Here is a 55,769-nt window from a genome sequence, read left to right as displayed (position 1 = left end):
GGCGAAGGCCTGGCGGAACGGCTGGTTCCACACCGGCGACGCGTTCCGCTACGACGAGCAGGGCAACTTCTTCTTCGTCGACCGCATCAAGGACGCGATCCGCCGCCGCGGCGAGAACATCTCGTCCTTCGAGGTGGAATCGGAGGTGACGCAGTTCGCCGCCGTGCGCGAGGCCGCGGCGATCCCCGTGCCCAGCGAGTTCAACGAGGACGAGGTGATGGTCGTGGTCGCGCCGTCGCCGGGCCAGACCATCGACGCGGAGGAACTGTTCCGCTTCCTGGAGCCGCGCATGGCGCACTTCATGCTGCCGCGCTTCATCCGCGTCGTCGACGACCTGCCCAAGACGCCGACCCAGAAGGTGCAGAAGGTGAAGCTGAAGGAGGACGGCATCACCCCCGACACCTGGGACCGCGAGAAGGCCGGCATCAAGGTGAAGCGGGAAGCCATCGGGTAGGCCGCCGTCCCCCTTCACCGCCGCGTCACCGATCCTTCACCGCTCGGTCATCGGTGCTTCATCGCCGGGTCACGGACCGGCCGTAGTCTCCCCCCGGAACCGGTCATCCAGGGGGATTGCAAAAATGACCATCAGCCGCCGCACCTTCGTCAAGGGCTCCGCCGCTGCGGGACTCGTCATCGCCGCACCGGCGATCAGCTACGCCAGCGCCCGTCCCGTGGTCACCCACGGCGTGCAGTCAGGTGATGTCGACGCCGCGTCGGGCGTCATCTGGGCGCGCGCCGACCGGCCGGCCCGGGCCTATGTGGAAGTGGCGACCACCGACAGTTTCGCCAACGCCCGCCGACTGGCGCCGCTGGACGTCCTCGCCGAGGGCGACTTCGCCATGAAGCGCCTGCTGAACGGCCTGCCGGCCGGGCAGGACATCTTCTACCGCATCGCCTTCGAGGACCTGACCGGCGGCCGCGCGCGGTCGGAGCCGGTCGTCGGCCATTTCCGCACCGCCCCGGCGGCGCGTCGCAATGTCCGTTTCGCCTGGTCGGGGGACACCGCCGGTCAGGGTTGGGGCATCGACACCGGCCGCGGCGGCATGGCGACCTACAGCACCATGGCCCGCCACCAGCCGGATTTCTTCATCCATTCCGGCGACACCATCTACGCCGACGGCCCGATCGCGGCGGCGAAGAAGATGCCTGACGGCGGCACCTGGAATTCGCTGGTCGCCGAGGGCGTGGAAAAGGTCGCCGAGAGCCTCGACGAGTTCCGCGGCCGCTGGAAGTACAACCTGCTGGACGAGCACGTCCGGGCCATGAACGCGCACGTGCCGACCTTCTTCCAGTGGGACGACCATGAGGTCGTCAACAACTGGTCGGCCGCCAAGGATCTTTCCGGCGACGACCGCTACGCGGTCAAGGACGTGGCGCTGCTGACGGCACGGGCCGGCCGCGCATTCCACGAGATGACGCCGATCCGCTACACCCCGGCGGAGCCGGGCCGGGTATACCGCAAGATCTCCTACGGCCCGATGCTCGATGTCTTCTTCATCGATCTGCGCTCCTACCGCGGGCCGAACAGCGCCGGCATGCAGAAGACGCTGACCGACGAGGCCCGCATCCTGGGCGAGGCGCAGCTCGCCTGGCTGAAGCGGGAGCTGGTGAATTCGCGGGCCACCTGGAAGGTGATCGCGTCCGACATGCCCCTCGGCCTGGTGGTCTGGGACCGCCACGGCGACGAGAAGCGCGTCGAGGCCGTCGCCAACGGCGACAACGGCGCCGCGAGGGGCCGGGAGCTGGAGATCGCGGAGCTGCTGCGCTTCATCAAGGCCGGCGGCATCCGCAATACGGTGTGGCTGACGGCCGACGTCCATTACACGGCGGCGCACGAATACCATCCGGACCGCGCGCGGTTTCAGGACTTCGACCCGTTCTGGGAGTTCGTCTCCGGCCCGCTGCATGCCGGCACCTTCGGTCCCAACGACCTCGACATGACGTTCGGGCCGGAAGTGAAGTACCAGAAGGCGCCGACCGCAGAGCAGGGCGCCAACCTGCCACCGTCCATGGGCCTGCAGTTCTTCGGCCTGGTCGACATCGACGGCATCAGCGAGCAGCTGACCGTGCGGTTGATGGACCGCGCGGACAACGAACTCCACAAGGTCACGCTGGATCCGCAGCGGGCCTGACGCCGAACCGACTGCCCGGCCCTCCCTCTTCCCGGAAGGGGGAGGGTGCGGGCGCGTCGCTATTCCCTGCCGAAGCTGAAGCCCGCGCAGCGGTCGGGGCTGGGGGTCAGGGCGGTGAAGATCACGAAGTCGAACTGGCGGGCATTGTCGACATAGGCGGCGGCCGCGGTTTCGCCGGGAACGGCCTCGATCAGGCCGATGCTCACCGCGTCCGGGTTGGTGCCGAGATAGATCGGCACGCCCCGGTCGGCGCGGACATGGCCGTTGCCGGCGATCAGCACCGCGCCATCGCCGGCGTCGGCCTGCAGCAGCGCGGCGGCCATGGCGGCGTCGCGGCTGCGCTGGATGCGGTTCATGGGCGCCAGCATGCGTTCGGGCATGACGCCGCAATGGCCCTCCACCAGATCGAGGTTGAGCGCTGTTTCCTCGCGCTGGCTCCAGGGCGCGACGCGCAGCAGCCGTGCGGTCACGGGATCGGTCAGGGCCGACAGCCCGTCGCGCATCAGCCGGCCCACGGTGGCGCGGTCGAAGTTGGCGGCGTGCTGCGGCAGGCCGGCGGCCATCGCCACCTCCGCGATGGGGCGGTAGGTTTCCCATTCGGGCCAGCCGGATTCGGCCCAGCCCACGGCGTCGCCAAGGCCGGCGGCGTCGGCGCCGGGGCGGGCCAGATAGGCCTGCAGCGCATCTTCGCGGGCGAAGTCGATCATCTCCCAGACCACGGCGGGCCGCCGGTCGGCGCGCACGAGCTCGGCCAGTATGCCGGCCTGCAGGCGGTGGTGGTCGGGATTGTCGTGCTTCTCACCGATCAGGACGAAGCGCGTGCCGGCGATATGGCGCGCCAGCTCCGCCTCGCTGGCCTCCCGGCCTTCGCCGGGAATCCAGATGCGCCCGATCAGCGGGTGTGCGCGGCGGCCGCTCTCCTGCACGTTGAGCAGCGGCGGCAGCGCAGCTTCGGATCCGGCGCCGCGGCCGTCGCCGGCGCCCTGTTCGGCGCAGGCGGCGAGCAGCAGAAGGCCCGTCAGAAGGGCGGCGATGCGTGACAGAAAAGACATCGGACTCCAATTGGGTTCCCGTGCGGATTCGCCAAGGCGCGCCCGAGCCTCGTTCAATGGCTCTGGCCGGACGCCGCCGTCATTCCTTCGGCATCTTGATGATGCAGTTCTTCGTGAACTCGGCGGTCTCGTTGAGCGTCCATTCGCCCTTCGGCTTTTCCTCCATCCCGGCGCACCATTCGTCGCTGCCCACTTCGGGCTCACAGGCCGCCGCGAGCGCCAGAAGCGCCGCCGCGGCGCCCCATTTCGCCAGACCAGTCGCCCTCATTCCTTCTGCACCTCCTCAAGGCCAAGCGCGACCACCGAGGCCGCGACGCACATTGCCGCGAACAGGGCCAGCACCGCCGCCTCGCCGAAGGCCGAGGCGAGGAAGCCGACGCCCGCGCCCGCCAGCAATAACACGCCGATGATGGTGTTGGAGAGGGCCGTGTAGGCCGCGCGGCTGTCGCGGCCGGCCATGTCGGTCAGATGCGTCGCCCGCGCCAGCCGCACGCCCTGATAGGCGAGCTGCAGCAAGAACAGCAGCGCCGGCAGCACCCAGCCGGCCTTGTCGATCTCCCCGCCGGTGCGGTCGAGGAGCACCGCGAGCACGAAGGCCAGCGCCGCCAGCAGTCCGGCGGCGATCAGCACCTTGCGGCTGGAGCGGTCCGAGGCGCGGCCCCAGACATAGCCGCCCAGGATCGCTGCCGCCGAGGAGGCGATCAGGAACAGGCCGAGGCCGCCCAGGCCGCCGGACTCCTCCGCCGCGCCGGCCAGCGCCAGCAGATAGGGCGGCGCCAGCGCCGTGGCGATCAGCAGCGCGCGGACGACGATGAACCGCACCAGCTGCCCGTCCGTGCGCAGCAGGCCGAACTGCGCGATCGCCACCCGGAAGGGATTGCCGCCGCCCTCGGTCGCCCCGGGCTCTTCCTTCAGGGTCGTGAAGACGCCGGCGGCGGCGATCCAGAGCCCGCCGGCGACGAACAGCACCACGGCGATGACCTCGACGTTCTTGGGCAGTATTCCGGCACCCAGCAGCAGCCCGAAGGCCAGCACGCCCGCTGAGGCGAGGCTGCCGGCCGTGCCGGTCGCGGTGCCGCGCGTCGACTTGGAAACCGTCTTGCCCAGCACGTCCTTGTAGCTCACCGAGCAGGCGCTGCGGGCCAGGGCGAAGACCGCGAGCAGGCCGACGATGGCCCAGCCGGCGGCTGCGCCCTCCAGCGTCAGCGCCGCCAGGCCGATCCCGGTCACTGCTGCGCCCTGGACCAGCGAGCCGCCGGCCCAGACCCACTTGCGCTGCGGCAGGGAGCGGATGCGCGCGGCGATGAAAAGCTGCGGCAGCAGGGCGCCCGCCTCCCGGATCGGCACCAGGAAGCCGATCAGATAGACCGGCGCGCCCAGCGCGCCCATCAGCCAGGCCAGCACCAGCTTGGGGTCGATCAGCCCGTCGCCCAGCTTGGTCGCCGCCAGACTGATGACGTGGCGCATGAAGTTCTCGGGCTGCGCGTTGCAGGCGCTTTCGGGGATGTCGCGGCAGACCCGGCCCTCGTCTTCCGACGTCAGGACAGCGTAGGCGCGCTGGACGGCGGTCTCGGCCATGGCGGGATCAGTGGTCCGAAATCTCGCCGTCCTTGAACAGGAACTCGCGCAGATTGGCGTCGAAGTCCTTGGAGTTGCGGCGGATCCACTCGAGGACCATGGCGGCGTGCTCCATCTCCTCGCGCATGTTGTGGAGCAGGATTTCCTTCAGCTGCTCGTCGTCGCAGTCGTCGGCGCGCTGGCGGTACCAGTCGACCGCCTCCATCTCCTCCATCAGGGAGACGATGGCGTGGTGCATGTGCAGGGTCTCTTTCGACAGCCGCTCGCGCGGCGCGTGCAGGTTCTCGCTCGACATGAATTCCCTCCCGGTCGGTGGCGCGGGCCGCCGCCCCTCGCGTGACCCCGCTACGGAGTGTCGCCCAATCCGGATCGCCGGACTCTGGCGCACAATGGCGCACCTCGGCACCCGGCGTGTCGGCGCTCAGGCGGGCCGCGCCATCAGGGTGAGGATCTCGAACAGCATCTGCCCGCCCGTCAGCGCGGTGTTGGTGGATGGGTCATATTGCGGCGCGATCTCGACCACGTCGCCGCCGACGATGTCGAGCCCGTCCAGGCCGCGCAGGATCGCCTGGGCCTCGCGCGGGGTCAGGCCGCCGACCTCCGGCGTGCCGGTGCCCGGCGCGTAGACGGGATCGAGCCCGTCGACGTCGAAGCTGACATAGACCGGGCCGCCGCCCACCACCTCGCGCGCCTTCGCCGCCACGGCTTCCGGGCCCATCGCGGTCACGTCCTCGATGTGCAGCACGGTCATGCCGGCGTCGTACGAGAACTCCCAGATGATCTCCGAGGAGCCGCGGATGCCGATCTGGATCGTGCGCTCGGGGTCCAGCACGCCCGCCAGCACCGCCTGGCGGAAGGGCCCGCCATGGTGGAACTTCGAATAGTCGTACTCGCCGCCGGTGTCGCAATGGGCGTCGATATGGACCATGCCCAGCGGCCGGCCGTCGCCCAGCGCCTTCATGATCGGGTAGGTAATGGAGTGGTCCCCGCCGACCGAGAGCGGCCGCACGCCGGCGTCGCGGACCTTGCGGTAATGCGCCTCGATGTCCTCGATGCACATCTCCAGGCTGAAGCGGCTGCGGAAGTCGACATCGCCGGTGTCGGCCACCTTCGCCTCGGCGAAGGGTGCGCGGCGCAGCACGTGGTGATAGGGGCCGATGCGTTCGATGTCGCGCACCGCCCGCGGGCCGAAGCGGGCGCCGGGCCGGTTGGTGACGCCGAGATCCATGGGCACGCCGATCAGGGCGATGTCGAGGCCGTCCAGGCTGCCGGCGATCGGCGCGTCCAGCAGGGTGGGGATGCCCGCATAGGGCGGCTTGCGCCGCTGCGGATCGGCGAAGACGATCTCCGCCGCCCGCCTCAGTTCCGGATCGAAGATGTCGCCGCCCCTGGCGTCGGCGTATTTCGCCCTGAGCCGCTCGAGATTGTCGCGATCCATGACGTCTCTCCCTGGTCCGTGCGCAGCGGGAAGGTACCCGTTCCTGCGCCCTGCCGCCATGGGCCGGCCACGCGCTACTCATTGCAGGTTGCGAAAGTCGGCGCCGCTGGTACCCTGAAGTCGGTCGGGGGGCCGGTGATCGCTTCGGAGGGGTTCGTGAAGCGCAGTATTCGTTTGGGCGTCGTGGCGGCGCTGCTTTTCGTGGTGGCGGCCTGCGCTTCCACAAGTCAGGTCAGCGAACAGGGCGTCGATTTCCGGCCGGGCCAGACCCGCATCGCGCTGATGCCGCTGGACATCAATCTCTATCTGCTCACGGCCGGCGGTGTGCTGGAGCCCCGGGCAGACTGGACCGAGGCCGCGGAAGGCCACGTCCGCGACGCGATCGAGAACGTGAAGGCGTCGCGGAAGCTCGAGCTGGTCGCGTTCAATGTCGAGAGCCTGCCGTCCGGGCAGCAGCAGACCATGACTCAGGTGGTCAAGCTGCATTCGCTGGTCGGCAACGAGATACTGGTCCAGCGCCGCATTCCGGAACTGCGGCCGCCGACCAAGGAAGGCCCGTTCGACTGGTCCATCGGACCGCACGCCAACGCCGTGGGCCAGCTTACGGGTGCACGCTACGGGCTGTTCGTGACCATGCGGGACAGCTACTCCTCCGCCGGACGGGTGGCCCTCAATCTGCTGACCAGCGTCCTGTTCGGCATCAGCGCCAATGGCGGCCAGCAGCTCGGCTACGCGTCTCTTGTGGATCTTGAAACCGGCCAGATCGTCTGGTTCGGGACCCTGCTGCGCGGTACCGGCGACCTGCGCAGCCCGGAAGCCGCTCAGGCCGCCGTAGACCAGCTCTTCGCTGGCCTGCCGGAAAGCTGATGTCCGCGGCGCTGACCCGCCGGCAGGTTCTGCACGGACTGTGCGGCTGCGGGGCCATCGCGCTGGGCGGATGCGTGACAAGCCAGGCGCGGCGGGACGTCACCGCCGGCCATCAGCCGCAGGCGAACTCGCTGGAAGGCGGGATCTGGAAGGAAATGGAGGACATCGAGGCGAGCACCCGGCATTCGCCGCTTCGAATCCGCGATGCCCGGCTGAACGACTACGTCCAGCGTATCGCCTGCCGTCTGGCAGGCGACCTCTGCCCGGATATCCGCGTCTACCTGGTGGAAACGCCTTACTTCAACGCCTCGATGGCGCCGAACGGCATGATGCAGATCTGGTCCGGGTTGCTGCTCCGCTGCCAGAGCGAGGCCGAGCTGGCGGCGGTGATCGGCCACGAACTGGGTCACTATATCCGCCGCCATTCGCTGCAGCAGATGGAGAACAGGACCAACCAGGCGGCGTTCGCGGCCTTTGCCGCCGTGCTGATCGCCGGCGCCGGCGGCGGCGAGGCTGCGCGCCTGCCCTATCTCATTGCCCAGGCCAACATTTCCAGCTTCAGCCGTGAACAGGAGGCGGAGGCGGACGAACTTGGCCTGGAGCTGATGACCCGGGCCGGTTACGCGCCCTTCGCGGCCGCCAGTGTCTGGCAGGGGCTGGTGGAAGAGCTGGACGCCGGCCTGGATGAAGACGAGCGGGAGGAGTGGCGCGAGAAGAAGGCGGTCTGGACCGCTTCCCATCCGACGCCGGACAGCCGGATCCGCGCACTCGCGGTCAAGGCCCGGCAGCACCTGGTCGACGGCCAGCGCTATGGCGAGGCCGACTATCACATGGCGCTCGCCGTTATCCGCGACCGGCTGATGCAGAGCGAACTGCGCCTTCACCAGTTCGACCGCACGCTGGTCATTGTCGACCGGATGAAGCGTGTCTTCCCCAACGATCCGGACGTCCACTACTACGAGGCCGAAGTCTACCGCCGGCGCAACGGCCCGCGGGATGAGTTCCTGGCCACGAACGCCTATGGCCGCGCCCTCGGCTTCGATCCGGGGCATGCCCGCGCCTGGCGGGGACTTGGCATCCTGCACCGGCGTGCCGGCCGCCACGGCAGCGCCGCCGACGCCTTCCGGCGCTATCTCGAACTGGCCCCGGCGGCGGAAGACAACCTGATGATACGTTCCTATCTCGGAGCCCAGACATGACAGGATCCATCCGGCTGGCCCTCGCGGCCGCCGCTCTCGCCCTGCTGGCCGCATGCGGCACCTACCAGTCCATCGACAAGAACCGTCGCGCCGACGTCGGCGACAACATGACGGTCCAGGTGGTCGGCGACTGGGCTGCGGTGTCCTCCTATGCCGTGCCGCTGAACGGGGCGTCGGCCCGCTGGACGGCCGACGGTCTGAGCGTCAATCAGCTCCTGTTCTTCGACGGGATCCAGCCGCAGACGCCAATTCTGAAGACCGGCAAGGAGAACGTGGACGATGATCTGCCGCTCTACCGCGCCGGCATGACCGAGAGCGGCGTGATGGAACTGGTCGAGAGCACGCTGGCGAAGGTTACCCAGGCGCCGCGCATCCGCGCGACCGGTCTTCGTCCGGAGACCTTTCTCGACCGGCGTGGCTTCGGCTTCGAGGTCGAAATGGTTACCGTCGAGCAACTGGAGGTCCGTGGCCTCGTCATCGGCGCGATGATCGGCGAGCGTCTCTACATGGTGCTTTACCAGGCTCCCAGACTGCACTTCTTCGACCTGCATGCGCCTGCGGTGAAGCGCATCGCCAACAGCGCCAGGCTGGACCTGGAAAGCTGAGTTCCGCCGACCCCGGGAACCGCCCACCGTGCCGCCATTGACGGCGAGGTCGCTTTGGCGGATTCATGGAACAGGGGGCCGTCTGCCTTCCGGGGGTAGCATGAACAGTTTCATCGATAGCCGCACCGGTGCGTTCCGGATCGTGGCGGTCGAGGAGTCCGAAGTCGAGAGTCCGCTGCTGCTGGAGGCGCGCGCCCTTTGGGACCGCCTGCGCGGCGACCGGCCGATGCCGTCCCGGCGGGACTTCGATCCCGTGGAGGCCCCGCGGCGGCTGCTGCCGCACATGATGCTGGTCGACGTCGCCTACGGCCAGACGCCGTCGCCGCGTTTCCGCTGGCGGCTGCTCGGCACCCATGTCACCACGGCCATGGGCCGGGATTCGAGCGGGCGCTGGTTCGACGAGATCTACCACGAACGCGAGATGGAACTGGTCGTCGGCGGCATGCGGACCGCGATCGAGACGCGCCGGCCCTGTTTCACGCGCGCCCGCGCGCCCAGCGAGGAACGCTCCTTCCTGCTGGTGGAGGCGGTCGACATGCCGCTGTCGTCGGACGGCGAGCGCGTCGACATGATCCTGGGCGCCTGCCATTTCTACAGCCCCGCACCCGACGGGCAGCAGTCATGAGCGGCCCCGAACCGATGCCGCTGCCGGCGGTCTTCCGGGTGGAACTGGACCCGGAGTTGGCGGTCGTGAGCCCGGTCCTGGCCGAGGCCCTGCGGCTCTGGGAGGCGCTGCGCGGCCCGCGGCAGATGCCGGCGCGCCGCGACTTCGACCCGGCGGAGACGCCGCGCGCCCTGCTGCCCCACATCCTGCTGATCGACGTCGACGCCGGGGCGGGGGCGGAGCCGCGTTTCCGCTGGCGGCTGATCGGCACCCATGTGACGACCATGCTGGGCCGCGACATGACCGGGCGCTGGTTCGACGAGATCTACGACGCGGGGACGCTGACATCCATCACCACCGGCCCGCGCTGGGTGCTGGCCAACCGCCGCCCCGTACGCACCGTGGGCCAGGCGCCGGTTGACGAACGCAGCTATCTGCGCTCGGAAAACCTCCACATGCCGCTTTCCGACGACGGCCGGCGCGTCGACAAGATTCTGGTCGCCACCGACCTCCGGTCCATCAGGTTGTGACGAGGACCCGATGACTCCCGCTCCAGACCGCCATTTCCCGAACTGGTTCCGGATGGAGCTCGCGCCTGTCGACGATATCCGCAGCGACGCGCTCCGGGCGGGTCTGGCCGCCTGGCGCAACGCCCGCGGGGAACGCGAGATGCCGGCGCGCCGCGATCTGGACCCCACGGCGATGCCGGGGTTCCTGTTGCGGCACCTGCTGCTGATCGACGTGGAGCATGCGCCGCGGCTTCGTCTGCGCTGGCGGCTGATCGGCACCCATGTCACCGAGATGATGGGCCGCGACTCGACCGGGCGGTACTGGGACGAACTCTACCCGCCGGAGATCGCCGATATCCTGGCGACCGGCCCCGCCGCCGCGATGCGGACGCGCGGACCGGTGCGCACCCTCGGCGTCGCCCCCGCCGGCGACCGCAGCTATCTGCGCTCCGAGAACCTGGACATGCCGCTGTCCTCGGACGGCGAGACGGTCGACATGATCATGGTGGTCAGCGATTTCGGCCGGCGCTGAGCGCGCCGATTGCCCCGCCCCGGCCCTTCCGTTAAAACGCGGCCTTCCGAATTCCCGAGAACTTCCGACGAAGGACGACGAGAGCGCGAATGGCGAACTATCAGTACGTCTACACCATGCAGGGTCTGACCAAGACCTGGCCGGGCGGCAAGACGGTGCTCAAGGACATCCACCTGTCCTATCTGCCCGGCGCCAAGATCGGCGTGCTCGGCGTCAACGGCTCCGGCAAGTCGACGCTGCTGAAGATCATGGCCGGCGAGATCACCGAGTACAACGGCGAGGCATGGGCGGCCGACGGCCTGAAGGTCGGCTATCTGCATCAGGAGCCGGAGCTGGACGAGACGAAGGACGTGCTCGGCAACGTGATGGACGGGGTGGCCGAGAAGCAGGCGATCCTCGACCGCTACAACGAGATCTCCATGAAGTTCGCCGAACTCATGGACGACGACGAGATGAACGCCCTGATCGAGGAGCAGGGGAAGCTGCAGGAGGAGATCGACGCCCGGAACCTGTGGGATCTGGACCGCGAGGTCGAGATCGCCATGGACGCGCTGCGCTGCCCGCCCGGCGACGGGGACGTCGCGAAGCTGTCGGGCGGCGAGCGCCGCCGCGTGGCGCTGGCGCGGCTGCTGCTGTCGAAGCCCGACATGCTGCTGCTCGACGAGCCGACCAACCATCTGGATGCCGAGAGCGTGCTCTGGCTGGAGCGGTTCCTGGACGAGTATCCCGGCACCGTCGTCGCCGTCACCCATGACCGCTACTTCCTGGACAATGTCGCCGGCTGGATCCTGGAGCTCGACCGCGGCAAGGGCATCCCCTTCCAGGGCAACTACTCGGGCTGGCTGGAGCAGAAGGAGAAGCGCCTGCGGCAGGAGGAGCGCGAGGACGCCTCCCGTCAGCGCACGCTGTCGCGGGAACTCGAATGGATCCGCCAGAGCCCCCGCGCGCGCCAGGCCAAATCCAAGGCGCGCGTCACCGCCTATGAGGAGCTGCTGTCGGCCGACACCGAGAAGCGCCGTTCGGAGATGCAGATCTACATCCCGCCCGGCCCGCGGCTGGGCGGCAATGTCGTGGAGTTCGAGAACGTCTCGAAGGCGTTCGGCGACAAGCTGCTGATCGACGGCTTCACGGCGAAGATTCCGCCCGGCGCCATCGTCGGCATCATCGGCCCCAACGGCGCCGGCAAGACGACGCTGTTCCGCATGCTCGCCGGGCAGGAAGAGCCGGATTCGGGCACCATCAAGGTCGGCGAAACCGTCGAACTCGGCTATGTCGACCAGTCGCGCCAGAGCCTGGACGACAGCAAGAACGTCTGGGAGGAGATCTCGGGCGGCACCGACGTGATCGAGCTGGGCAAGCGCACCGTGCCCTCGCGCGCCTATGTCGGCAGCTTCAACTTCAAGGGCGCCGACCAGCAGAAGAAGGTCGGCCAGCTATCGGGCGGCGAGCGCAACCGCGTCCATCTCGCCAAGATGCTGAAGTCCGGCGCCAACGTGCTGCTGCTCGACGAGCCCACCAACGACCTGGACGTGGAGACCCTGCGCGCGCTGGAGGAGGCGCTGGAAAGCTTTGCCGGCTCGGCCCTGATCATCAGCCATGACCGCTTCTTCCTGGACCGCATCGCCACCCATATCCTGGCCTTCGAGGGCGACAGCCACGTCGAATGGTTCGAGGGCAATTTCGAGGATTACGAGGCCGACCGGAAACGCCGCTTCGGCGACGACGCCGACCAGCCGCACCGGATCAAGTACAAGAAGCTGGTCGGCTAGACCGGCAGGCGCGCGGGGGATGGCCTGGCTGGCCCGCGCGCCTGTTGACTTCCGACACGGCAGGTCCCGGCTCGCGCCTCGCTCTGCTCGGCTTGGCCGGGATGACATCGAGGGGCGGACCTCCCACGGTGTCATCCCCGCCGAAGCGCAGCGGAGAGCCGGGACCTCTTGACGCGGGGCCGCACATCTCGCCCGTCGCCGCAGGCCGATCAGATTGCCGGATGCCCGCCCCGGGCTGGCATGACACGAAAGGTACCCGATGCCCCCCGTCCTGCATCTGCGCGACATTCATCTGACCTTCGGCGGCAAGCCCGCGCTGGACGGGGCGGAGCTGGCTGTCAGTCCGGGCGAGCGGATCGCGCTGGTCGGCGTTGTCGGAGCAGTGAATTTCAAAATATAATCTTGATTGTCACGGAATAGAACACTATCGCAAATCCGCATTCGAGACAAAATTTCAATAAAGCTTTTTCCAGTGATTCTGATTTTATTTCACTGGCGACATTTCCATCAGCAGCATATAGTATACTCCTAAATCCAGCAATATAGAATGTATTTGAGTAATTCAGCATACGATATATCCATTTCTTATCTATTTCGGAAAATGCAGATAACATTAGTGCACTGCTGGCAATGATATTCGATCGAATTAGTATTGGAATCCATATTAGTAGTCCAACTACTGCCCATACTGCATAGGCAATAACCTGAGGAACAAAAAGAAAATTGTGTTTAGTGCCTGATGGCTCTAATTTTTCCTTACTTTTTGTATTAATTTTCGGCAATTGTTCCGGATTTTTTATCGAATTTTCAATCTCAATAGTTAAACTGGAGCCAAGTTGTTCATGGCCGTTAATTGTAAATGTTATCCTCTCCCTGTAGAGCTCCCATATTAAATTCACGCTCTCTTCTGTATTCGAAATAAGTGCCCGTGTTGAATTTTTTATTTCCAATTTCCACCCAGCCTTGGCGCATAGTTCTTGGATATAAAGATTAGTCGCTGCGGTTATTGAGACAGTTGCACTTGATATTCCAAGTCTAGAGCTATAGTATCTTTCCAAAACCGAGACTTGACCAGATATTGAGAATTCCGCGTCTGCCACATCAATATTCCATTTTGTGCCGTATTGAACATTTACAACGGGCTAAAGTAGTGTCAGATGCATGTGAACCGTCTTTGATCATAATTGGGAATCCGAATGCCTTGAGTCTGTCTTGTCAACACAAGATTGGGATTTTCGCTATCCTACTGGCTTTAGGTCATTGGACAACCATATCTGGAGGGCAGACCTATTCAAGGACTTCCCGTTACGCGCAAGTTGCTACACATCGTTACGCGGCGAACCCAATTCCAAGCCGTTAGCAACGATAAAGAGTATACTCCATGCCCCCCGTCCTGCATCTGCGCGACATTCATCTGACCTTCGGCGGCAAGCCCACGCTGGACGGGGCGGAACTCGCCGTCAGTCCGGGCGAGCGGATCGCGCTGGTCGGGCGCAACGGCTCCGGCAAGTCGACGCTGCTGAAGATCGCCGCCGGCGTGGTCGACCCCGACGATGGCGAGATCTTCCGCCAGCCGGGCGCCACCATCCGCTATCTGCCGCAGGAGCCCGATCTGACCGGCCACGCGCGGGTCAGCAGTTTCGTCATGGCCGGCCTCGCGCCGGGCGACGACGAGCATCGCGCCCGCTACCTGGTCGAGAACCTCGGCCTCACGGGCGACGAGGATCCGGCGACGCTGTCGGGCGGCGAGGCGCGCCGCGCGGCGCTGGCCCGGGCGCTGGCCCCGGCACCGGATATCCTGCTGCTGGACGAGCCGACCAACCATCTCGACCTGCCGGCGATCGAATGGCTGGAGGCGGAACTGGCGGGCTCGGCATCGGCGATCGTGCTGATAAGCCATGACCGGCGCTTCCTGCAGAACCTGACGGCGGCGACGGTCTGGCTGGACCGCGGGGCGACGCGGCGGCTGGAGCGCGGCTTCGCCCATTTCGAGGAATGGCGCGACGCCGAGATCGCCGCCGAGGAGGAGCGGCTGCACAAGCTGGACCGCAAGATCGCCTCGGAGACCGAGTGGCTGCACAAGGGGGTCACCGCCCGGCGCAAGCGCAACATGGGCCGGCTCCGCGCGCTGCACGACCTCCGCTCGGAGCGCCGCAACTACGACAAGGCCCAGGGCCGGGTGGAGATGGCCGCGTCCGAGGCGGCGAAGTCCGGCAAGCGCGTGATCGAGGCCGAACACGTCTCGAAGAGCTTCGGGGACAGGACGGTGATCCGGGATTTCAGCCTCCGCATCCTGCGCGGCGACCGGATCGGCATTGTCGGGCCCAACGGCGCCGGCAAGACGACGCTGCTCAAGCTGCTGCTGGGCGACCTGGAGCCAGACGAGGGCCGGATCGCGCGCGGCACCAACCTGGAGATCGCGACCCTGGACCAGCGGCGCGAGAGCCTGGACCCGAAGATGTCGCTGGGCGACGCGCTGACCGGCGGCGGCGGCGACATGGTCGCCGTGGGCGGCGAGCAGCGCCATGTCATCGGCTACATGAAGGACTTCCTGTTCGACCCGAAGCAGCGGCCGACGGCGATCTCGGCCTTGTCGGGCGGCGAGCGCGGGCGGCTGATGCTGGCCCGGGCGCTGGCCCGGCCGTCCAACCTGCTGGTGCTCGACGAGCCGACCAACGACCTCGACATCGAAACCCTGGACCTGCTGCAGGAACTGCTGGCCGACTATGGCGGCACCATCCTGCTGGTCAGCCACGACCGCGATTTCCTCGACCGTTGCGTCACCGCCACCGTCGCCTTCGAGGGCGACGGCCGCTGGACGGTCTATGCCGGCGGCTACAGCGACATGATGCGGCAACGCGCCGGGGCGGCGAAGGAAGCGGCGGCGGAGGCAGCGGCCCGGAAGCCGGACGGGGCGGGGAAGACGAAGCCTGCGCAGAAGTCGCGCAAACCGGCGGTCCGGAAGCTCTCATACAAGCAGAAATACGCCCTCGAGACCCTGCCGGACCGCATCGCGGAGCTGGAAGGGGAGATGCAGCGGCTGGAGGCGGAGCTCGCCGACCGGAGACTGTTCACGCAGGATCCGGAACGCTTCCGGGCGGCGACGAAACGCCTGGAGGCCGCCGCGGCGGAGCACGCCGCCGCCGAGAGCGAATGGCTGGAACTGGAGATGCTGCGCGAGGAGATCGAGGGCGGCTGAGGCGATCAGCCCTGCCCGGCCTCCGGCGGCGGTGTCTCGTCCGACTGCAGCAGTCGGTCGGCGAAGGCGTTAGCGCGCGACAGCAGGCCGATCAGGGTCGCGTACTCCGCGTCGGAATAGATTTCGCGGAAGGCGCTGCCGACGGCCATGGCCCTGGGCAGCACCTGCCGCGCCAGCTTCTCCCCCGCGGCGCTCAGCACGATGATGATCTGGCGGCGGTCCCGCTCGTTCGGCCGGAAGGCGACCAGGCCGCGCTGTTCCAGCTGCCGCACGGTGCGGCTGACATGGGCGGGATCGAGCAGCGCCAGTTCGGATACGCGCCGCGCGATGCTGGGGCCGTAGATGAACAGCGCCAGCATGATGCGCCATTCGCGCAGGGTCAGACCGTCCTGCGCCAGGGCGCGGCGGGCGACGGTCAGCGACAGCTTGTTGCTCAACGCGACGATCTGATGGTTCAACGCATCGTCGGCGCCGTGTTCGGCCGCGCCCGCCGGGGGGCGCATCCTGTCATCTGCCATCGCCGATCTCCGGTGCCGGGCGCTTGCTTGCCGGAGCAAGCACAGGGCAGCATTACCGGCGCCGGGGCGGTTGTCTAGGTATCTTATGCGCTTTCGTGGTACTCGCGTGCGATCCCTGCCACAACGTCGGCCACTTCGGCGATCCCGTCGACCAGCTCGACCGAATGGCCGGCCGACCAGATGTCCTTCCAGCGCCGCGGCGCGTCCGGGTTGATGTCCTTTGAGATCTCGATGGCGCCGCGTTCGGGCAGGTTGTCCGGGTCCAGGCCGGCGGCCAGCAGGCTGGGCTTCAGGATGCTGGTGTCCAGGCCGGTGATGGCGTTGGTGAGCTTGATGTCGTCGAGGCCCGATTCCACCAGCATCTGCTTGTAGCGGTCGGCGGCCATGCTTTCGGCAGTGGCGATGAAGCGCGTGCCCATGTAGGCGAGGTCGCAGCCCAGCACCTCGGCCGCGCGCAGGCCCCGCCCGTCGCCGACCCCGCCGGCCAGCACCACCGGCCCGTCGAAGATGCGCCGCACGCCGCGCACGAAGGCGAAGGGGTTGGCCCAGCCGGTCTGGCCGCCCGCCCCGCCGGTCAGCAGGATCAAGCCGTCCGCGCCGGCGGCGATCGCCTTCTCGGCGTGGCGCATCGAGGCGATGTCGGCCAGCACCAGCCCGCCCCAGCCATGCACCGCGTCGACGATCTTCTCGGGGCTGCCGACGCTGGCGATGACCAGCGGCGGACGGTGCTTCGCCAGCACCTCCAGATCCTGCGGCAGGCGGGTATTGGTGCGGTGGACGATCAGGTTGGGCGCGATCGGCGCGCTGTCCTCGCCCGTCTCCCGGCCCATGCGTTCCAGCCACTGGTCCAGTTCGTCCACGGTGCGGCAGTTGGCCGTGGGGAACGATCCGATGACCCCCGCGCGGCAGGCGGCGATCACCAGGTCGGGCCCGGAGACCAGGAACATGGGCGCGGCGATCAGCGGCAGTTTCAGCCGCTCGGCGATCTCGGGAGGCAACGACATGAAAATCCTTTCCGGGCTGGCGGTCGCGACATCTTTCCCGAGCCGCCGGCCGCCGACAAGCTTGCGGTCGGCGGCGCTTCGGGTTTCATTGCGGCATGTTTGGCAGGTTGGGAATGTGGCTCGCAAGTCTCGCGCTGCTGGCGGCGGGGGCGTCGGCGGCACTGGCGGAGCCGCTGCCGCGCGTGCTTTCGGACGCCGACGCCGGGCGATATGCGCGCATCTTCGAGGCTCAGCGCCATGGCGACTGGCGTACCGCGGACCGGCTGATCGGCGGGCTGCAGGACCGCTTGCTGCTTGGCCATGTTCAGTTCCAGCGCTACATGCACCCGACCGCCTATCGCTCCGCCTATGCCGAGCTGCACCGCTGGATGAAGGCCCATGGCGACCACCCCATGGCCGAGCGGCTGCACGCCCTGGCGCAGAAGCGGCGCATCGCCGGCTGGAAGCCGCTGCCCGGGCCGTGGGTCGCGCGTCTGGAGCTGCCGGCGGGGGTGGAGCTGCCGGCCGCGCGCCCGGCCACGCGCGCGGAGGCCGCGGAGAGCGGCCGCACCGGTCATGACAGGGCGGTGCTGGCTCAGGTCCGGCGCAATGTGCTGCGCGACCGCATGACGGTTACCGAGAACATGCTGGACGGTCCGAGGGGGCAGGCGATGTCGCCGGCGGCGATGGCGGAGGCACGGGCCACGCTGGCCCGGGGCCACCTGTCCAAGGCCCGTTTCGAGCGTGCGCTGAAACAGGGCGACCTGGCCCGCCAGGGGCCGGGCGGCGGCATGCGCGCCGGTTCGTTCTATGCAGGGCTGGCGCTCTGGGCCATGGGCCGGCATGCCGAATCCCACTACCGCTTCGCCGCCGCCGCCGACACGGCGCCGGATCATATTGGCCACATGGGCGGGGCCGCCGACTTCTGGGCGGCGCGGGCGGCGCTGGCGGCCGGCCGCTACGCCGCCGTGGTGCCCTATCTGCGCCGGGCGGCCAGCTACAGCCGGGACATGTACGGGCTGCTGGCCGCGCGCCAGCTCGCCGACCGCGGCGACTTCGAATGGTCGCCGCCCGGGCTGACGGCTGCGGCGGTCGAGGCGCTGATGGCCGCCAATCCGGCGATCCGGCGCGCCATCGCCCTGACCGAGGCCGGTCAGATCGCCCGCGCCGATCTGGAGCTGCGCCGCCTGTCGCGCCGCGCGGACGCCCGCGGCTCGGCGCTGCTGATGGCGTTGTCTGCGGCGCTCGACGCCCCGGCCACGGCCTACCGCATCGCCCGCATCCGCCTGAACAGCTTCGGCGAGCGCCACGATCCGGCACTGTTCCCGCTGCCGGACTGGCAGATCGACGAGGGTCAGCCGATCGGCCGCGCCCTGCTGCTGGCGGTGGCGCGCCGCGAATCGGGTTTCGACACCCGCGCGCGCAGCGGCCGCGGCGCCAGCGGCCTGATGCAGCTGATGCCGCGTACCGCCGACTACATCGCGCGCAAGTCCGGGCGGCCGCCGCCGGGTCGGGCGGCGCTGTTCGATGCCGAGGTCAGCCTGGAACTGGGCCAGTCCTATCTCGCCTATCTGATGACGGCGGTGGAGCCCGACGGCAGCCTGCTGCACGTGCTGGCGGCCTACAATGCGGGGCCGGGCAATGTGCGCGAATGGCAGCGCCGCTTCGGCGACCGCGACGATCCGCTGCTGTTCCTGGAGCTCATGGGGTCGCTGCAGACGCGCCTGTTCGTGCGCGACGTGCTGGCGGCCTACTGGATCTACCGCGACCGGCTTGGGTGGGAGACGCCGACGCTGGGCGAACTGGCCGAAGGGCGCTGGCCCTTCTACAGTCCGCCGCCGCGCGCCGCGGCGCCGGTCCTCATCGGAAGGGGAGGCATCGGTGCCGATTGACGAGAGCCGGGACTTCGTGCCCGTGAACATCGCCGTGCTGACCGTCTCGGATACCCGCACGCCGGAAACCGACAGGTCCGGCGACGTGCTGGTGGAGCGGCTGGAGGCGGCCGGCCACCGGCTGGCGGCGCGGTTGATCGTTGTTGACGAGCGGGCCGCGATCGCCGAACGGCTGCGGGCCTGGGCCGACGATGAGGGCGTCGACGTGGTCATCGCCACCGGCGGCACCGGGGTGACGGGCCGCGACGTCACGCCGGAGGCTCTGTCCGACGTCTGCGAAAAGGAGATCGCCGGCTTCGGCGAGCTGTTCCGCATGCTCTCCTACGAGAAGATCGGCACCTCGACGATCCAGTCGCGCTGCGCCGCCGGCGTCGCCCGCGGCACCTACATCTTTGCCCTGCCGGGGTCGCCGGGGGCCTGCCGCGATGGCTGGGACATGATCCTGGCCACCCAGCTCGACATCCGCTTCCGTCCCTGCAACTTCGTTGAATTGCTGCCACGGCTCAGGGAAAGCTGAACCTTTCCGGACACAAAGGGGTTGTGCAGGGGCGCGGCCCCGCGCAATTCTGCGCGGCCGGGGGGCGCATGAGTGGGTAATTTGACGATGAAACGACGTCTGACGGCGGTTGCGGCCGCGGCGCTGGCGCTGCTTCCGGCGGCGGCACTGGCGGAGATCGACGGGCCGTACCTGGCCGGCGGCGTCCTGGGCCAGCATGTCGGCGACCGCGAACTTTCCGGCGGCGTGGCGGGCGACCTGGAAGTGGCCATCGGCGCGGGCGGCCTCGCGGCCTTCGGCTACCAGTTCCGCACCGGGATCCGTCTGGAGACGGAGCTGAGCTACCGCCACAACCGGGCCGACAGCTTCAACGGCGCGAATGTTGGCGGCTCCTTCGGCGTTCTCGGCGGCCTCGTCAATCTGGTCTGGGAATACGACAACGACACCGGCGTCTATCCCTATGTCGGCGGCGGCATCGGCATCGCCCAGGTCCAGGCCAACGATTTCAATTTCGGCGGCGGCCGGACCCTGGACGACGGCGCCACGGAGCTCGCCATGCAGGGCCTGGCCGGCGTCGCCTTCGCGCTGGATCCGAATCTCTCGCTGATCGCCGAGTACCGCTATTTCCGCACCGGCGAGGCCGAATTCCGCGATTCGACCGGCGCCACCATCGACGCCAGCTATGCGGCCCACACCGCGGTACTGGGCCTGCGCTACCGCTTCGGCGAGCCGCCCAGGGCCGCCCGCGCCGCGACGAGCGTGCGCGACGCCGCAGCCTCCGCCCTGCCCGCCGCCAGGGGACCGAAGGAAACCACGGCGCCCCGGCGTCTCGCGCCGGCGCGCGCCGCCGAGCCGCCCAGGCCGCAGGCCGAGCCGCTGCCCAACGCCCAGGCCCGGGCCGCGGCCAGCCTGCGCCGCTCCTATGTCGTCTTCTTCGCCCTGGACAGCGCCGAGCTGGGTGACGAGGCGCGCCAGACCGTCGCCGAGGCGAGCGACCGCGCCCGCCAGGACGGTACGGCCGTGATCGAACTGGCGGGTCACACCGACCGTTCCGGCGACGCCGCCTACAACCGCGCCCTGTCCGAACGGCGCGCGCGCAACACCGCCGCCGAGATCCGCAGCCATGGCGTGGAGGCGGTGATGGACATCGAGGCGCATGGCGAGACACAGCCCCTGGTGCCGACCGCCGACGGCGTCTACGAGCCGCGCAACCGCCGCGTCGAGATCGTCCTGCAGGGCCAGGGCGACGGCCTGAACGTCAGCCGCAACTGATCCCGGCCATTGCCGCTTGACCGCGTGGCCCTGCAATGGTTCCATCCGGGCATGGAACAAAAAAAGAACATAACCTATGGCGGTCATGGCTTCGACATGTCCGCGGCGGCCGGACCGGCCCAGGCCAGGGGCCGGGGCGCGCGGTCCAACCGCTCGGGTCGCTTCGAGGCCGAGGAGCGCGTCTGGATCGACGATGGCTGGACCCCGCCCGAGGAGTGGCTGGAGGACGGAGCGGGCGTCCGGACGACCGAGACCGCGGACGCCACGCGCACCATCATCGCCCGCAACAGCTCGCCCGACATCTCCTTCGACCGCTCGATCAACCCCTATCGCGGCTGCGAGCACGGCTGCATCTACTGCTTCGCGCGGCCGACCCACGCGTATCTTGGCCTGTCTCCCGGCATCGATTTCGAGACGAAGCTGCTCTACAAGCCCGAGGCCGCGCGGCTGCTGGAAAAGGAACTGCGCGCGCCGGGCTACCAGTGCCGCGTCATCGCCATTGGCACCAATACCGACCCCTATCAGCCGATCGAGCGCCGGCGTCAGGTCACCCGCCAGATCCTGGAGGTGCTGGCCCGCTTCGAGCATCCGGTCGGCATCGTCACCAAGTCGGCGCTGGTGACCCGCGACCTCGACATTCTGGCGCCCATGGCGGAGAAGGGTCTGGTCAAGGTGGCGCTGTCGGTGACCACGCTGGACAGGCGGCTGGCGCGCTCCATGGAGCCCCGGGCGTCCACGCCGGAGAACCGGCTGGCGGCGATCCGGGAGCTCTCCCGGGCCGGGGTGCGCACCGCCGTCATGGCCGCGCCGATGATCCCCTCGCTGAACGAGCCGGAGATGGAGGCGATCCTGGAGCGGGCGGCCGAGGCCGGCGCCCGGGAGGCCGGCTACATCCTGCTGCGCCTGCCGCTGGAGATCGCCGACCTGTTCCGCGAATGGCTGGAGAGCGAGACCCCGAACCGGGCCGGACGCATCATGAAACTGATCCGGGACATGCGCGGCGGCCGGGACTACGACGCCGCCTGGGGGCGGCGCATGTCCGGCGCCGGACCCTATGCCGAAATGATGGCGCGCCGCTTCCGCATCGCTGCCCGGCGGCTGGGCCTGAACGAGGCGAAGCTGCGGCTCGATACCTCGCGTTTCCAGAGACCGCCGGCGCCGGGGGATCAGCTCTCGCTGCTCTGACGAGCGGCGCAGGCCCCCCTCGGGGATGGTAATGAAGGCAGATGGCTGCGGCGCGCATGCCGCCGCCGCATCGCCGGGTGTGCGTCGTCAGTGCCAATTCCGCCCGAATTGCTCTAGATTGGGGCGATGCACGAACAGGAGCTGATCAATCTCGCGATCGTGGCCGTGGCCGCGCTCGCCTGCGGCCTGGCGTTCAGCCGGATGCGCCAGCCCGTCGTGGTCGGCTACATCGCCGCCGGCATCGTCCTGGGGCCGTCGCTGCTGGGCGTGATCGGCGACCGCGACGAGGTCGAGTTCATCGCCGAGCTGGGCGTGCTGATGCTGCTGTTCCTGATCGGCATGGAGCTGTCGCTGCGCAGTTTCCGCCGCGTCTGGCGCCTCGCCGTCACCGTCGCCGGCCTGCAGGTGCTGCTGGGCGTGGGCACGGCCTGGCTGATCGGCGCGGCGTCGGGCTGGACCCCGCAGGTGGCGCTGATCGTCGGCTTCGGCCTCAGCCTGTCGTCGACCGCCGTCGCCATCAAGATCCTGGAGGACATCGGCGAGCTCCGCTCCGACGTCGGCCGCCTGGCCGTCGGCGTGCTCGTGGCGCAGGATCTGGCCGTGGTGCCGATGCTGATCATCGTCTCCGAGATGGGGCGGGAGGGCGCCGGACCCGCCGACGCGGCCCTGCCGGTGATCGTCGCCGTGGCCATCCTCGTCGGCGTCGTCTTCCTGCTCAGCCGGCGCAAGCGCGAGCACCTGCCCTTCGCCCACTGGATCACCGACAACGCCGATCTCGCCGCCATGGGCGGCCTCGCGATCTGTTTCGCCGGCGCGGCGGTCAGCGGCGTGCTCGGCCTGTCGCCGGCCTATGGCGCCTTCGTCGGCGGGCTGGTGGTCGGCAACACCATCGAACGCGGCAAGATGATCAGCGCGGTGCAGCCGATCCAGTCGGTGCTGCTGATGGTGTTCTTCCTCTCGATCGGCTTGCTGCTCGACCTCGGATTCATCTATGAGAACCTCGCTGTCGTGCTGGGGCTGCTGCTGCTGGTGACCCTGACCAAGACGGCGGCGAATATCGGCATCTTCCGCATGCTGGGCGAGCCCTGGCCCCGGGCCTGGCTGGCCGGCACGGTGATCGGCCAGGTCGGCGAGTTCTCCTTCATCCTGGTGGCCGCCGGCGCGGCGGCGGGGGTGGTCGACGGCTACAGCCGGGATCTGATGACCTCGGTCATCGTCCTCAGCCTGATCTCCAGCCCCTTCGTGCTGTTCTCCGCCCGGCGGATGGCGCGGGTGAAGTGGCGGCGCGTCAGGACCTTCGAGGATTTCCTGGGCGCGGTCTATTTCCGCGGCCGGGGGCGGCGGGCGCCGGCGGCGGCCGCGCCGCGGCCGGGGCGGGTGTCGATGACGCTGGGCGACTACAGCCGGGGCGAGGTGGACCGGCTGATGCGGCGTGTCCGGCCGAAGCGCGGGGGCGCGGCCGGGGACGGGGAAGACGGCTCCGGCGGCGGAGCGGCAGGGGGAGCGCGAGGGGGAGAAAGGGGCGATGCCCGACCGAATGCTGGAAACTGAACGCAGCCGTATCTGGCAGGGCCCGGTGGCCGGCGTCGACGAGGCCGGGCGCGGCCCCATCGCCGGCCCGGTCGTGGCCGCCGCCGTCATCCTGCCCGAAGACTTCATGCTGGAGGGCGTCAACGATTCCAAGCTGATCGCGCCGGCGGCGCGGGAGGCGCTGGCGCTCGCGATCCGCGCGGTCGCGGTGGTCGCCGTCGGCCAGGCCTCTGTCGAGGAGATCGACACGCTCAACATCCTGCACGCCGCCATGCTGGCCATGCAGCGCGCGATCGAGGCCCTGCCCATGCGGCCCGCCGGGGTGCTGGTGGACGGCAACCGCCTGCCCGAGCGGCTGCCCTGTCCCGGCCTGCCGGTGATCGGCGGCGACGGCACGGAACTCGCCATCGCCGCGGCCTCCATCATCGCCAAGACCGAACGCGACCGGATGATGCGGGATCTGGGCGCGCTCTATCCCGGCTACGGCCTGGAAACCCATGCCGGCTACGCCACCGAACAGCACCGTCAGGCGGTACAGCAGCTGGGCCCCACGCCCGCCCATCGCCGGTCATTCCGCCCCGTTCGTGACATGTTCACTTGAACAACGGGCTATAAGCCCATGACTTCTCATATCAAAATGTTGACGGTAGACTCAGGTCGCGTCAGTTTGGCGCGGAGGGATCGATTCGTGGGGGTCGCGGATCGGCCAGAAGCGGTGAAATCGGGTCGGGCGCGGCGATGCAGGAACTTCCGGTCAACCGGATCATCCAGGGCGACTGCGTCTCCATCATGGAGGGGCTGCCGGCGGGTTCCGTCGACATGATCTTCGCCGATCCGCCCTACAACCTGCAGCTTCGCGGGGAGCTGAAGCGCCCCAACGAGTCCGTGGTCGACGCCGTCGACGACGACTGGGACCGCTTCGAGAGCATGGAGGCCTATGACGCCTTCACCCGCGCCTGGCTGACGGCGGCGCAGCGCCTGCTCAAGGACAGCGGCACGCTGTGGGTCATCGGCAGCTATCACAACATCTACCGCATCGGCGCCGTGCTGCAGGATCTCGGCTTCTGGATTCTCAACGACGTGGTCTGGCGCAAGGCCAACCCGATGCCCAATTTCCGCGGCCGGCGGCTGACCAACGCGCACGAGACGCTGATCTGGTGCGCCAAGGCGGAGGACGCGAAGAACTACACCTTCAACTACGAGGCGCTGAAGGCGCTGAACGACGATCTGCAGATGCGCTCCGACTGGCTGCTGCCGATCTGCTCGGGCGGCGAGCGGCTGAAGGTCAACGGCCGCAAGGCGCATTCGACGCAGAAGCCGGAATCGCTGCTCTACCGGGTGATGCTGACCGCGACACGCGACGGCGACATCGTGCTCGATCCCTTCTTCGGCACCGGCACCACGGGCGCGGTGGCCAAGCGCCTCGGCCGGCGTTTCATCGGCGTCGAGCGCGAGGACAAGTTCTGCCGCCTGGCCCAGGCGCGGATCGGCCGCGTGCGCACCCTGCCGCCGGAGGATCGGGTGATCACCCCGCCCAAGCGCCAGCAGACGCGCGTGCCCTTCGGCATGATCGTCGAGCGGGGCCTGATCGAGCCCGGCACGCACCTGCACGACTATCAGCGCCGCCACACCGCGCGGGTGCGCGCCGACGGCAGCCTGGTCTGCGCCGACGCCACCGGCTCGATCCACAAGATCGGCGCCCATGTGCAGGGCGCGCCGAGCTGCAATGGCTGGACCTACTGGCATGTCGATGTCGAAGGCCGCCTGGCGCCCATCGACATCTTCCGCGAGCAGGTCCGCAGCGAACTGGGCGGTCTCTAGGCAATCCCGGTTGGCGCGCGAGGGTTGGCATGGCCGGCTCGCGCGCCTTCTGAATCAGAGAAACGGCAGAATTGCCTGTGCACCCGTCCGCGCCACGACACCGCTACTCCCCGGAACGGGGTCCGGGGCAGGCTCGTCAAGCCCGAGGACTTCGACAGATCAATCCTCGGTTGGATTGAATCGCCAGTAGAGCTTCGGTGTCATGCCCGCCCCCCGAACGGGGTCAGGGGCAGGCTTGTGCGGGCATCCGGCCTGGATCATCGAATTGCGGCAAAGCCGCTCCGGACCCCCGCACAGAGGCGGGGGTGACACGCCGAGTGAGCGGCGGTCCAATCAGACAGCGGAAGGGTCTATCCCAGCAGGCGGCCGATCTGACGGTTGGCGAGGACGAGGCGGCCGATGTCGACGGCGCCGGCGGCGCGGATCTCGTGCATGGTCTGGTCGATGCGGCCGAGATCGCGGCCGTACTGCGCCTCGAAGGTCTCCATCGCGCCCTTCACCGTTTCGGCGTCGCCGGCGAAGGCGTTGACCGCGAGCTGGCGCTGCTGAGCGTAGGTGTCCTCGACCAGCATGTTCACGGCCTGGCGGTCCCAGGCGCTTTCCAGCATCAGATTGGCCGCCTGGGCGCGCAGCCAGTCCAGTCCCAGCCGCGCGCCGATGGCGAAATAGGTCTCGGCCACCAGCCCGATGTCGCGGGCCGCGGTCTCGGCGGCGTCGACCACGTCCAGCGTTGTCGCCAGCGGCTGCAGGGCGGCGACGTCTGCCGCCAGCTTCTCGTCCACGCCCGCGGCCGCGAGATCGGCGGCGCGCTGGCGAAAGGCGGCCAGCTCCATCTCGCCCAGCTGCTCGTCCAGCCGTCCGCGCAGGTCCTGGATGGCGGGGCGGAAGCGTTCGGCAATGCGGACCCGGCCGATCGGCTGGGCGGCGTTGCGCAGGAACCACAGGCCGGCGCGCACCATCGCGTCCTGCACCATCAGCAGCATGCGCGTCTGCACTTCGGCCGGCACCTTGTTGTCGAGGGCGTCGATGGCCTCCCAGATCGGGTCGAGCCGGAAGACCTGGCGCGTGGCCATCGCCACCCGGCCGACATCCGCCGCATCCACGCCCAGGTCGTCCTGCGCCAGCCGCGGAAAGGCCGGCCCGGCGCGGTTGACCATGAAATTGGCGATGCGGGTGGCGATGATCTCCCGGCGCAGACGATGGCCCTCGATGGCGTCGGGGTAGCGTTTCTGGACGGCTTCCGGGAAATAGCCGAACAGCACGTCCTCCAGCCCGTCCTCGTCGGGCAGGGCGCTGTCGAGCAGCTCCGTCTTCAGCGTCATCTTGGCGTAGGAAAGGATGACGCAGAGTTCCGGCCGGGTCAGGCCGCCGCGGCGTTCCGACAGCTCTTCGTCGTCGGGCAGGTACTCGATGTCCCGGTTGAGCAGCCCCTCCCGGGCGTAGGAGCGCATCAGCCGCCCCCAGGGGCCGTTGCCCGACCGTCCGCGCGCCTGGGCGACGGTGACCGCCTGGCCCTGGACGTAGTTGTCCTCCAGCACCAGGCCGGCGACAGCCTCGGTCATCTCCTCCAGCAGGGTGTTGCGCTGCTTGCGGGTCATGTCGCCGGCGGCCTCGACGGCGCCCAGCAGGATCTTGATGTTGACCTCGTGATCGGAACAGTCGACGCCGGCCGAATTGTCGATGAAGTCGGTGTTGATGCGCCCGCCGCCGGTTGCGTACTCGATGCGGCCGAGCTGGGTGATGCCCAGGTTCGCGCCTTCGCCGATCACCTTGACCCGCAGTTCCCGCGCATCGACCCGGATGGCGTCGTTGGCCCGGTCGCCGGCGTCGCCGTGGCTCTCGTCCTCCGACTTCACATAGGTGCCGATGCCGCCGAACCAGAGCAGGTCGGCCGGCGCGCGCAGGATCGCCTGCATCACCTGGAAGGGCGTCATCTCGGCCGGCTCTACGCCGATCGCCGCCGCCGCCTCCGGCGTCAGCTTCACCTTCTTCTCGGTCCGCGGCACGATCATCGCGCCCTTTGACAGCTTGCTGCGGTCGTAGTCGTCCCAGCTCGAGCGGCCGAGCTCGAAGACCCGTTGCCGCTCGGCGAAGCTGACGGCCGGGTCCGGATCGGGATCGATGAAGATGTGGCGGTGGTCGAAGGCCGCCAGCAGGCGGATCTGCTGCGACAGCAGCATGCCGTTGCCGAAGACGTCGCCGGACATGTCGCCGACGCCGACGACGCTGAAGGGCTCGGTCTGGATGTCGGCGCCGATCTCCCGGAAGTGGCGTTTCACGCATTCCCACGCGCCGCGCGCGGTGATGCCCATCTTCTTGTGGTCGTAGCCGGCCGCGCCGCCCGAGGCGAAGGCGTCGCCCAGCCAGAAGCCGTAGTCGATCGCCACCTGATTGGCGTAGTCGGAAAAGGTCGCGGTGCCCTTGTCGGCGGCGACCACCAGATAGGGGTCGTCGCCGTCGCGGCGGACGACGCTCTCGGGCGGGACGATCGATCCGTCGACGATGTTGTCGGTGACGTCCAGCAGGCCGGAGATGAAGCCGCGGTAGCAGGCCACGCCCTCGGCGATCTGGGCCTCCCGGTCGCCGCCCTGGGGCGGGCGCTTGGGCACGAAGCCGCCCTTGGAGCCGACCGGCACGATGACGGCGTTCTTGACCATCTGCGCCTTGACCAGGCCCAGCACCTCGGTGCGGAAGTCCTCGCGCCGGTCCGACCAGCGCAGGCCCCCGCGCGCCACCAGCCCGCCGCGCAGGTGCACGCCCTCGAAGCGCGGGCTGTAGACGAAGATCTCCCGGAACGGCCGCGGCAGGGGAAGGTCGTCCAGCGCCTGGCTGTCGAACTTCAGCGACACATAGGGGTTGCCGTCGACGTCCGTGCGCCGCTGGAAGAAGTTGGTTCTGAGCGTCGACTGCACGGCGTTGAGGAAGCGGCGCAGGATGCGGTCTTCGTCCAGGCTGGGCACCTTGTCCAGCAGCAGCTCGATGGATTCCCCGATGGTCTGCGCCGTCTCCTCCCGGTCGCCCGGCGAAGCCGGGTCCAGCAGACAGTAGAACAGTTCCACGATCAGGCTGGTGACGGCGCCATTGGTCGCCAGCGTGTCCTCCATGTAATCCTGGCTGAAGGCGATGCCAGCCTGGCGCAGGAACTTGCAGTAGGCGCGCAGCAGCACCACGTCGCGCGGCGCGATGCCTTCGGCGACGATCAGGCGGTTGAAGCCGTCATTCTCCATCTCGCCGGAGAAGATCTTGGCGAAGCCCTCCTCGAAGGCCGGCTTGAACTCGCCCAGCTTCGGCTCCGCGCCGTCGGTCGTGCTCATCTCGAAGTCGTGGATCCAGCAGAACGGATCGACGGGATCGCCGACCGGGTGGCTCTGCTCGGACAGCACCCACAGCCCCATGTGCTCCAGCATCGGCAGCACGTCCGAGAGCGCCAGCGCCTCGCCGCGCTGGAACAGCTTCAGGCGCAGCGTGCGGTCGTCGTCTTCCAGCAGCCGGTAGAGGTTGAGGCCCATCGCGTCCTGCGCCGTCTCCTCCATGTGCTGGATGTCGATGCAGGCCATCTCGGCGCTGAACACCTCGCGGTAGGCGGCGGAGAAGGCGTGGGCGTAGCGCCGGTGCAGCACATTGGCGCGCTCCTCGCCCCAGGCTTCGACCAGCGCATCCTTCAGCGCGTCGTCCCAGGACCGCGCGGCCTCGATCAGCCGCGCTTCCAGCGCCTCCCGGTCGACCTCGCTCGCGGTCGGGCCGCCGCCGACGATGACGTGCAGCCGGGCCAGCGCGGAATCGCCGATCTGGGTGTAGAAGGCGGAGATGCGCCCGCCGAGCTGCTCGGCCAGGATCTTCTCGAACTTGCGGCGGAGTTCGGAATCGTAGTTTTCCCGCGGCACGTAGACCAGGCAGGAGAAGAACCGTTCGAAACGGTCGCGGCGCAGGAACAGCTTGATCCGCGGTCGGTCCTGCAGCCCCAGAATGCCCATGGCGGTCTGGTAGAGCTCGTCTTCCGGGATCTGGAACAGCTCGTCGCGGGGGAAGGTGTCGAGCACGTTGGCCAGCGCCTTGCCCGCGTGACCGCGCGGGTCGTAGCCGGCGCGCTCCAGAACCCGCGCGGTCTTGCGCCTCAGATAGGGGATCTCCTTCGGCGTGCGGTTGTAGGCGGCGGAGGTGAACAGGCCGACGAAGCGGCGCTCGCCGACGATCTGGCCGTCGCCGTCGAAGCGCTTGATGCCGACATAGTCCAGGTGGACCGGGCGGTGGATGGTCGAGCGCTTGTTGGTCTTGGTGACAATGATCAGTTCCGGCCGCTGCAGGAACTCGCGCACCTCCGGCGACAGCGCGGGCTCGCCGCTGGCGCGCTCCATCACGCGCCGGGCGGGGTCGCGCAGCAGGCCGAGGCCGGAGCCCGGCACGATCTCCAGGCTCTCGGTCTCCCGGCTGGCCAGGTAGTCGTATTCGCGGTAGCCGAGAAAGGTGAAGTGGTCGTCGATCATCCACTCCAGCAGCGCCCGTCCTTCCTCGACGTCCTCGGCGTCCAGCGGCGGCGGGTTCTCGCGCAGATCCTCGACCATGATTTCGGCCTGCCGCAGCATCGGCCGCCAGTCCTCGACCGCCAGGCGCACATCGTCCAGCGTCTCGCCGAGCGCCTTCTCGATGGCCGCGAGATCCGCCGGGTCGGAATGGGTCGAGAACTCGATCTGGATCACCGATTCGGCGATCGCGCCCTCGGCGCCGCGGTCGACGCAGCCCTGCAGCCGGCCCTCGGCGTCGCGGACGACATGCACCACCGGATGGATCAGCTCGTGGATCTGGCCGTCGAACTGGCCCAGGGCGGAGACGATCGAATCGACCAGGAACGGCATGTTGTCGTTCACGGTCTCGATGATGGTGTGGGGCGAGGACCAGCCGTGCTCGTCCAGCTTCGGATTGTAGGCCCGGACCTTGCCGGAGCCGGGCTTGCGCTGGGCCGCGAATTTCCACAGCGACAGCAGCGCACCGTAGATATCCTCGGCGCTGCGCTCCTCCACCGCCTCGTGGATCGCGCGGTGAAGCACCTGCGCGGCGAAATCGGTGAGGGCCGCCGCCTCCTCGGCCGCCAGGCGATCGCGACAGCGTTCGGTGACGGCCTGCAGCAGTTCATCCTGCGCGTCGGTCCTGGCGTCCATGGCGTCCCTCCGCTCGCTGACTGGCGGCCGCGATTGTGGCACGGACCGCACAGGGGCGAAACATTGCAGCTTTCTTCGCCTCCGTGCCTGCAAAACCGGCAGGGACACACGTGATGGAGGTTGACCGATTGTCGCAGCGGGACAACACTCCCCGGCGAAGGCTTGCGCCATGTGGGGGAATGGGGGCGGTTCGATACCCGCTGCCGCCGGGTGCAATCCCTATGGAAATCAGGGCAGGACTCGAAGGAGGGGGGACGATCATGGCGTCCACGAACGACCAGCTACAGCAATTCATGGAAGGCCTGGAGAAACGCAATCCGGGCGAACCCGAATTCCACCAGGCGGTGATGGAGGTTGCGGCCACCATCATTCCGTTCCTGGAGAACAATCCGCGCTACAAGGAGATGATGATCCTGGAGCGCATGGCGGAGCCTGACCGGGTGATCAGCTTCCGCGTCTGCTGGGAGGATGACGAGGGCAACATCCGCGTCAACCGCGGCCACCGCGTGCAGATGAACAACGCGATCGGTCCCTACAAGGGCGGCATCCGCTTCCATCCGTCGGTGAACACCTCGGTGCTGAAGTTCCTCGCCTTCGAGCAGACCTTCAAGAACAGCCTCACCGGTCTGCCCATGGGCGCGGGCAAGGGCGGCGCGAACTTCAATCCGAAGGGCAAGTCGCTCAACGAGATCATGCGCTTCTGCCAGTCGTTCATGACCGAGCTCTACCGCCACATCGGCGCCAACATCGACGTGCCGGCCGGCGATATCGGCGTCGGCGCCCGCGAGATCGGCTACATGTTCGGCCAGTTCAAGCGCATCACCAATTCGTTCGAAGGCGTGCTGACCGGCAAGGGCCTGGAGTTCGGCGGCTCGCTGGTGCGCACCGAGGCGACGGGCTACGGCGCGGTCTACTTCCTGCAGAACATGCTCAAGGCGGCCGGCAAGGACGTCGAAGGCATGACCGCGGTGGTTTCCGGCTCGGGCAACGTGGCCGTGCACGCGGCCGAGAAGCTGATGCAGCTCGGCGCGCGGCCCGTCACGCTCTCCGACAGCCAGGGCTTCATCCATGATCCGGAAGGCTTCACCCAGGAGAAGCTGAACTGGGTCAAGGAGCACAAGGGCCACCGCCGCGGCCGCATCAGCGAGTATTGCGATGCCTTCACCGGCGCGACCTTCCACGAAGGCGCGCGTCCGTGGAGCGTGCCCTGCGACATCGCCATGCCCTGCGCCACGCAGAACGAGCTCAACGAGGAAGAGGCCAAGACGCTCATCAAGAACGGCGTCAAGGCGATCGCGGAAGGCGCCAACATGCCGACCTCGAACGAGGGCGTGGAGCGTTTCCTCGACGCCGGCGTGATCTTCGGCCCGGCCAAGGCGGCGAATGCCGGCGGCGTCGCGGTCTCGGGTCTGGAAATGAGCCAGAACTCGGCCCGCATCTCCTGGGGCATCGACCAGCTCCAGGAACAGCTCCGCCAGATCATGGAAGACATCCATGGCCGCTGCGCGCACTACGGCAAGGACTATGGCCGCGAGGGCATGACCGACTACGTGGCCGGCGCCAACATCGCCGGCTTCGCCAAGGTCGCCGACGGCATGCTGGCCTTCGGCGTGGTCTGACCGCAGCCGCAAGACACCGATCGGGTGCGCCCGGTCTTCCGCGAGGAAGGCCGGGCGTTTCCTTTTTCAGCGACGGCTGATCACCGCCCGCGCGCCAGACCTCTGAGATCGGAAGGCCGGGCGAGGCGGAGGATCCAGCCGAGGCCGAAATAGACCGCCACCGCGCCGGCCACCAGGATCGCCAGCGACAGCGCCCGCCAGAGCTCGCCGCCGGGCAGGCGGAGGTCCAGCGCGATGGCGCCGAACAGCAGCGCCGCCGCCATGATCAGCGCCGCGGCGAACATCTTCGGGAGCGCCCACAACAGCCGCCGGTCGGGTTTCAGCCAGCCGCGCCGCCAGGCGAAATAGGCCAGCAGCGCGGTGTTGAGCCAGGAGGCGATGGCGGTGGCCAGCGCCAGGCCGGCGTGCAGCATCGGCCCCATCAGGATCAGGTTCAGCACCACGTTCACGGCGACCGCGGCGACCGCGATCTTCACCGGCGTCGACGTGTCCTCGCGGGCGAAGAAGGCCGGGCCCAGCACCTTGACCATGACATAGGCCGGCAGGCCCCAGGCATAGGCCGCGAGCGCCCAGGCCGTGGCCGCGGTGTCGGCGGGGGTGAAGGCGCCGCGCTCGAACAGCGCGCCCACCAGCACCGACGGGATTACAAGGCAGGCGGCGGCGGCGGGAATCGAGAGCAGCAGGGCGAACTCGATGGCGCGGTTGAGGCTGAGCCGGGCGTCGTCCAGCTGTCCCGAAGCCGCCTGGCGCGAGAGCAGCGGCAGCAGCGCCGTACCCACGGCGACGCCGACCACCCCGATCGGCAACTGGCTGATGCGGTCGGCGTAGAACAGGTACGAGATCGAGCCCTCGGGCAGGGTCGAGGCGAGGATGATGTCGATCACCAGGTTGATCTGCACCACGCCCGCGCCCAGCGCCGCGGGCGCCATCAGGGCGACGACCCGCTTCACGCCCGGCGTCAGCCGGGGCCGGGGCAGCCGCAGCGCCAGGCCGGCCCGGTGCAGCGCGTGGAGCAGCCAGAGGAACTGCACTGCGCCGGCCACGAAGACGCCGATGGCGAGCGCGTGACCCGCCGTCGGCACGTGTTCCACCAGCAGAAGCAGCGCCGCGATCAGGCAGAGATTGAGCAGGATCGGCGTCGCGGCGGCGGCGGCGAAGCGGCCGGTGCTGTTCAGCACGCCCTGGAAGAGCGAGACCAGGCTGATGAACAGCAGATAGGGAAAGGTGATCCGGGTCAGCTCGACCGCCAGGCCGAAGGTCGCCGGATCGTCGGTGAAGCCGGGCGCCAGGGCGATCATGGCCACCGGCATCGCCATCTGCAGCGCAGCCACCAGCAGGAACAGCACCGTCAGCAGCACCGCCGCGGTGTCTTCGGCGAACAGCCGCGCCGCCTCCCGCCCCTTCCGCGCCAGCCGGCCCGAGAACAGCGGCACGAAGGCGGCGTTGAACGCGCCCTCGGCGAACAGGCGGCGGAAGAAGTTGGGCAGCTTGAAGGCGACGAAGAAGGCGTCGCCGATGGGGCCTGCGCCGACGATCGCGGCGATCAGGATGTCGCGTGCGAAGCCGGTGATGCGGCTGATCATGGTGAAGCCGCCCACCGTGGCGGCCGCGCGCATCAGCCGGCCTGATCCCGAATCTGCCATTGCGAAGTCTTAGATCGGGATCCGGGCGGAAGTAAGCCCTCTCGCGAGGAACGGGACGGTGGACGTGAAGAAGCCCGCGCCGGGGGGCCGGCACGGGCTTCTCCGTCGCGGGAGCCGCCGTGAGGGAAAGGAGGGAACGGAGCGGCCCCCGTGGTGCGGCAGACGCGCCGGCCGGGTCCCTGCGGACCCCGCCGCGCGCCGGTATCCGGCCTTGCGGGCCGACGCCTGCTTATTCGAAGGCGTCGTCGTCGGAGGTGATGTAGCCCGCGCCCGCGCCGAGCGCGCCACCCAGCAGGGCGCCTGTCGCGGCGCTGCCGCCGGTGATCGCGCCGAGCGCCGCGCCACCGGCCGCGCCCGCTGCGCCGCCGGAAAGGGTCCGCTGCTGGGTTTCGTTCATGCCTTCGCACGCGCCAAGACCCAGCATGAGGCCGATAACGCTGATGGCTCCAATCTTGCGGATCATCGGATTAGCTCCACTTTTCTGAACTTTCTTGGCTGGAACTCAGTGTACGACCGCGACCGGGGCCTCCAGCTTGGCATGGTCCAGTCTGGTCAACGCCCCACCTTCCATCGCGTACAGCACGCGGCGGACGAATGGGCTGCGTTTGAGGTGGCCACCATCCAGCAGGAGTGCAAGACGGTAGCCGTCGAATCGGCGGCTGCGCCGCTGGCGGCTGCGTTCGCGCCTGAGCGCCGCGCCGTCCCTGTAGGTGTTGATGCCGTGAATGACGTCAAGCATCGGGCTCAGCAGATCCCGGTAGTGGCTGCGCCGGGCGCCGCCCAGGGCCTGAACCGCCGACGGCGGCAGATTCGCCGGGCTGGCCAGCGAATCGGGAGCCAGCGCCATCAGATCGTGCGCCGTCCGCTCCCGGCCCCAGTCCGTCGCCGCCGCGGCGATGGCCAGCAGCAGCGAGGGCGGCACCACGTCGAAGCGGCGGTCGAGCTGCTCCAGGTCGCAGGCGTCATATTGGCGCATCGCCTGCTCCAGCATCAGCGGATCGCTCTCCGCGCGGATCATGCTGCGCTGCAGGCTCATGATCTCGTTGGCGCGCAGCACGATGGGCAGCATCAGCGTGATGAAGGTTTTCTGGCGCTCCGCCAGGCTGGCGATGTCGGCCATGTCGCGCGGCAGCCGCTCGACGAAGGTCCGGGGCACCATCTGGCGGCCATTGCCCGCCGCGTACGGGTCATAGGACAGCCGCCGCAGACACTGGCGCGTGTCCCTGGGTGCGAAGACGTCCCCGCCGATACCGGAGCGGGCGGTGGCGTATGCCTGTTGCTCGATGATGGTCTGGTACATTGCGGCCTCGAACTGACGGGCGGGAAATTCCGCTGCTTGCACCATCGAATATCGGGCAAGGCCGGTGGCGGGTCAGCGGCGAGGCTGTGGCAAAGCTGTGGCGGCCGGTCGCGTTACGTATCAGGGCCTTGCAGCGGGCAGGCGGAGCACGACGGCCAGGCCGCCCTCGTCGCCGGCTTCGGCATGGGCTGCGCCGCCCATCGCCTCCATGTTGCGGCGCACGATCCACAGACCCAGCCCGTCATGGCCGCCGTCGCCCGGCTCGCGGTGGCTGAAGCGGCGGTCGAATATCTGCTCCAGCTGACTGTCGGCGACGCCCGGGCCGGTGTCGGTGACGCGGATCTCGATCATGCCGGTCGATTCCTCGGTCATCAGCGAAAGCTCGACCCGCCCGCCGGCCGGGGTCAGATCCAGGGCGTTCTCGACCGGATTCTCGATCGCGGTGCGCAGCAGCTCCTCGTTGCCGAGCGCCATGACGCGCCCCGGCGAGCGGACCGTGACCTCGATGCCCCGGTCCTCGGCGATGGGCCGGTAGTCGTCGGCGACAGGGCGCAGCAGGCCGCCGGCGTCTACCGGGGTCAGGCGCGGCGCGACCAGGGCGGCGGCCGTCTCCTCGCTGCGCCGGATCACGGTGATCAGATGGTCCAGGCGCTCGATCGCCTTTTCGATCAGCTCGACCGAGCGCCGCCGCCGGGGATCCTCGGCCGCCATGGCCCGGAGCGGCTCCACGGCCTGGGCGATGACCCCCACGGGCGTCTTCAGGGCGTGGGCATTCTCCTCCGACAGCCTGAGCAGGCTTTCAGCCGAACGCCGGAGATGGCTGACCATCTGGTCGAAAGCCCGGGCGACGCCGTCCAGTTCCGGCACCCGGTTCTGGTCCAGGAAGCGCGTGCCGCCTTCGCCGCGGGCGGTGCGCCGCGCCGCGTCGGCGAAGCCGCGCAGGTCGCGGCGGAAACTCAGGAAGACCAGCAGCACAAGGCCGACCATGATCACGTAGATCACGCCGCTGGCGATCATCTCCGGCGATTGCCAGTAGGGTTGCGCGCCGTCGGGGCCGAAGCCGGCGAACTGCTCCCGGGTCAGGATCACGACCCAGCAGCCCTCGGGCTTCGCCAGCGGCACCACCGAGGCGATGATGCGGCGGTCGCCGGCGACCGTGTCATAGACCTGTCCCGCCGGACCGCCCGGCCCGCAGCCGGGACCGATATCGGCGACCGCGCCGGTGGCCAGCAGGCGCTCGCGCTCCTGTTCCAGGTCGGCGTCGGGCAGCGCCGGCGAGGCGCCGACGAAATAGAACGCCCGGTCCGCGTCATCGCTGGGACGGAACAGCACCCGAACCTCGTTGCGCGGCGTGTCGAAGCGGGCGAGGTGCTTGCCCAGTTCCGGCAGCTTGGCCGGGTCCAGCGCGGTCTCGACGCCGCGCGCGATCATGCGCCCCTGGGCGGCGACGGACTGGCGCAGCAGCGCGCTCTGCTCGGCGTCGGCGGCGCGGAGCTGCAGGTAGATGATGACCGGGGCGACGGCGAGAACCAGGGCGATGGCGGCGAGGCGCATCCACATGGAGCGCCAGATGCGGCCGCCCACGACCCTAGTCCCTTCGCCAGCGATAGCCGAATCCCGGATAGTTCTCGATCTCCTCGAAATCGGGGTCGATCGATTCGAACTTGCGCCGGATGCGCTTGATCATCGAGCGGACATTGGTGCGATAGCCGTCCTCGCCGGCGCCGGCGTGGAAGCCCTCGCCGCGCACCAGATCATAGATCTCGCGATAGCGGCAGTCGCGCCCCGCCCGGGACGCCAGATGGCTGACGATGGCGAACTCGGCGATGGTCAGGTCGACGCGCCGGCCGCGCCAGGCGGCGCGCGCGGATTCCGGATCCAGCGTCAGCTCGCCGATCCGCTGCGGCTGGTCCTCCGGCGCCGCCTCCTCCGCGCCGCCGCGGCGGCCGTCCACGATCAGGTCGATGCGCCGGCGCAGGATCGAGAAGCTGCGCGATTTCTCGATGAAGTCGACGGCGCCGCCGATCAGCGCCGCCTCCTCGTAGATCTGGTCGCTCAGCACCGTCAGGAAGATCACCGGGATGTCGCCGCCCCGGGCGCGGTACTGTTTCAGCACCTCGATGCCGTTCATCTTCGGCATCTTCCAGTCCAGAAGGATGAGCTGCGGCAGGGGCTCGCTCTCCAGGCCTTCGAGGGCCTCCGGGCCGTCGGGGAAGACGGCGACCTCGAAGCCGGCGTCGGCCAGGTTCTGCGCCACGGACTCACGAAACAGATCGTCGTCGTCGACGACGTAGATCAGCGCGTTCTCAGCCATCGGCCAGTCTCTTGCCCTCCACGCAGAACTTGTCGGGCGTCTCGCCGCCGCCCTCGTTGATGACGATCTCGTAGCTCAGCGCCTTGGTGCGGCCGCTGGCGACATCCTCGAACAGGAACAGGTCGATGGCGCAGCCGGTCAGATTATAGCGCCAGACGCTGGCCGGTGGCTCGTTGCGGATATGGTCGGGCTGGCCCATGGCGTCACGCAGTTCCGCTTCCGACATCCCGATCAGCTCCGGCGCCGGCCGGCGTTCACGGGGCTCGGCGGTGCCGCCGGCGGATGGGCGGGAGGCGGCGGGGGCACGCGCCAGGCCTTCGGGCCGGGGTGTGGGCGGCGGCGGCGAGGCCGCGTCCGGCGCGCCGGCGGCTTCCTCGCTGCCCGGGCGGGGCGGAATGACGCGCGTGTCCGGCGCGGGCGACGCCGTGGCGGCGCCCGAACCCGCCGGCGGCGCCTGCTGTGTGCAGGCGGCCAGCCACGCCGCCGCGATGACGGCCCCGCACAAGCCGGAAATCCGCATGTCTGCGCGAGCCCTCCGTTCCCCCTGGCGCGTACCGCACCGGGATCAGTCTACGGCCTGGACGTCCGCCCGCAAGGCCGCTCTTGGCATGAAGTGTCGGCGCCGGTTGAGCATTTCAAGCGATTAGGGTGGAATAACACCTTCGCGAATCAGCGCGATTGTTGACACTCTGCGGCGATCTGATCATTTTGCGCGCTTCCGAGGGATGAGCGGGACCGAAACCGAACCGATGATTGTGCAGGAACCGAGCTACCGCGGTGGACGCCGTGGCAAGCGGATTACGGTCGCCGCGTGCGCGCTCGCCGTGATTGGCGGCCTGGCCGGGCTGCTCTTCGGCATTCAGGATCCCGAAACCAAGGGCCGGGCGAACGCCGCCGTCGGACTCGGGGCCGGCGATTCGCCGCGCCTGCTGATGAGCCAGCGCGAACGCGACATCGACGCCTTCGTCGAACGGGTCTTTGCCCGCATGGTCGAGGACGGCGTCGCCGATCTGGACCGGCAGGCCGCCCTGACAGGCGAAGCGCTGGCGGGCCGGCGGATGGACACGGTGATTCGTCCCGGCGATACGCTGGCCAGGGCGCTGTCGTCGGCGGGCGCCGACAACGGCATCGTCCACCAGGCGGTGACGGCGCTGGGCAAGCTGACGGACCTCAGGCGTCTGAAGCCGGGCCAGGAACTGACCCTGATGTTCGATCACGCCACCGACAAGCTGACTGAGGTCCGCCTGCAGGAGAGCGTGGAGCGCGTGGTCTACGCCCGGGCGACGCCGGATGGCGGCTTCCTGGGCGAAGAGGAGCGGCTGACCTTCGAACGGCAGCTGGTCCGCGCCCGCGGCACGATCGAGGACTCGCTGTTCCTCGCCGGTCAGCGCGCGGGCGTGGAGCACGAGGTGCTGGCCGAACTGATCCGCATGTTCAGCTTCGATGTCGACTTCCAGCGCGGCATCCACCCGGGCGACGGTTTCGAACTGACCTACGAGCGCTTCGTCAACCGGGCCGGCGAGGTGATGAAGACCGGCAACATCCTGAAGGCGACGCTGGTCCGCAAGGGTTCGCCGCTGACCTATTTCCGCTACCAGCCGGAAGGCGAGCCGGGACCGGATTATTTCGACGCCCGCGGCCAGAGCGCGCGCAAGACCCTGATGCAGACGCCGATCGACGGCGCGCGCATCTCTTCGGGCTTCGGCAAGCGCCGCCATCCCATCCTGGGCTACACCAAGATGCACAAGGGCACGGACTTCGCCGCCCGCGCCGGCACGCCGATCATGGCCGCCGGCGACGGCACCATCGCCCGCATCGGCTGGAACGGCGGCTATGGCCGCTACATCCAGATCCGCCACAACGGCACCTACTCGACCGCCTATGCCCACATGAAGGGCTTCCGCAGCGGCCTGAAGAACGGCAGCCGCGTCAAGCAGGGCCAGATCATCGGCTATGTCGGCACCTCGGGCCGCTCGACGGGGCCGCACCTGCACTATGAAGTGCTGAAGAACGGCAGTCAGGTGAACCCGCGCTCGATCAAGCTGCCCACGGGCGTCAAGCTGGCCGGGGCGCGGCTGGACGCCTTCCAGGCCTTCCGGGCGGAGCTCGATGCGGAGATCGCCGCTTTGCCGTTCCTCGACCAGGAGGTCGCGGAGATGGACGCGGGCAGGGTCCGCACCGCCGCCGCGGCGGACTGAAGGCGGCCCGCCCGCACCGCCGCCGGCGGCGCGGGCGTCTACATCACATCTGAATCAGTGCCGCCGCATTCTCCGGACTGACCGGCTCGTCCGACAGCAGGGCGTCGGCGATGGCGTCCTCCGAGCGCGCGCCCTCCAGCGGATCCTGCGGCCGCAGCCGGTGATCGACGGCCATGCGCGCCAGAAGCAGGCGGCGGGCGTCGCCCTGCTCGGCGCCGATCCAGGCGCCTTCGGTCGCCATCAGCGTGGCCGCCGCGGCGTAGTAGAGGGCGTTCGACGCCTGCCGCATCAGTGGCTCGTCGCCGTCGCGGGCGACCCTGTCGGCGAAGGCCACGGCGCGGCCGACCAGGGCGTCGATCTCGCCGCGGAACTGCCCCGGCAGGGGCGTGGCGTTGTCCAGCTCCCGCTGCAGGGCCTGGCCCAGATCCTCGTGCGCGCCGGACTTCGCGATGGCGCGCGTGACCACGTCCAGGGCGTTGATGTTGGACGTGCCCTCCCACAGCACGCCCAGATGGGCGTCGCGCACCAGGCGCGGATTTACCCAGTCCTCAATGTAGCCGTTGCCGCCGCGCACCTCCATCGCACCGGTCGCGACCTGGATGTTGTCACGCGCCGAGCGGTATTTCAGCAGCGGCGTCAGGATGCGGGTGACCTGCGCCGCGCGCTGCTGGCCGGCCTCGCCGCGCGCCAGGTTGTCGGCGGCGAAAAGCGAGACCGACAGCGCCGCCTCGGTCGGCAGCATGAGCTTCATCAGCTGGCGGCGCAGCAGCGGCTTGTCGATGATCCGCCCGCCGAAGGCGCGGCGGCCGCGCGCGGCGACAAGCGCCTCGTTCAGGCAGCGCCGCATCATCGCGGCGGCGCGGACGCCGTGGCTGAGCCGCGACATGTTCACCTGATCCATCATCTGCTTCAGGCCGGGATTGGCGTGCGCGCCGATCTCGCCGACCGGGTAGGCCACCGCGCCCTCGAAGACGATCTCGCCCGAGGCCATGGAACGGGTGCCCAGCTTGTCCTTCAGGCGCACGGTCCGGTAGGCGTTGCGGCTGCCGTCGTCGAGATGCCGGGGCAGGACGAACAGCCCCAGGCCCTTCGTGCCTTCCGGCGCGCCCTCGGGCCGCGCCAGCAGCATGGCGACGTCGCCGTCGGCGCAGGAACAGAACCACTTGTCGCCCCAGAGCCGCCACTGGCCGTCCTCGAAGCGCGCGGTCAGCTCCACATTGCCGACGTCGGAGCCACCGGTGCGCTCGGTCATGAACTGCGCCCCCATCAGGATCTCGTCCATGTCCTGGCTCAGCATGCGCGGCAGGAAACGGCGCTTCAGCGCCTCGTCTCCGTGCCGTTCGATCAGCAGGGCGGAGGTCTCGGTCGCCGAGATCGGGCACATCAGACCGAACTCCGACTGCACGAACAGGTACTGGAAGGCGTATTTCGCCACCGGCGGAACCCTGTCCTTCCAGCCGAGCACGCCGGGCCGGCGCGACATGCAGTGGATACCGAACTCGGCGAGCGCGATGCGCTCCATCTCGCGATAGGCGGGATGGAACTCGATGAAATCCTCGTCGCGCCCGAACGCGTCGCGGGCGTGCAGCACTGGCTTGTGGCGGTCGGCGAGGCGCGAGAGTCCGTCCAGCCGGCCGCCGGCGATCTCGCCCAGGCGGCGGTAATGCGGCGTCATGTGCGCCAGCAGTTCGCCGTCCAGATAGAGCGGCAGCAGGCTGCGCAGTCCGGCGTCGATCTCGAAGAAGTTCAGCCCGTGGCAGTCGGGGGCGATCCAGTCCGATGCGCTCTTTGGCACCGGGCGGTCGATGGGGTCCATGCGGGTCATGTGCGGCCTCTCCTCCGGTTCTGGCGGCTGTCTCCTTGCTTCCAGCCTGGGCCGGCGGCATTGACGCGGCAAACGAGTTTCCGGAAAGTCATGATTGAGTAATACTCAATCGTCCGGACCCTGTAATGTCACGACTTCCCTCAAGTATGGCGCTTTCGGCCTTTGTCGCTGCGGCCCGAAGCTTGAGTTTTCAGCATGCCGCGGAGGCGCTGAACGTGACCCCCGGCGCGGTCAGCCGGCAGATCCGCGCGCTGGAGGAACAACTCGGCCGGACGCTGTTCGAACGCGGTCACCGGCAAGTGGCGCTGACGCCGGACGGGCGCGCCTATCTGGATGCGGTGCGCGGACCGCTGGAGGCGCTGGAGGCGGCGACCCGGCGCATGCGCCGGCGTCCGCAGCGGGACTCGGTCGCTGTGGTCGCCTACCCGACCTTCGCCATCCGCTGGTTCATTCCGCGTTGGGGACGCTTCTACAACCGGCATCCCGAGATCGACCTGCAGCTCACCACCTCGCTCGACCCGGCGGAGTTCCGCCGCGAGGCCTTCGACATCGCCATCCGCGTGGCCGGCCCCGGGGAAGTGGGTGAGGGACATGTGGCCGAGGAACTGCTGCCGGTGACGCTGTTTCCCGTGGCCGCGCCGGAGGTCGCGGCGGCCGTCGCGGAGCCCCCTGATCTGCGGAAGGTCACGCTGCTGCATGGCGCGCCGCGGCCCGAGGACTGGCCGCGCTGGCTCGCCGGCGCGGGCATCGGCAGCGTCGACGCGTCGGGCGGCTTGCGGTTCGAGAGCCTCAACCTGGCGATCCAGGCGGCGATCGAGGGGCTGGGAGCGGTCATCGCCATCGGCGCGCTGGTAGAGGAGGATATCCGCGCGGGCCGCCTTGTCCGCCTGCCGGGGCCGCCGCGGCGAGCGCGGCGCTCCATGCGGCTGGTCTCGCCGGCCGCCCGGGCGGAGGAGCCGCGGGTCAGGGCGGTGCGCGACTGGCTGCTGGAGGAGGCCCGCGGCGCGCGGCGTCCCTGAGCGGCGGAAGGGGACGGACCCGCCGGTCAGTCTTCCCTGACCAGCCCCTTCAGCATCGTCTCGGCTTCCTCGAAGCCCGGACCGTCGGCCGGGCCGGGCCGGGCGAGGGCGGCGACGGCGAGGAACCGTTCGCCCACCGGCCGCACGGCCAGACCGCCCCGCATGGGGTCGGTCCCGTCGGGTTCGGCGAGACAGATGTCGAGGCCGACGGAGCCGGCGCTGGCGCGCGGATGGACGCATTCCACGATCAGCCCGCGCTCCTCGGCGGCGCCCTGGACGATCTCCTCCACGGGCACGCCGGTCACCGACCCGGGGCGGTCCTGCATCATGCGGAACATGCCGCGGAACATGTCGAACTGGACCCGCGCCGACTGCCGGGCGGGCAGGGGCTCGCCGCCGCCCAGCAGCGTTCCGGCGAGACGCATGGCGAAGTCCCCGGGCTGGGCGCCGGCGCGGATGGCGTTGAGCGCGACGCAGTCGAGGAAGACCGCCCTGGGCTCGAAGCGCCGCTCCGTGCCGGCCATCATCCGGGGCCAGAGCGCCCAGCGCTCGAGCTCCTCGGCTTCGGCGCGGCAGAAGCCCGGTCCGGCGTCGATGGCGTAGCCCTGGCCCCCGAGCGCGAACGCGGCGCGCCGTTCCTGCGCCAGCGCCGGCGCGGCCAGTAGGGCGAGCAGGATGACGGTCGGGATGAGACGCATGGCCGGACCTCCAGGGCGCAACGGTGCTGCGGTTTCAGATGGGGTCCGCCTGGCCGGGGTAAAGATCAGCCGCCGCCGGCCGCGGCGAACGCGGCGTCATAGCGCCGGATCAGATCGGCCAGCCGGTCGAAGGCGGCGCGGCTGAACCAGACGCGTGAGCCGTCCTCGGGTTCCAGCGTGACCTGGTCGTCGGAGAGGATGACCGACAGGGCGCGCTCCTCGTCCTCGATACGGGCGAAGAGCTCCAGCATCAGCGCGTCCGCCATCTCAGCGCCGCGCCGCGAGATCGATCAGGTCGGCGCGCAGATTCCGCACTGCACGCGACGCGCGGCGTTCCTCGATCTCCGCCTCGATCGGGTCGGCGAGGGGGAAGAAGGCGTCGTCCAGGGCCTGCTCCACGGCGATGCGCAGTTCCTCGCGGCCATCGGCGTCCAGATCGGATGCGGCGACAGGCGGGGCCATGGCCTCCAGGATGGCCATGCGCTGGGCCGAGAGCCGCGCGCGCTCCTCCAGCAGGTCGGCAAGATCCATACTCCGCCTCCACGTGAGATGCAGGCGGTATTATCGGTAAAAATACACTTATGTCAAGCTTCAGCCGTCGAGGATGGCGACCGCGCGCGTCCAGCCGGCCGAGGCCGCCTTGATCTTCACCGGGAAGCAGCAGATCGTGAAGCCCTTCCCGGGCAGCGCCTCGAGGTTGTGCAGCTTCTCCAGGTGGCAGTAGCCGATGTCGCGCCCCGCCTTGTGGCCCTCCCAGATCACCGACGGGTCGTTCTCGGCGGCGTACTTCTCCGCCGTATAGACGAAGGGCGCGTCCCACGACCAGGCATCGGTACCGGTGACGCGCACGCCCCGCTCCAGCAGGTACATGGTCGCCTCGTAGCCCATGCCGCAGCCGGTCTCGACATAGCGGTCGGAGCCGTAGGCGCCGCCGGCGGCGGTATTGACCACGACGATATCGAGAGGCTGCAGTTTGTGGCCGATGCGTTCGAGCTCGGCCTCGACGTCGGCGGCGGTGACGACATAGCCGTCGCCGAAATGACGAAAGTCCAGCTTCACTCCGGGCTGCATGCACCAGTTCAGCGGCACCTCGTCGATGGTGATGGCGCGCTCGCCGCGGTTCATGGTCGAGGCGAAGTGATAGGGCGCGTCCAGGTGGGTGCCGTTGTGGGTGATCAGTTCCACCCGCTCCACCGCCCAGGCCTCGCCGTCGGGCAGGTCTTCCGGCTTCAGGCCGGGGAAGAAGGGCAGCATCTGGGCCAGCGACATCTGGTGGTCGACATAGGTGATCTTCGGCCCGAAGGGCTGCGGGTCGGAGACGACGTCGTTCTCCAGCGGCATGGAAATGTCGACGATCTGGCGGCCCATGGCGGTCCTCCCTTGTGTTGGTCTCTCCATCCTAGTTCTCTCCTATCCATCATGCATCGGCAGAGAAGCGGGAGCGGAACATGGCGAAACCGGGGGAGCGGAACCTGATCACCGACGTGCCGGGACTGACGGTGGGCAATGCCGGGGACGCCCGGGCGCTGACGGGCGTCACCGTGGTGCTGCCGGAGCGGCCGGCGGTGGCCGCGGCCGACGTGCGCGGCGGCGGCCCCGGCACGCGGGAGATCCAGGTCATGGACCCGGCGAACCTGGTCGACGTGGTCCACGCCATCTGCCTCTCGGGCGGTTCCGCCTTCGGCCTCGACGCTGCCGGCGGGGTCATGGCGCGGCTGGCCAGCCGTGGCGTCGGCTTCCCCGTGGCCGGCCACGTGGTCCCCATCGTGCCGGCGGCGATCCTGTTCGACCTGCCGCTCGGCGACAAGAACTGGGGGGAGGACCCCCCCTACCGCGAGCTGGGCAAGCAGGCGGTCGAGAACGCCGGCGCCGGTTTCGCGCTGGGCAATGCCGGCGCCGGCATGGGGGCCACCGCCGGGCCGCTGAAGGGCGGGCTGGGCAGCGCCTCGCTGGTCCTCGACGACGGGATCGCGGTGGGCGCGCTGGTCGCGGCCAACCCGACGGGCCACACGGTCATGGCCGACGGGCGGACCTTCTGGGCCTGGGCGCTGGAGCGCGACGGCGAGTTCGGCGGCAACCTCCCGCCCCAGCGCGGCGCAGCGGACGATCCGGGCGCGGTGACTTCGGCTGCGGGGGCGAACACCACCATCGCCGTGGTGGCGACCGACGCGAAGCTGAACCAGGGCCAGGCGCAGCGCATGGCGATCATGGCGCAGGACGGGCTGGCCCGCGCCATTCGCCCGGTGCACACGCCCTTCGACGGCGACACGGTCTTTGCGCTGTCGGTGGGCCAGCGCCCGGTCGCCGGGCCGGCGGATATCGCCCGCATCGGCCAGGCCGCCGCCGACTGCCTCGCCCGGGCCGTGGCCCGCGCCGTCTGGCTGGCCGAGGACGCCGGCGGCGTGCGCTGCTACCGCTCGACGCTGGGCTAGCCCGCCGCGCGGTCGAAGCCCTGCAGGCGCGCGGCGTCGGCGCGCACGGCCTCGGGGCCGCCCAGCAGCTGGCGGTTCAGCCCGATGCGCTTGAACCAGTAGTGCAGGCCCATCAGGTCGGTGAAGCCCATGCCGCCATGCACTTCGGTCGCGGTGCGGGCGACGAAGGTCCCGACCTCGGCCATGTGCGACTTGGCGAGCGCCGCCATCAGCGGAAATTCCCCGGGCTCGGCCGTATCGGCGTGGGCGGCGTACCAGATCAGCGAGCGGCAGGGCTCCAGCCGGGCCGCCATCTCCGCGCACATGTGCTTGACCGCCTGGAAGGAGCCGATCGTGCGGCCGAACTGCTCGCGCTCCTTCGCGTAGTCCACCGCCTTTTCGATCATCCGCTCCGCCGCGCCGAAACTGTCGGCGGCCAGCAGCACGCGGCCGGCGGCGATCATCCGCTGCACGGTCGCCGAGGCGTCGTTGCCGCCCGTGAGGGCTTCCGCCCGGACGCCGTCGAAGACCAGCTCGGCGACGGGGCGCGTGCGGTCGATGGTGGGCATGGGCCTGACCGCAAGCCCGGCCGCATCGCGGGCGACGAGATGCAGGCCGCGGTCCCGGTCGGCGGCGATGAAGTGGGTCGCTCTGTCGGGCTCCAGGGCGAAGAGCGCCTTGCCGGCAAGCCCGTCCGGCCCGGCGGTGACGCCGGCCTTCTCCCGCGCGCCGGCGGCTTCCGAGACTGCGATGCCGAACCGCGCCTCGCCCGACACCAGCTTCGGCAGCCACTCGGCCTGCTGCGCCTCGCTCCCGGCGTTCTGCAGCGCGATCGAGGCCAGCGCGGCCTGCGCCATGAACCCGGCGGGCGCGGTGTGACGGCCCAGTTGCTCCTGCACCAGCGCCGCCTCCAGCAGGCCGAGCCCGGCGCCGCCCTGGGCTTCGGGGACCATGATCCCGGCCAGGCCGAGCTCATTCAGGCCCGCGGCGATCTCCGCGCGCACCGAAGCGTCGCCGTCGGCGGCCAGCCGCACGCGCTCCAGCGCCGACGCCCCGTCCAGAAAGCGGCCCACGCTCTCCTGCAGCAGGCGCTGGTCTTCCGACAGTCCGAATTCCATTCCCGGCGTCCCCCCTTGTCTGCCCCCATGGACAGGAATACCCGGCGACAATAGCATCGCCTCAGACCGGGTCGACAGGAGGAGCGGAGCCATGGACACGCGCGCGGCGCTGGCGGTGGAGGCGGGCAAGCCTCTGGAGATCACGACGGTCCAGCTCGAAGGGCCGAAGGAAGGCGAGGTCCTGATCGAGGTCAAGGCGACCGGCATCTGCCACACCGACGAGTTCACGCTCTCCGGCGCCGACCCGGAAGGCCTGTTCCCGGCCATCCTGGGCCATGAGGGCGCGGGCGTGGTGGTCGATACCGGCCCCGGCGTGACGACGCTGAAGAAGGGCGATCACGTCATCCCGCTCTACACGCCCGAATGCCGCCAGTGCGAGTACTGCGTCTCGGGCAAGACCAATCTCTGCCAGGCGATCCGCACCACCCAGGGCCAGGGCCTGATGCCCGACGGCACCAGCCGCTTCTCGCTGAACGGGGAGCGGGTGTTCCACTACATGGGCACCTCGACCTTCGCCAACTTCACCGTGGTGCCGGAGATCGCGCTGGCGAAGATCCGCGAGGACGCGCCCTTCGAGAAGGTCTGCTACATCGGCTGCGGGGTGACCACCGGCATCGGCGCGGTGATCAACACGGCGAAGGTGGAGCCCGGCGCGAACTGCGCCGTCTTCGGCCTGGGCGGCATCGGCCTCAACGTCATCCAGGGCCTGCGCATGGTGGGCGCCGACCGCATCGTCGGCGTCGACCTGAACCCCGAGCGGGAGGCGATCGGCCGGCATTTCGGCATGACCCACTTCGTCAACCCGAACGAGGTCGGCCGCGACAAGGTCGTGGAAGCGGTCATCGACCTGACCAAGGGCGGCGCCGACTACAGCTTCGAATGCATCGGCAATGTGGAGGTCATGCGCCAGGCGCTGGAATGCTGCCACAAGGGCTGGGGCGAGAGCGTCATCATCGGCGTCGCCGGCGCGGGCCAGGAGATCGCGACGCGGCCCTTCCAGCTGGTCACCGGCCGGGTCTGGCGCGGCACGGCCTTCGGCGGCGCGAAGGGCCGCACCGACGTGCCGCGGATCGTCGACTGGTACATGGAAGGCAAGATCAACATCGACGACCTGATCACCCATGTCCTGCCCTTCGAGCAGATCAACGAGGGCTTCGACCTGATGCACGCCGGCGAATCCATCCGCACGGTGGTGACGTACTGAGGGACCCGCGCCGGCCCGCCCGGGTCTGCCCGAGGGCGTCACAATGTCTACGGTGCATCTGAACGACTCCTGCGCGCTGCGAAAGCGGCGGCGCGGGATCCATGCCTGGGTCTTTCCGGCGGCGTGGCGCCGGGCGGCAATGCGCAGGCATGGATCCCGGGCGGAGCCTGCCCCGGACCACGTTCCGGGGGCTACGCCGGCCCCAGGACGTGACTATCCCTTCAGCCGCGCGTCGAGCAGCGGCAGGCGGTCCTGGCCGAAATACATGTCGTCGCCGTCGACGAACATGGTGGGCGAGCCGAAGCCGCCGCGGTCGACCACTTCCTGGGTGTACTGTTTCAGCCGGTCCTTGATGCCCTGATCCCCGGTGCGGGCGACGATGGAATCCGCGTCGAGCCCCACGGTCTTCGCGCAGCCGGCGATGACCTCGTCCTGGCTGATGTCCAGGTCGCGGCCCCAGTAGGCGTCGCAGATTTCCAGCGCGAAGGGCTCCACCTGGCCGTCGTCCAGCGCGGCGATGCAGGCGCGCATGGGCTTCACCGCGTTGACCGGGAAGATCGTCGGCCAGTTGATGGCGACGCCGTGATAGCGCGCCCAGTCCATCAGGTCCTTGCGCATGTAGCGGTATTTCGGGTGTTCCGGGTTGGCCCGGTTCTCGTAGACCTGCTGGTTGACCTGGTTGAAGACCCCGCCGACCAGGATCGGCCGCCAGATCAGCTCCGCGCCCCGCGCGCGGGCGATATCGCCCACCTTCGCGATGCAGAGATAGGTCCAGGGTGACGAGCAGTCGAAATAGACCTCGAGTCGAGCCATGGCGATCCTCCCCCTTTTTCGCCGCGCATGTGCCGCTATTCTAGCGGCCTGTTCCAGGGGGAGGAAAGCGAACATGCATCCAGGCGTCCAGGCGGCGGAAAGGCCCGACAAGCCGGCCTTCATCATGGCCTCGACCGGCGAGGAAGTGACCTACGACATGCTGAACCGGCGCTCGAATCAGGGCGCGCACTTCTTCCGCTCCATCGGCCTGAACCATGGCGACGCCATCGCCATCTGCATGGAGAACAACCGCCACTTCCTGGAGATCTGCTGGGCCGCGCACCGCGCCGGGCTCTACTACGCCTGCACGTCGAGCTATCTGACCGCGCCGGAGGTGGCCTACATCGTCAACGACTGCGGCGCGCAGCTGTTCCTGTCGTCGGCCTACAAGGCGGACGTGGCGAAGGACGTGCCCGCGCTGACCCCGGCGGTGAAGACCTGCATGATGGTGGGCGAGCCGATCGAAGGGTTCCGGAGCTGGGACGAGGCCATCGCCGGCATGCCCGAGACGCCGATCGCCGACGAGTGGGAAGGCCACGACATGCTCTACTCGTCCGGCACGACGGGCCGGCCGAAGGGCATCAAGATCGACATGGAGGACCGCAAGCTGGGCGAGGTGCGCCCGTCCATGCAGGCGATCATGGCGCTCTACGGCGTCGGGCCGGAGACGACCTATCTCTCGCCGGCGCCGCTCTATCACGCCGCGCCGCTGCGCTACAACATGCTGATGACCCGCATCGGCGCGACCTCCATCATCATGGAGCGCTTCGATCCCGAACGCGCGCTGCAGCTCATCGAGAAGTACAAATGCACCCACAGCCAGTGGGTGCCGACCATGTTCGTGCGCTTCATGAAGCTGCCTGAGGCGGTGCGGGCGAAATACGACGTCTCCTCCATGAAGGTCGCCATCCACGCCGCCGCGCCCTGTCCCGTCGAGGTCAAGCAGGCGATGATGAAATGGTGGGGGCCGGTGATCTACGAATACTATGCCGGCACCGAGGGTTCGGGCTATGTCGCCGCCGACCCGCAGGAATGGCTGGCCCATCCGGGCACGGTCGGCCGCCCCATCGTCGGCGAGATCAGGATCGTCGATCAGGACAATCCCGAGATCGAACTGCCACAAGGCGAGATCGGCCAGATCTACTTCGCCAACGGCCCGGCCTTCAGCTATCACAACGATCCGAAGAAGACCGCCGAGAGCCGCAACGCGAAAGGCTGGTCGACGCTGGGCGACATCGGCTACCTGGACGAAGACGGCTTCCTCTACCTCACCGACCGCAAGGCCTTCATGATCATCTCCGGCGGGGTGAACATCTACCCCCAGGAGATCGAGGACCGGCTGATCCTGCACCCCGACGTCATGGACGCGGCCGTGGTCGGCGTGCCCGACCCGGAATTCGGCGAGGCGGTGAAGGGCGTGGTGCAGCTCAGGGAGCCGGGCCACGCCTCCGATGAGATGGCCGACAAGCTGATCCGGTGGTGCCGCCAGGAACTCAGCGCCATCAAGACGCCGAAATCCATCGACTTCATGGACGAACTGCCCCGGCACCCCAACGGCAAGCTCTACAAGCGCCTGCTCAAGGACCGCTACTGGGGCAACAAGGAAAGCCGCATCGTCTGAGAGGCGACCCGGGGATGGGGGGAAACGCTTAAGGCCCGGGCGGCGACAATCGGCGGATCGCCGTCCGTCTGAGGTTGCGCCCCCATGTTCGTGAAACCGTGCTCCGCGCCGCTGGTCCCCTTCGCCGCGCCGGCGGGACCGGGCCTGTGGCTCGTGGTCTTCCTCGACCCGCCGGAGCCGGGGCCGGACGATCCCCTGCCGAACCGCCTGCTGGCGCGGGCGCTGCGCCTGCTTCGTCCCGGCTTCCGCCACGTGCTGGCCATCTCTCCGGTCGTCGGCGCGGGCGATCCGGGGCGCGGCTGGCTGGTCTGCAATCCCGGCGCGCGGGCGCTGGGTCTCGGCGTCGCGCCGTCCCACGAGACGCTGAGAGTGCTGCGCCGCCTGGTGCGGCAGGGCCGCGCCCGCTGCGTCGCCGTCACGGCGCGGGAGCCGGCGCGCATGCAGCCGCGCGGGCTGTTCACCTGCGTGCAGGTCGTCGCCCATCTGATCGGGGTTCCCTGCCATCCCTTCGCCACGCCCCGCGGCCTGTGGCGGCGAATTGCGGCCATGCGCGCTTGAGAGGTGACGGCGGGCGTCCGCCGCACCATGATCCGGCCCCATGAGCGACGCCGCCCCACCTCTGCAGGGCCATTCCGCCGGGTCGCGCCGCGGCTGGGTGGTGACCGCGTGCTGTTTCCTGATGGCCATCTTCGGCTGGGGCACGGTGTTCTACGGCCACGGCCTCTACCTCTCGGCGCTGAAGGCCGAGCACGGCTGGAGCACGGCGCAGATCTCCGGCGCCATCACCTTCTTCTGGGTCGTCGGCACGCCGATGACGCTCACCGTCGGCGCGCTGATCGACCGTTTCGGCCCGCGGCTGGTGACCACCGCCGGGTCGGCGTTCGTGGGCGCCAGCGTCATCGGGCTGGGCCAGGTCAGCGAGCTCTGGCACGTCTATCTGTGTTTCGCGGTGATGGCTCTGGGCTACCCGGCGGTAGGCGCGCTGGGCATCAGCGCGACGCTCTCGGGCTGGTTCGAGCGCCGCCTGCCGGTCGCCATGTCCTTCGCGCTGACCGGCGCCAGCGTCGGCGCCATGGTGGTGGTGCCGCTGATGGCCAGGATGACCGCGTCGGACGGCTTCACCCACGCGGCGACCGTGATGGGCGGGCTGACCATCGCCATCGTCGTGCCGCTGACGCTGATCTTCATGACCCGCCCGGCCACGGCCCCGCCCGCCGCCGGCGGTATCACGGCGCTGGCCCATATCGGGGCGACGGCACGCAGCCGCCTGTTCTGGACCATCACGGCGGCGAGCTGCATCAGCCTGATGGCGCAGGTCGGCTTCCTGGCCCACCAGATACCGATCCTGGAGGAGCGGCTGACCCGGACCGACGCTGCGGACGCCGTCGCCGTGACCGCCGCCGCGGGGATCGTCGGCCGCTTCGGCGTCGGCTTCCTGGCCGAACGCTTCGACCTGCGCCTGGTCGCCGTCATCTCCTACGCACTGCAGGCGCTCGGCATCGCCATCCTGGCGCTGGCCGAGGGGCCGGTGGCGATCTACGCCGCCTGTGCCGTCTCCGGCTTCGTCGTCGGCTGCCTGGTGATCCTGCCGCCCTTGCTGGTCCGCCGCTGGTTCGGGCCGACGGGCTATGGCAAGAGCTACGGTCTGCTGGCGGTCTTCGCCTATTTCTTCGAGGGACTGGGGCCGGGCTCGGTGGGCCTGCTGCACGACGCGATGGGCGGCTACGGCGCCTCGCTCTGGTACATGGTGGCTCTGCTGGGCGTGGCGATCGTGGTGATCACCCGTCTCGGTCCGCCGCCGCCCGGCGCAGCCGGTCGTTGATCGCGCGGCCGAGCCCGGTTTCGGGTACCGGCATCACCGCCAGCGTCCGGCCGTCGTCGCCATCCAGTTCGTGCAGCATGCGGAACAGGTTCGCCGCCGCCTCGCCCAGGTCGCCCGAGGGGCTGAGATTGGGGCCGGGCGGCGCGTCCGCGCCGAAGCCCAGCAGGATCTCGCCGTCGCGCGCCTCCGCTGCATTCAGCCGGATGGGGCGCTTCGGCGCGTAGTGGCTGGCCAGCATGCCGGGGCTCCGGGGCGCCGCCGGATCGCTCTCCGGCAGGGCAAGCGGACCCGCCACTTCCTCGATCTCTTCCGCCGCCACGCCGCCTGGCCGGAGCAGCACGGCGCGGCCATCGAAAACGCCGACGACGGTGGATTCCAGGCCCACTGCGCAGGGCCCGCCGTTGAGGATGTACGCGACCTTCTCCCCCAGCCCCTCGGCGACGTGGCGCGCTTCGGTCGGGCTGAGCCGGCCGGAAGGATTGGCCGAGGGCGCGGCGACCGGCACGCTGGCGGCGCGGAGCAGGGCGCGGGCCAGCCCGTGGGCGGGCACGCGGACCGCCAGCGTCTCCAGCCCAGCCGAGCAGAGCAGCGAGACCGGGCAGTCCGGCCGCCGGGGCAGGACGAGGGTCAGCGCGCCGGGCCAGAACGCCTGCGCCAGCCGGCGCGCGAGATCGCCGAACTCCACCAGCGCTTCGGCGGCGGCCAGATCGGGGACGTGGACGATCAGCGGGTTGAAGCTCGGCCGGCCCTTGGCCTCGAAGATCGCGGCGACGGCGCGGTCGTCGGTGGCATCCGCGCCCAGGCCGTAGACGGTCTCGGTCGGGAACGCGACCAGCCGGCCCTCGCGCAGGGCGCGGGCGCAGGTCTCCAGATTCTCCGGCGTGGGCTCCAGCAGCATCGCCGCCATGTGCCGCCGCCGCGCCGCCGGGTCAAGCGCGGCGTCAGATGACGTCGTCGATGTGCTCCAGCGCCTCGGCGAACTTCGCCTCAGCCTCGGCCTGCAGCTTCGGCACGTGATAGCTGGGGAAGAGCGTGTTCGACGGGCTGTAGCCGCGCAGCAGCTGCCGCGCCACGGTGACCTTGTGGACCTCCGACGGCCCGTCGGCGAGCCCCATGTGGAAGCTCTGCAGCACCTGGTCGGCGAAGGGCATCTCCGACGAAATACCAAGCGAGCCGTGGATGTAGAGCGCCCGGGTGGCGATGTCGTGCAGCACCTTCGGCATCTCCGCCTTCACCGCGGCGATGTCCTTGCGGACCTGCATGTAATCCTTGTAGCGGTCGATCCGCCAGGCGGTGCGCAGCACGAACAGGCGGAACTGCTCCATCTGGATCCAGGCGTCGGCGATCTTCTCCTGCACCATCTGCTTGTCGCCCAGCTTCTCGCCCTTGGTCTCGCGGGAGACGGCGCGTTCGCACATCATGTCGAACAGCATCTTCACCCGGCCCAGCGTGCGCATGGCGTGGTGGATGCGCCCGCCGCCGAGGCGGACCTGAGCCACCTTGAAGGCCTCGCCGCGCCTGCCCAGCAGGTGGTCCTTCGGCACGCGGACGTCGGTGTAGCGGACATAGGCGTGGCTGCCTTCCTTCTCGGTGGCGAAGCCGACATTGCGGACGATCTCCACGCCCGGCGTGTCCTTCGGCACGATGAACATGGACATGCGGTCCACCGTGGGCCGGTCCGGGTCGGTCACGGCCATGACGATCAGGAAGCTGGCCCAGCGCGCGTTGGAGCTGAACCACTTCTCGCCGTTGATCACCCATTCGTCGCCCTGTAGTTCGGCCTTCGTGGTGAAGACGCCCGGGTCCGCGCCGCCCTGGGGCTCGGTCATGGAAAAGCAGGAGACGATCTCGTTGGCCAGCAGCGGCTCGAGAAAGGTCTTCTTCTGCGCCGGCGTGCCGAAATGGGCGAGGATCTCGGCATTGCCGGTGTCCGGCGCCTGGCAGCCGAAGACCACCGGGCCGAAGCGGGTGCGGCCCAGGATCTCGTTCATCAGCGCCAGTTTGACCTGGCCGAAACCCTGGCCGCCGAGTTCCGGTCCCAGGTGACAGGCCCACAGTCCGCGGTCCTTCACCTGCTGCTGCAGGGGCCGCACCAGCGCTATGTTCCGCGGGTTGGTGATGTCGTAGGGGCTGCCCAGCACGTGGTCCAGCGGCTCCACCTCGCGGCGGACGAAGTCGTCCATCCAGTCGAGCGCATCCTGAAACTCCGGATCGGTCTCGAAATCCCACGCCATGTCGCTTTCCTCCCCTGTCGCTGCGGCGCCGGCAGCCTAGCAAGTCCGCCGGGCAGGCGTCACCTGCGACGCGTGAATGGCCGAACCGCGGCGTTTGTTGAAAGGGCGCAATGGCATGCGCAGGTGTGTCGCGATGTCATCGGACCACGAAAAGAACAAGGAGCATCCCATGACTCATCGTCCGTTTCTCTTTCTCGCCTCGCTGGGCGCCGGCGCGATGCTCGCCGGCGCGGCGACGGCGCACAGCGGCCAGTGTGGCGGGTCCTATGAGATCCAGTCCGGCGACACGCTCTACGAGGTGACGCAGAAATGCCGCATCGGCCTCAGCCGCGTCATGGAGCTGAACCCGGCGATCGATCCGCGCGCCCTGTCCATCGGGCAGTCGGTCCGCCTCAAGGCCGAGGGCCATGTCCACAGCCAGGCCGGCCGCGATGAAGACGGTGGCGACGACGGCCGCCAGGCCCCGGACGGCGACAATCTCAATCCCGCTCCGGCCCCCGATGCGCGGGGCTCCTACCGCGTCGAGAGCGGCGACACCGCCTATGGCATCGCCCGGCGGCTCGGAATCTCGCTGATGGAACTGCTGAACGCCAATGAAGACATCAACCCCCTCGCCCTCGCGGCCGGGGAGGTGCTCGAAGTCCCGACCGGCGACCGCTCCGCCGGCTTTTCCATCGAACCGCACAGGGGTCCCGCGGGCGCCGATGTGGCCGTGCGCGCTCACAATCTCCGCCCCGATGACTGGGTGACCGTCGGCGTCGGTCCTGCGTCCTCGGAATGGGAGGCCCTCGACCAGGCCCGGACCTCGTCCACCGGCCGGCTGCGCACCTCCGTCGCGGTGCCTGACTGGGCCGATCCGGGCGACGTGCTGACCTTCGTCGTCGATACCGACCGCGGCGTGACCTTGAAGTCCGGCGACTTCCGCGTGGTCCGCGCCGAGGACGAGAACGAGCGCGACCGCATGACTCTGAGAGGCCGGGTGCGCGACGGCGTCGAGTGTCCGGTGCTGCGGACTCCCGATGGCGATGTCTGGTCGCTGACCGGCGCAGACGCGAACTTCACCGCCGGCGAATATGTCGAGGTGAAGGGCCGCCGCGCCGGCATGTCCTTCTGCCAGCAGGGCGTCGGGACCCTGGAGGTCACCGCAATCGACGAGATCGCGCCGCCGCGGGACGATGACGGCAACCGGGACGCCGGCCTGCTGGACCGCGCGTTCGTGACCGGCCCGTGGACCGCGAAGGGCAGCGACTGCTCCCGCCCCGACTTCGACGTCACCCGCTATCCCGGCGGCGGCCTGGCCGTGGAAACCAGCGTCGACGGGCGCGCGCGCACCGGCGATGTGGCGCTTTACGACGACGCATCCTTCGTCTTCGACCAGGGCGGCGGCCGCTTCGAGATCGAGAGCCGCGGCGAGGGCGAACTCGCCGTGATCCCGACCGAGCGCGACAACAGCCGCTTCGGCGGGCTCGACCTCGGCGCCGATGGCGTCGTCTTCGTCAAGTGCCCGGCCTAGGCTGAAAGACGTCTACACGCGGGACGCCAGCGCGCCGGTCCCCCACCCTGCCCTCCCCCCCCCCCCCTTGCCCAGGGGGG

General features: G+C 69.2%; 51 protein-coding genes (1 of these 51 running past the window's edge). 27 read left to right on the top strand and 24 right to left on the bottom strand.

Annotation, left to right across the window (positions count from 1 at the left end):
* Nucleotides 1-454, top strand: partial view of an AMP-binding protein gene (locus tag CWC60_RS00335; RefSeq protein WP_109792072.1) — the 3' end only. Its footprint begins 1,148 nt before the window's first position; the window shows 454 of its 1,602 coding nt (coding positions 1,149-1,602); the start codon falls outside the window, past its left edge; it ends in the stop codon at nt 452-454.
* Nucleotides 455-578: 124 nt separating this feature from the next.
* Nucleotides 579-2,132 (top strand): alkaline phosphatase D family protein, encoded by a 1,554-nt coding sequence (locus CWC60_RS00330; RefSeq protein WP_109792071.1) that lies wholly within the window; start codon nt 579-581, stop codon nt 2,130-2,132.
* Nucleotides 2,133-2,191: 59 nt separating this feature from the next.
* Here the strand turns inward: CWC60_RS00330 and CWC60_RS00325 are convergent, their stop codons facing one another.
* The 5 genes from CWC60_RS00325 to speB all read right to left on the bottom strand — a co-directional run bounded on the left by CWC60_RS00325 (nt 2,192) and on the right by speB (nt 6,200).
* Entirely contained in the window at nt 2,192-3,184 is a 993-nt protein-coding gene (locus CWC60_RS00325) for a ChaN family lipoprotein (protein WP_109792070.1), read from the bottom strand.
* Nucleotides 3,185-3,263: 79 nt separating this feature from the next.
* The gene (locus tag CWC60_RS00320; protein WP_109792069.1) at nt 3,264-3,452 is read right to left on the bottom strand and encodes a DUF3012 domain-containing protein; all 189 of its coding nucleotides are present in this window, start codon (nt 3,450-3,452) and stop codon (nt 3,264-3,266) included.
* Nucleotides 3,449-4,762: an MFS transporter gene (locus CWC60_RS00315; protein WP_109792068.1), complete on the bottom strand. Its 1,314-nt coding sequence runs from the start codon at nt 4,760-4,762 to the stop codon at nt 3,449-3,451. Before CWC60_RS00315 ends, CWC60_RS00320 begins: the two co-directional genes overlap by 4 nt.
* 7 nt (nt 4,763-4,769) lie before the next feature.
* Nucleotides 4,770-5,057, bottom strand: a complete 288-nt coding sequence (locus CWC60_RS00310) for a ferritin family protein (RefSeq protein ID WP_109792067.1) — start codon at nt 5,055-5,057, stop codon at nt 4,770-4,772.
* 126 nt (nt 5,058-5,183) lie between these two features.
* Complete coding sequence (gene speB / locus CWC60_RS00305) at nt 5,184-6,200, bottom strand: agmatinase (RefSeq protein WP_109792066.1); 1,017 nt, start codon at nt 6,198-6,200, stop codon at nt 5,184-5,186.
* Between the two features lie 156 nt (nt 6,201-6,356).
* Here speB and CWC60_RS00300 point away from each other — a divergent pair, with 156 nt between their 5' ends.
* The 8 genes from CWC60_RS00300 to CWC60_RS23400 all read left to right on the top strand — a co-directional run bounded on the left by CWC60_RS00300 (nt 6,357) and on the right by CWC60_RS23400 (nt 12,685).
* The gene (locus CWC60_RS00300; RefSeq protein ID WP_125182694.1) at nt 6,357-7,067 is read left to right on the top strand and encodes a hypothetical protein; all 711 of its coding nucleotides are present in this window, start codon (nt 6,357-6,359) and stop codon (nt 7,065-7,067) included.
* Nucleotides 7,067-8,266 carry a M48 family metallopeptidase gene (locus tag CWC60_RS00295; RefSeq protein ID WP_109792064.1) on the top strand — a complete coding sequence of 400 codons (1,200 nt, stop codon included), beginning with the start codon at nt 7,067-7,069 and terminating at the stop codon, nt 8,264-8,266. The genes CWC60_RS00300 and CWC60_RS00295 overlap by 1 nt, the downstream gene beginning before the upstream one ends.
* A complete protein-coding gene (locus tag CWC60_RS00290; protein ID WP_109792063.1) occupies nt 8,263-8,871 on the top strand; it encodes a hypothetical protein in 609 nt (202 codons plus the stop codon). The genes CWC60_RS00295 and CWC60_RS00290 overlap by 4 nt, the downstream gene beginning before the upstream one ends.
* Nucleotides 8,872-8,971: 100 nt before the next feature.
* Nucleotides 8,972-9,496, top strand: a complete 525-nt coding sequence (locus CWC60_RS00285) for a PAS domain-containing protein (protein WP_109792062.1) — start codon at nt 8,972-8,974, stop codon at nt 9,494-9,496.
* Nucleotides 9,493-10,005 (top strand): PAS domain-containing protein, encoded by a 513-nt coding sequence (locus CWC60_RS00280; RefSeq protein WP_109792061.1) that lies wholly within the window; start codon nt 9,493-9,495, stop codon nt 10,003-10,005. The genes CWC60_RS00285 and CWC60_RS00280 overlap by 4 nt, the downstream gene beginning before the upstream one ends.
* A 10-nt stretch (nt 10,006-10,015) precedes the next feature.
* Complete coding sequence (locus CWC60_RS00275; RefSeq protein WP_109792060.1) at nt 10,016-10,516, top strand: PAS domain-containing protein; 501 nt, start codon at nt 10,016-10,018, stop codon at nt 10,514-10,516.
* Nucleotides 10,517-10,605: 89 nt separating this feature from the next.
* Entirely contained in the window at nt 10,606-12,285 is a 1,680-nt protein-coding gene (gene ettA, locus CWC60_RS00270) for an energy-dependent translational throttle protein EttA (RefSeq protein ID WP_109792059.1), read from the top strand.
* A 259-nt stretch (nt 12,286-12,544) separates the two neighbouring features.
* Nucleotides 12,545-12,685 (top strand): hypothetical protein, encoded by a 141-nt coding sequence (locus CWC60_RS23400; RefSeq protein ID WP_164516285.1) that lies wholly within the window; start codon nt 12,545-12,547, stop codon nt 12,683-12,685.
* On the opposite strand, the gene CWC60_RS23165 is transcribed toward CWC60_RS23400, so the two are convergent.
* Nucleotides 12,675-13,385: a hypothetical protein gene (locus CWC60_RS23165; RefSeq protein WP_125182693.1), complete on the bottom strand. Its 711-nt coding sequence runs from the start codon at nt 13,383-13,385 to the stop codon at nt 12,675-12,677. The two genes, CWC60_RS23400 and CWC60_RS23165, sit on opposite strands and share 11 nt — an antisense overlap.
* A 281-nt stretch (nt 13,386-13,666) precedes the next feature.
* On the opposite strand from CWC60_RS23165, the gene CWC60_RS00265 reads away from it, so the two are divergent.
* Entirely contained in the window at nt 13,667-15,484 is a 1,818-nt protein-coding gene (locus tag CWC60_RS00265; RefSeq protein WP_109792058.1) for an ABC-F family ATP-binding cassette domain-containing protein, read from the top strand.
* A gap of 5 nt (nt 15,485-15,489) precedes the next feature.
* Here CWC60_RS00265 and CWC60_RS00260 read toward each other — a convergent pair whose 3' ends face one another.
* Nucleotides 15,490-16,002: a MarR family winged helix-turn-helix transcriptional regulator gene (locus tag CWC60_RS00260; RefSeq protein WP_109792057.1), complete on the bottom strand. Its 513-nt coding sequence runs from the start codon at nt 16,000-16,002 to the stop codon at nt 15,490-15,492.
* Between the two features lie 83 nt (nt 16,003-16,085).
* Nucleotides 16,086-17,006, bottom strand: a complete 921-nt coding sequence (locus tag CWC60_RS00255) for an NAD(P)H-dependent flavin oxidoreductase (RefSeq protein WP_109792056.1) — start codon at nt 17,004-17,006, stop codon at nt 16,086-16,088.
* Nucleotides 17,007-17,119: 113 nt separating this feature from the next.
* Between CWC60_RS00255 and CWC60_RS24020 the strand changes: the two genes are divergently transcribed.
* The 7 genes from CWC60_RS24020 to CWC60_RS00220 all read left to right on the top strand — a co-directional run bounded on the left by CWC60_RS24020 (nt 17,120) and on the right by CWC60_RS00220 (nt 25,181).
* Entirely contained in the window at nt 17,120-18,877 is a 1,758-nt protein-coding gene (locus CWC60_RS24020) for a lytic transglycosylase domain-containing protein (protein WP_164516284.1), read from the top strand.
* The gene (gene moaB, locus CWC60_RS00245; RefSeq protein WP_109792054.1) at nt 18,867-19,394 is read left to right on the top strand and encodes a molybdenum cofactor biosynthesis protein B; all 528 of its coding nucleotides are present in this window, start codon (nt 18,867-18,869) and stop codon (nt 19,392-19,394) included. The genes CWC60_RS24020 and moaB overlap by 11 nt, the downstream gene beginning before the upstream one ends.
* An 87-nt stretch (nt 19,395-19,481) precedes the next feature.
* Nucleotides 19,482-20,645 (top strand): OmpA family protein, encoded by a 1,164-nt coding sequence (locus CWC60_RS00240; RefSeq protein WP_109796367.1) that lies wholly within the window; start codon nt 19,482-19,484, stop codon nt 20,643-20,645.
* 51 nt (nt 20,646-20,696) lie between these two features.
* Nucleotides 20,697-21,830 carry a PA0069 family radical SAM protein gene (locus CWC60_RS00235; RefSeq protein WP_109792052.1) on the top strand — a complete coding sequence of 378 codons (1,134 nt, stop codon included), beginning with the start codon at nt 20,697-20,699 and terminating at the stop codon, nt 21,828-21,830.
* A 126-nt stretch (nt 21,831-21,956) separates the two neighbouring features.
* On the top strand, nt 21,957-23,381 hold the full coding sequence (locus CWC60_RS00230) for a cation:proton antiporter domain-containing protein (RefSeq protein WP_109792051.1): 1,425 nt from the start codon (nt 21,957-21,959) through the stop codon (nt 23,379-23,381).
* On the top strand, nt 23,356-23,961 hold the full coding sequence (locus CWC60_RS00225) for a ribonuclease HII (RefSeq protein ID WP_109792050.1): 606 nt from the start codon (nt 23,356-23,358) through the stop codon (nt 23,959-23,961). The genes CWC60_RS00230 and CWC60_RS00225 overlap by 26 nt, the downstream gene beginning before the upstream one ends.
* A gap of 137 nt (nt 23,962-24,098) precedes the next feature.
* On the top strand, nt 24,099-25,181 hold the full coding sequence (locus tag CWC60_RS00220; protein WP_109792049.1) for a site-specific DNA-methyltransferase: 1,083 nt from the start codon (nt 24,099-24,101) through the stop codon (nt 25,179-25,181).
* Nucleotides 25,182-25,531: 350 nt separating this feature from the next.
* On the opposite strand, the gene CWC60_RS00215 is transcribed toward CWC60_RS00220, so the two are convergent.
* Nucleotides 25,532-30,337, bottom strand: a complete 4,806-nt coding sequence (locus tag CWC60_RS00215) for an NAD-glutamate dehydrogenase (protein ID WP_109792048.1) — start codon at nt 30,335-30,337, stop codon at nt 25,532-25,534.
* 260 nt (nt 30,338-30,597) lie between these two features.
* On the opposite strand from CWC60_RS00215, the gene gdhA reads away from it, so the two are divergent.
* On the top strand, nt 30,598-31,956 hold the full coding sequence (gene gdhA, locus CWC60_RS00210) for an NADP-specific glutamate dehydrogenase (RefSeq protein ID WP_109792047.1): 1,359 nt from the start codon (nt 30,598-30,600) through the stop codon (nt 31,954-31,956).
* A gap of 80 nt (nt 31,957-32,036) precedes the next feature.
* On the opposite strand, the gene murJ is transcribed toward gdhA, so the two are convergent.
* From murJ to CWC60_RS00180, 6 genes are all read right to left on the bottom strand, one after another.
* On the bottom strand, nt 32,037-33,572 hold the full coding sequence (murJ, locus tag CWC60_RS00205) for a murein biosynthesis integral membrane protein MurJ (protein WP_206419688.1): 1,536 nt from the start codon (nt 33,570-33,572) through the stop codon (nt 32,037-32,039).
* Between the two features lie 256 nt (nt 33,573-33,828).
* Nucleotides 33,829-34,062 carry a hypothetical protein gene (locus tag CWC60_RS00200; RefSeq protein ID WP_109792045.1) on the bottom strand — a complete coding sequence of 78 codons (234 nt, stop codon included), beginning with the start codon at nt 34,060-34,062 and terminating at the stop codon, nt 33,829-33,831.
* Between the two features lie 39 nt (nt 34,063-34,101).
* Nucleotides 34,102-34,899: a hypothetical protein gene (locus CWC60_RS00195; protein WP_109792044.1), complete on the bottom strand. Its 798-nt coding sequence runs from the start codon at nt 34,897-34,899 to the stop codon at nt 34,102-34,104.
* 120 nt (nt 34,900-35,019) lie between these two features.
* The gene (locus CWC60_RS00190; protein WP_109792043.1) at nt 35,020-36,483 is read right to left on the bottom strand and encodes a sensor histidine kinase; all 1,464 of its coding nucleotides are present in this window, start codon (nt 36,481-36,483) and stop codon (nt 35,020-35,022) included.
* A gap of 4 nt (nt 36,484-36,487) precedes the next feature.
* A complete protein-coding gene (locus CWC60_RS00185; RefSeq protein ID WP_109792042.1) occupies nt 36,488-37,213 on the bottom strand; it encodes a response regulator transcription factor in 726 nt (241 codons plus the stop codon).
* Complete coding sequence (locus tag CWC60_RS00180; protein ID WP_109792041.1) at nt 37,206-37,718, bottom strand: hypothetical protein; 513 nt, start codon at nt 37,716-37,718, stop codon at nt 37,206-37,208. Before CWC60_RS00180 ends, CWC60_RS00185 begins: the two co-directional genes overlap by 8 nt.
* Before the next feature lie 244 nt (nt 37,719-37,962).
* Between CWC60_RS00180 and CWC60_RS00175 the strand changes: the two genes are divergently transcribed.
* Nucleotides 37,963-39,411 carry a M23 family metallopeptidase gene (locus tag CWC60_RS00175; protein WP_164516283.1) on the top strand — a complete coding sequence of 483 codons (1,449 nt, stop codon included), beginning with the start codon at nt 37,963-37,965 and terminating at the stop codon, nt 39,409-39,411.
* A 43-nt stretch (nt 39,412-39,454) separates the two neighbouring features.
* On the opposite strand, the gene CWC60_RS00170 is transcribed toward CWC60_RS00175, so the two are convergent.
* A complete protein-coding gene (locus CWC60_RS00170) occupies nt 39,455-41,236 on the bottom strand; it encodes an acyl-CoA dehydrogenase family protein (protein ID WP_109792039.1) in 1,782 nt (593 codons plus the stop codon).
* 125 nt (nt 41,237-41,361) lie between these two features.
* Between CWC60_RS00170 and CWC60_RS00165 the strand changes: the two genes are divergently transcribed.
* Nucleotides 41,362-42,255 carry a LysR substrate-binding domain-containing protein gene (locus CWC60_RS00165; protein ID WP_109792038.1) on the top strand — a complete coding sequence of 298 codons (894 nt, stop codon included), beginning with the start codon at nt 41,362-41,364 and terminating at the stop codon, nt 42,253-42,255.
* A gap of 26 nt (nt 42,256-42,281) precedes the next feature.
* On the opposite strand, the gene CWC60_RS00160 is transcribed toward CWC60_RS00165, so the two are convergent.
* From CWC60_RS00160 to CWC60_RS00145, 4 genes are all read right to left on the bottom strand, one after another.
* On the bottom strand, nt 42,282-42,953 hold the full coding sequence (locus CWC60_RS00160) for a hypothetical protein (protein ID WP_109792037.1): 672 nt from the start codon (nt 42,951-42,953) through the stop codon (nt 42,282-42,284).
* A 65-nt stretch (nt 42,954-43,018) separates the two neighbouring features.
* The gene (locus CWC60_RS00155) at nt 43,019-43,219 is read right to left on the bottom strand and encodes a hypothetical protein (RefSeq protein ID WP_109792036.1); all 201 of its coding nucleotides are present in this window, start codon (nt 43,217-43,219) and stop codon (nt 43,019-43,021) included.
* A 1-nt stretch (nt 43,220) separates the two neighbouring features.
* On the bottom strand, nt 43,221-43,484 hold the full coding sequence (locus tag CWC60_RS00150; RefSeq protein ID WP_109792035.1) for a hypothetical protein: 264 nt from the start codon (nt 43,482-43,484) through the stop codon (nt 43,221-43,223).
* A 60-nt stretch (nt 43,485-43,544) separates the two neighbouring features.
* Entirely contained in the window at nt 43,545-44,321 is a 777-nt protein-coding gene (locus CWC60_RS00145; RefSeq protein ID WP_109792034.1) for a cyclase family protein, read from the bottom strand.
* A gap of 80 nt (nt 44,322-44,401) precedes the next feature.
* On the opposite strand from CWC60_RS00145, the gene CWC60_RS00140 reads away from it, so the two are divergent.
* Nucleotides 44,402-45,385 (top strand): P1 family peptidase, encoded by a 984-nt coding sequence (locus CWC60_RS00140; RefSeq protein WP_109792033.1) that lies wholly within the window; start codon nt 44,402-44,404, stop codon nt 45,383-45,385.
* Here the strand turns inward: CWC60_RS00140 and CWC60_RS00135 are convergent.
* Nucleotides 45,382-46,482: an acyl-CoA dehydrogenase family protein gene (locus tag CWC60_RS00135; protein ID WP_109792032.1), complete on the bottom strand. Its 1,101-nt coding sequence runs from the start codon at nt 46,480-46,482 to the stop codon at nt 45,382-45,384. The two genes, CWC60_RS00140 and CWC60_RS00135, sit on opposite strands and share 4 nt — an antisense overlap.
* Nucleotides 46,483-46,573: 91 nt before the next feature.
* On the opposite strand from CWC60_RS00135, the gene CWC60_RS00130 reads away from it, so the two are divergent.
* Nucleotides 46,574-47,686 carry an S-(hydroxymethyl)glutathione dehydrogenase/class III alcohol dehydrogenase gene (locus CWC60_RS00130; protein ID WP_109792031.1) on the top strand — a complete coding sequence of 371 codons (1,113 nt, stop codon included), beginning with the start codon at nt 46,574-46,576 and terminating at the stop codon, nt 47,684-47,686.
* A 213-nt stretch (nt 47,687-47,899) separates the two neighbouring features.
* Here CWC60_RS00130 and CWC60_RS00125 read toward each other — a convergent pair whose 3' ends face one another.
* Nucleotides 47,900-48,499 carry a 2-hydroxychromene-2-carboxylate isomerase gene (locus tag CWC60_RS00125; protein WP_109792030.1) on the bottom strand — a complete coding sequence of 200 codons (600 nt, stop codon included), beginning with the start codon at nt 48,497-48,499 and terminating at the stop codon, nt 47,900-47,902.
* Between the two features lie 73 nt (nt 48,500-48,572).
* Here CWC60_RS00125 and CWC60_RS00120 point away from each other — a divergent pair, with 73 nt between their 5' ends.
* The 3 genes from CWC60_RS00120 to CWC60_RS00110 all read left to right on the top strand — a co-directional run bounded on the left by CWC60_RS00120 (nt 48,573) and on the right by CWC60_RS00110 (nt 51,942).
* Nucleotides 48,573-50,120: an acyl-CoA synthetase gene (locus tag CWC60_RS00120; protein ID WP_109792029.1), complete on the top strand. Its 1,548-nt coding sequence runs from the start codon at nt 48,573-48,575 to the stop codon at nt 50,118-50,120.
* 84 nt (nt 50,121-50,204) lie between these two features.
* Nucleotides 50,205-50,678: a hypothetical protein gene (locus CWC60_RS00115; protein WP_109792028.1), complete on the top strand. Its 474-nt coding sequence runs from the start codon at nt 50,205-50,207 to the stop codon at nt 50,676-50,678.
* A gap of 40 nt (nt 50,679-50,718) precedes the next feature.
* Nucleotides 50,719-51,942, top strand: a complete 1,224-nt coding sequence (locus CWC60_RS00110; RefSeq protein WP_109792027.1) for an MFS transporter — start codon at nt 50,719-50,721, stop codon at nt 51,940-51,942.
* On the opposite strand, the gene CWC60_RS00105 is transcribed toward CWC60_RS00110, so the two are convergent.
* Both CWC60_RS00105 and CWC60_RS00100 read right to left on the bottom strand, forming a co-directional pair.
* Nucleotides 51,899-52,849 carry an L-threonylcarbamoyladenylate synthase gene (locus CWC60_RS00105; protein WP_109792026.1) on the bottom strand — a complete coding sequence of 317 codons (951 nt, stop codon included), beginning with the start codon at nt 52,847-52,849 and terminating at the stop codon, nt 51,899-51,901. The genes CWC60_RS00110 and CWC60_RS00105 overlap by 44 nt on opposite strands.
* Before the next feature lie 34 nt (nt 52,850-52,883).
* A complete protein-coding gene (locus CWC60_RS00100; protein WP_109792025.1) occupies nt 52,884-54,176 on the bottom strand; it encodes an acyl-CoA dehydrogenase family protein in 1,293 nt (430 codons plus the stop codon).
* Nucleotides 54,177-54,345: 169 nt separating this feature from the next.
* Here CWC60_RS00100 and CWC60_RS00095 point away from each other — a divergent pair, with 169 nt between their 5' ends.
* Nucleotides 54,346-55,689 (top strand): LysM peptidoglycan-binding domain-containing protein, encoded by a 1,344-nt coding sequence (locus tag CWC60_RS00095; RefSeq protein ID WP_164516281.1) that lies wholly within the window; start codon nt 54,346-54,348, stop codon nt 55,687-55,689.
* Nucleotides 55,690-55,769: the final 80 nt, after the last annotated feature.

This window comes from Minwuia thermotolerans (genome assembly GCF_002924445.1).
GTDB classification, from domain to species: Bacteria; Pseudomonadota; Alphaproteobacteria; order Minwuiales; family Minwuiaceae; genus Minwuia; species Minwuia thermotolerans.
Note: the sequence above shows the minus strand (reverse complement) of the source record. Positions and strands in the feature narration are given on the sequence as shown.

Excerpts from the sequence above, each read along its gene's own strand:
- CWC60_RS00140 (WP_109792033.1), top strand. The coding sequence starts at position 44,402 with ATGGCGAAACCGGGGGAGCGGAACCTGATCACCGACGTGCCGGGACTG.
- CWC60_RS00195 (WP_109792044.1), bottom strand. The coding sequence starts at position 34,899 with ATGTACCAGACCATCATCGAGCAACAGGCATACGCCACCGCCCGCTCC.
- CWC60_RS00165 (WP_109792038.1), top strand. The coding sequence starts at position 41,362 with ATGTCACGACTTCCCTCAAGTATGGCGCTTTCGGCCTTTGTCGCTGCG.
- gdhA (WP_109792047.1), top strand. The coding sequence starts at position 30,598 with ATGGCGTCCACGAACGACCAGCTACAGCAATTCATGGAAGGCCTGGAG.
- CWC60_RS00185 (WP_109792042.1), bottom strand. The coding sequence starts at position 37,213 with ATGGCTGAGAACGCGCTGATCTACGTCGTCGACGACGACGATCTGTTT.
- CWC60_RS00110 (WP_109792027.1), top strand. The coding sequence starts at position 50,719 with ATGAGCGACGCCGCCCCACCTCTGCAGGGCCATTCCGCCGGGTCGCGC.
- CWC60_RS23400 (WP_164516285.1), top strand. The coding sequence starts at position 12,545 with ATGCCCCCCGTCCTGCATCTGCGCGACATTCATCTGACCTTCGGCGGC.
- CWC60_RS00320 (WP_109792069.1), bottom strand. The coding sequence starts at position 3,452 with ATGAGGGCGACTGGTCTGGCGAAATGGGGCGCCGCGGCGGCGCTTCTG.
- CWC60_RS00115 (WP_109792028.1), top strand. The coding sequence starts at position 50,205 with ATGTTCGTGAAACCGTGCTCCGCGCCGCTGGTCCCCTTCGCCGCGCCG.
- CWC60_RS00265 (WP_109792058.1), top strand. The coding sequence starts at position 13,667 with ATGCCCCCCGTCCTGCATCTGCGCGACATTCATCTGACCTTCGGCGGC.
- CWC60_RS00125 (WP_109792030.1), bottom strand. The coding sequence starts at position 48,499 with ATGGCTCGACTCGAGGTCTATTTCGACTGCTCGTCACCCTGGACCTAT.
- CWC60_RS00160 (WP_109792037.1), bottom strand. The coding sequence starts at position 42,953 with ATGCGTCTCATCCCGACCGTCATCCTGCTCGCCCTACTGGCCGCGCCG.
- CWC60_RS00120 (WP_109792029.1), top strand. The coding sequence starts at position 48,573 with ATGCATCCAGGCGTCCAGGCGGCGGAAAGGCCCGACAAGCCGGCCTTC.
- speB (WP_109792066.1), bottom strand. The coding sequence starts at position 6,200 with ATGGATCGCGACAATCTCGAGCGGCTCAGGGCGAAATACGCCGACGCC.
- CWC60_RS00130 (WP_109792031.1), top strand. The coding sequence starts at position 46,574 with ATGGACACGCGCGCGGCGCTGGCGGTGGAGGCGGGCAAGCCTCTGGAG.
- CWC60_RS00290 (WP_109792063.1), top strand. The coding sequence starts at position 8,263 with ATGACAGGATCCATCCGGCTGGCCCTCGCGGCCGCCGCTCTCGCCCTG.
- CWC60_RS00215 (WP_109792048.1), bottom strand. The coding sequence starts at position 30,337 with ATGGACGCCAGGACCGACGCGCAGGATGAACTGCTGCAGGCCGTCACC.
- CWC60_RS00135 (WP_109792032.1), bottom strand. The coding sequence starts at position 46,482 with ATGGAATTCGGACTGTCGGAAGACCAGCGCCTGCTGCAGGAGAGCGTG.
- CWC60_RS00150 (WP_109792035.1), bottom strand. The coding sequence starts at position 43,484 with ATGGATCTTGCCGACCTGCTGGAGGAGCGCGCGCGGCTCTCGGCCCAG.
- CWC60_RS00260 (WP_109792057.1), bottom strand. The coding sequence starts at position 16,002 with ATGGCAGATGACAGGATGCGCCCCCCGGCGGGCGCGGCCGAACACGGC.
- CWC60_RS00155 (WP_109792036.1), bottom strand. The coding sequence starts at position 43,219 with ATGGCGGACGCGCTGATGCTGGAGCTCTTCGCCCGTATCGAGGACGAG.
- CWC60_RS00175 (WP_164516283.1), top strand. The coding sequence starts at position 37,963 with ATGATTGTGCAGGAACCGAGCTACCGCGGTGGACGCCGTGGCAAGCGG.
- CWC60_RS00100 (WP_109792025.1), bottom strand. The coding sequence starts at position 54,176 with ATGGCGTGGGATTTCGAGACCGATCCGGAGTTTCAGGATGCGCTCGAC.
- CWC60_RS00280 (WP_109792061.1), top strand. The coding sequence starts at position 9,493 with ATGAGCGGCCCCGAACCGATGCCGCTGCCGGCGGTCTTCCGGGTGGAA.
- CWC60_RS00310 (WP_109792067.1), bottom strand. The coding sequence starts at position 5,057 with ATGTCGAGCGAGAACCTGCACGCGCCGCGCGAGCGGCTGTCGAAAGAG.
- CWC60_RS00220 (WP_109792049.1), top strand. The coding sequence starts at position 24,099 with ATGCAGGAACTTCCGGTCAACCGGATCATCCAGGGCGACTGCGTCTCC.
- CWC60_RS00325 (WP_109792070.1), bottom strand. The coding sequence starts at position 3,184 with ATGTCTTTTCTGTCACGCATCGCCGCCCTTCTGACGGGCCTTCTGCTG.
- CWC60_RS00145 (WP_109792034.1), bottom strand. The coding sequence starts at position 44,321 with ATGGGCCGCCAGATCGTCGACATTTCCATGCCGCTGGAGAACGACGTC.
- CWC60_RS00315 (WP_109792068.1), bottom strand. The coding sequence starts at position 4,762 with ATGGCCGAGACCGCCGTCCAGCGCGCCTACGCTGTCCTGACGTCGGAA.
- CWC60_RS00105 (WP_109792026.1), bottom strand. The coding sequence starts at position 52,849 with ATGGCGGCGATGCTGCTGGAGCCCACGCCGGAGAATCTGGAGACCTGC.
- CWC60_RS00255 (WP_109792056.1), bottom strand. The coding sequence starts at position 17,006 with ATGTCGTTGCCTCCCGAGATCGCCGAGCGGCTGAAACTGCCGCTGATC.
- CWC60_RS00095 (WP_164516281.1), top strand. The coding sequence starts at position 54,346 with ATGACTCATCGTCCGTTTCTCTTTCTCGCCTCGCTGGGCGCCGGCGCG.
- CWC60_RS00285 (WP_109792062.1), top strand. The coding sequence starts at position 8,972 with ATGAACAGTTTCATCGATAGCCGCACCGGTGCGTTCCGGATCGTGGCG.
- CWC60_RS24020 (WP_164516284.1), top strand. The coding sequence starts at position 17,120 with ATGTGGCTCGCAAGTCTCGCGCTGCTGGCGGCGGGGGCGTCGGCGGCA.
- ettA (WP_109792059.1), top strand. The coding sequence starts at position 10,606 with ATGGCGAACTATCAGTACGTCTACACCATGCAGGGTCTGACCAAGACC.
- CWC60_RS00235 (WP_109792052.1), top strand. The coding sequence starts at position 20,697 with ATGGAACAAAAAAAGAACATAACCTATGGCGGTCATGGCTTCGACATG.
- CWC60_RS00330 (WP_109792071.1), top strand. The coding sequence starts at position 579 with ATGACCATCAGCCGCCGCACCTTCGTCAAGGGCTCCGCCGCTGCGGGA.
- CWC60_RS00225 (WP_109792050.1), top strand. The coding sequence starts at position 23,356 with ATGCCCGACCGAATGCTGGAAACTGAACGCAGCCGTATCTGGCAGGGC.
- CWC60_RS00170 (WP_109792039.1), bottom strand. The coding sequence starts at position 41,236 with ATGACCCGCATGGACCCCATCGACCGCCCGGTGCCAAAGAGCGCATCG.
- CWC60_RS00240 (WP_109796367.1), top strand. The coding sequence starts at position 19,482 with ATGAAACGACGTCTGACGGCGGTTGCGGCCGCGGCGCTGGCGCTGCTT.
- murJ (WP_206419688.1), bottom strand. The coding sequence starts at position 33,572 with ATGCGCGCGGCCGCCACGGTGGGCGGCTTCACCATGATCAGCCGCATC.
- CWC60_RS00295 (WP_109792064.1), top strand. The coding sequence starts at position 7,067 with ATGTCCGCGGCGCTGACCCGCCGGCAGGTTCTGCACGGACTGTGCGGC.
- CWC60_RS00230 (WP_109792051.1), top strand. The coding sequence starts at position 21,957 with ATGCACGAACAGGAGCTGATCAATCTCGCGATCGTGGCCGTGGCCGCG.
- CWC60_RS00200 (WP_109792045.1), bottom strand. The coding sequence starts at position 34,062 with ATGATCCGCAAGATTGGAGCCATCAGCGTTATCGGCCTCATGCTGGGT.
- CWC60_RS00275 (WP_109792060.1), top strand. The coding sequence starts at position 10,016 with ATGACTCCCGCTCCAGACCGCCATTTCCCGAACTGGTTCCGGATGGAG.